Annotated in this window: 48 protein-coding genes, 5 tRNA genes and 2 pseudogenes (2 of these 55 running past the window's edge); 38 read left to right on the forward strand and 17 right to left on the reverse strand. The window is 63.0% G+C overall.

The features are described from left to right. The 6 genes from HMPREF2944_RS04735 to HMPREF2944_RS04760 form a co-directional block, all read left to right on the forward strand. Window positions 1-1,734, forward strand: the 3' portion of a protein-coding gene (locus tag HMPREF2944_RS04735) for a PH domain-containing protein (protein ID WP_070681016.1). The gene continues 114 nt to the left of window position 1, outside the view; 1,734 of the gene's 1,848 nt are visible here — the last part of the coding sequence; its start codon lies off the left edge, out of view; its stop codon occupies window positions 1,732-1,734. Window positions 1,735-1,902: 168 nt separating this feature from the next. Continuing rightward, window positions 1,903-2,865 carry a Rossmann-like and DUF2520 domain-containing protein gene (locus tag HMPREF2944_RS04740; RefSeq protein ID WP_070681019.1) on the forward strand — a complete coding sequence of 321 codons (963 nt, stop codon included), beginning with the start codon at window positions 1,903-1,905 and terminating at the stop codon, window positions 2,863-2,865. Continuing rightward, complete coding sequence (panC, locus tag HMPREF2944_RS04745; RefSeq protein ID WP_049345429.1) at window positions 2,862-3,809, forward strand: pantoate--beta-alanine ligase; 948 nt, start codon at window positions 2,862-2,864, stop codon at window positions 3,807-3,809. Before HMPREF2944_RS04740 ends, panC begins: the two co-directional genes overlap by 4 nt. 108 nt (window positions 3,810-3,917) lie before the next feature. Continuing rightward, window positions 3,918-5,450: a lysine--tRNA ligase gene (gene lysS / locus HMPREF2944_RS04750; protein ID WP_246826266.1), complete on the forward strand. Its 1,533-nt coding sequence runs from the start codon at window positions 3,918-3,920 to the stop codon at window positions 5,448-5,450. Between the two features lie 800 nt (window positions 5,451-6,250). Further along, window positions 6,251-6,601, forward strand: coding sequence for a histone-like nucleoid-structuring protein Lsr2 (locus HMPREF2944_RS04755; RefSeq protein WP_049333459.1), 351 nt, complete (start codon window positions 6,251-6,253; stop codon window positions 6,599-6,601). A gap of 843 nt (window positions 6,602-7,444) precedes the next feature. Continuing rightward, complete coding sequence (locus tag HMPREF2944_RS04760; protein WP_070681021.1) at window positions 7,445-10,015, forward strand: ATP-dependent Clp protease ATP-binding subunit; 2,571 nt, start codon at window positions 7,445-7,447, stop codon at window positions 10,013-10,015. A gap of 122 nt (window positions 10,016-10,137) precedes the next feature. Here the strand turns inward: HMPREF2944_RS04760 and HMPREF2944_RS04765 are convergent, their stop codons facing one another. Further along, window positions 10,138-11,154, reverse strand: a complete 1,017-nt coding sequence (locus HMPREF2944_RS04765) for an HhH-GPD family protein (RefSeq protein ID WP_070681025.1) — start codon at window positions 11,152-11,154, stop codon at window positions 10,138-10,140. Window positions 11,155-11,246: 92 nt separating this feature from the next. Between HMPREF2944_RS04765 and HMPREF2944_RS04770 the strand changes: the two genes are divergently transcribed. Further along, complete coding sequence (locus tag HMPREF2944_RS04770) at window positions 11,247-12,038, forward strand: hypothetical protein (RefSeq protein WP_070542085.1); 792 nt, start codon at window positions 11,247-11,249, stop codon at window positions 12,036-12,038. A gap of 126 nt (window positions 12,039-12,164) precedes the next feature. Here the strand turns inward: HMPREF2944_RS04770 and HMPREF2944_RS04775 are convergent, their stop codons facing one another. Then, entirely contained in the window at window positions 12,165-12,377 is a 213-nt protein-coding gene (locus tag HMPREF2944_RS04775; protein WP_070681027.1) for a phosphoglycerol transferase, read from the reverse strand. Window positions 12,378-12,478: 101 nt separating this feature from the next. Beyond that, window positions 12,479-13,555: a DNA integrity scanning diadenylate cyclase DisA gene (gene disA, locus HMPREF2944_RS04780; protein ID WP_070681152.1), complete on the reverse strand. Its 1,077-nt coding sequence runs from the start codon at window positions 13,553-13,555 to the stop codon at window positions 12,479-12,481. 231 nt (window positions 13,556-13,786) lie between these two features. Between disA and HMPREF2944_RS04785 the strand changes: the two genes are divergently transcribed. Beyond that, on the forward strand, window positions 13,787-15,253 hold the full coding sequence (locus HMPREF2944_RS04785; protein WP_049344304.1) for a DNA repair protein RadA: 1,467 nt from the start codon (window positions 13,787-13,789) through the stop codon (window positions 15,251-15,253). A gap of 109 nt (window positions 15,254-15,362) precedes the next feature. Here the strand turns inward: HMPREF2944_RS04785 and HMPREF2944_RS04790 are convergent, their stop codons facing one another. The 6 genes from HMPREF2944_RS04790 to HMPREF2944_RS04815 form a co-directional block, all read right to left on the reverse strand. Beyond that, complete coding sequence (locus tag HMPREF2944_RS04790) at window positions 15,363-16,757, reverse strand: FUSC family protein (RefSeq protein WP_246826261.1); 1,395 nt, start codon at window positions 16,755-16,757, stop codon at window positions 15,363-15,365. A gap of 163 nt (window positions 16,758-16,920) precedes the next feature. After that, window positions 16,921-18,621, reverse strand: coding sequence for a polysaccharide pyruvyl transferase family protein (locus HMPREF2944_RS04795; protein WP_070681031.1), 1,701 nt, complete (start codon window positions 18,619-18,621; stop codon window positions 16,921-16,923). A 3-nt stretch (window positions 18,622-18,624) separates the two neighbouring features. Beyond that, a complete protein-coding gene (locus HMPREF2944_RS04800; protein ID WP_070681033.1) occupies window positions 18,625-19,683 on the reverse strand; it encodes a glycosyltransferase family 2 protein in 1,059 nt (352 codons plus the stop codon). Between the two features lie 141 nt (window positions 19,684-19,824). Continuing rightward, window positions 19,825-20,865: an inorganic phosphate transporter gene (locus HMPREF2944_RS04805; RefSeq protein ID WP_070650005.1), complete on the reverse strand. Its 1,041-nt coding sequence runs from the start codon at window positions 20,863-20,865 to the stop codon at window positions 19,825-19,827. Continuing rightward, on the reverse strand, window positions 20,865-21,482 hold the full coding sequence (locus tag HMPREF2944_RS04810; protein ID WP_070650004.1) for a phosphate transport regulator: 618 nt from the start codon (window positions 21,480-21,482) through the stop codon (window positions 20,865-20,867). The genes HMPREF2944_RS04805 and HMPREF2944_RS04810 overlap by 1 nt, the downstream gene beginning before the upstream one ends. Before the next feature lie 726 nt (window positions 21,483-22,208). Beyond that, window positions 22,209-22,940 carry a histone acetyltransferase gene (locus tag HMPREF2944_RS04815; protein ID WP_070681036.1) on the reverse strand — a complete coding sequence of 244 codons (732 nt, stop codon included), beginning with the start codon at window positions 22,938-22,940 and terminating at the stop codon, window positions 22,209-22,211. Window positions 22,941-23,074: 134 nt separating this feature from the next. Between HMPREF2944_RS04815 and HMPREF2944_RS04820 the strand changes: the two genes are divergently transcribed. The 7 genes from HMPREF2944_RS04820 (at window position 23,075) to HMPREF2944_RS04850 (ending at window position 27,818) form a co-directional block, all read left to right on the forward strand. After that, window positions 23,075-23,147 (forward strand) — tRNA-Lys (locus tag HMPREF2944_RS04820). Window positions 23,148-23,235: 88 nt separating this feature from the next. Continuing rightward, on the forward strand, window positions 23,236-23,745 hold the full coding sequence (locus tag HMPREF2944_RS04825) for an asparaginase domain-containing protein (RefSeq protein WP_049333411.1): 510 nt from the start codon (window positions 23,236-23,238) through the stop codon (window positions 23,743-23,745). 37 nt (window positions 23,746-23,782) lie between these two features. Next, entirely contained in the window at window positions 23,783-24,346 is a 564-nt protein-coding gene (locus tag HMPREF2944_RS04830) for a hypothetical protein (RefSeq protein WP_070681039.1), read from the forward strand. A gap of 100 nt (window positions 24,347-24,446) precedes the next feature. Further along, a complete protein-coding gene (locus tag HMPREF2944_RS04835; RefSeq protein ID WP_070681042.1) occupies window positions 24,447-25,253 on the forward strand; it encodes an organic solvent tolerance protein OstA in 807 nt (268 codons plus the stop codon). Between the two features lie 142 nt (window positions 25,254-25,395). Beyond that, window positions 25,396-26,016: a multidrug DMT transporter permease gene (locus HMPREF2944_RS04840; protein WP_070483424.1), complete on the forward strand. Its 621-nt coding sequence runs from the start codon at window positions 25,396-25,398 to the stop codon at window positions 26,014-26,016. 64 nt (window positions 26,017-26,080) lie between these two features. Beyond that, entirely contained in the window at window positions 26,081-27,226 is a 1,146-nt protein-coding gene (locus tag HMPREF2944_RS04845) for an MFS transporter (protein WP_070681045.1), read from the forward strand. A gap of 73 nt (window positions 27,227-27,299) precedes the next feature. Then, on the forward strand, window positions 27,300-27,818 hold the full coding sequence (locus tag HMPREF2944_RS04850; RefSeq protein ID WP_049333418.1) for a hypothetical protein: 519 nt from the start codon (window positions 27,300-27,302) through the stop codon (window positions 27,816-27,818). 176 nt (window positions 27,819-27,994) lie between these two features. On the opposite strand, the gene HMPREF2944_RS04855 is transcribed toward HMPREF2944_RS04850, so the two are convergent. Next, window positions 27,995-28,651: a DedA family protein gene (locus HMPREF2944_RS04855; RefSeq protein ID WP_049333420.1), complete on the reverse strand. Its 657-nt coding sequence runs from the start codon at window positions 28,649-28,651 to the stop codon at window positions 27,995-27,997. A 328-nt stretch (window positions 28,652-28,979) separates the two neighbouring features. Here HMPREF2944_RS04855 and HMPREF2944_RS04860 point away from each other — a divergent pair, with 328 nt between their 5' ends. The 9 genes and pseudogenes from HMPREF2944_RS04860 (at window position 28,980) to HMPREF2944_RS04900 (ending at window position 39,390) form a co-directional block, all read left to right on the forward strand. Next, window positions 28,980-31,139, forward strand: coding sequence for a RecQ family ATP-dependent DNA helicase (locus HMPREF2944_RS04860; RefSeq protein ID WP_070681048.1), 2,160 nt, complete (start codon window positions 28,980-28,982; stop codon window positions 31,137-31,139). A gap of 37 nt (window positions 31,140-31,176) precedes the next feature. Next, window positions 31,177-31,704: a nucleoside deaminase gene (locus HMPREF2944_RS04865; protein WP_070681051.1), complete on the forward strand. Its 528-nt coding sequence runs from the start codon at window positions 31,177-31,179 to the stop codon at window positions 31,702-31,704. 500 nt (window positions 31,705-32,204) lie between these two features. Beyond that, window positions 32,205-33,107, forward strand: coding sequence for an ABC transporter ATP-binding protein (locus HMPREF2944_RS04870; RefSeq protein ID WP_239665907.1), 903 nt, complete (start codon window positions 32,205-32,207; stop codon window positions 33,105-33,107). A gap of 2 nt (window positions 33,108-33,109) precedes the next feature. After that, on the forward strand, window positions 33,110-35,716 hold the full coding sequence (locus HMPREF2944_RS04875; protein WP_070681054.1) for a YhgE/Pip domain-containing protein: 2,607 nt from the start codon (window positions 33,110-33,112) through the stop codon (window positions 35,714-35,716). Window positions 35,717-35,758: 42 nt separating this feature from the next. Beyond that, on the forward strand, window positions 35,759-36,379 hold the full coding sequence (locus tag HMPREF2944_RS04880) for a TetR/AcrR family transcriptional regulator (protein WP_049344327.1): 621 nt from the start codon (window positions 35,759-35,761) through the stop codon (window positions 36,377-36,379). Window positions 36,380-36,570: 191 nt separating this feature from the next. Then, window positions 36,571-36,657, forward strand: a tRNA-Ser gene (locus tag HMPREF2944_RS04885). Window positions 36,658-36,759: 102 nt separating this feature from the next. Then, window positions 36,760-37,399: pseudogene (gene upp / locus HMPREF2944_RS04890) on the forward strand (uracil phosphoribosyltransferase). A 572-nt stretch (window positions 37,400-37,971) separates the two neighbouring features. Continuing rightward, a complete protein-coding gene (locus HMPREF2944_RS04895; RefSeq protein ID WP_070681057.1) occupies window positions 37,972-38,727 on the forward strand; it encodes a winged helix-turn-helix domain-containing protein in 756 nt (251 codons plus the stop codon). 118 nt (window positions 38,728-38,845) lie between these two features. Continuing rightward, a pseudogene (locus tag HMPREF2944_RS04900) lies at window positions 38,846-39,390 on the forward strand (histidine phosphatase family protein). Between the two features lie 62 nt (window positions 39,391-39,452). Here HMPREF2944_RS04900 and HMPREF2944_RS04905 read toward each other — a convergent pair. After that, window positions 39,453-39,544 (reverse strand) — tRNA-Ser (locus tag HMPREF2944_RS04905). Between the two features lie 301 nt (window positions 39,545-39,845). Here HMPREF2944_RS04905 and HMPREF2944_RS04910 point away from each other — a divergent pair. The 6 genes from HMPREF2944_RS04910 (at window position 39,846) to HMPREF2944_RS04940 (ending at window position 44,094) form a co-directional block, all read left to right on the forward strand. Further along, complete coding sequence (locus HMPREF2944_RS04910; RefSeq protein ID WP_049345921.1) at window positions 39,846-40,193, forward strand: DUF4190 domain-containing protein; 348 nt, start codon at window positions 39,846-39,848, stop codon at window positions 40,191-40,193. Between the two features lie 199 nt (window positions 40,194-40,392). After that, entirely contained in the window at window positions 40,393-40,827 is a 435-nt protein-coding gene (locus tag HMPREF2944_RS04915; protein ID WP_070681060.1) for a hypothetical protein, read from the forward strand. Window positions 40,828-40,963: 136 nt separating this feature from the next. Beyond that, window positions 40,964-41,446 carry a hypothetical protein gene (locus HMPREF2944_RS04920; RefSeq protein WP_070681063.1) on the forward strand — a complete coding sequence of 161 codons (483 nt, stop codon included), beginning with the start codon at window positions 40,964-40,966 and terminating at the stop codon, window positions 41,444-41,446. Window positions 41,447-41,688: 242 nt separating this feature from the next. Next, entirely contained in the window at window positions 41,689-42,312 is a 624-nt protein-coding gene (locus tag HMPREF2944_RS04925; RefSeq protein WP_070483438.1) for a polyprenyltransferase, read from the forward strand. 654 nt (window positions 42,313-42,966) lie between these two features. Further along, window positions 42,967-43,455 (forward strand): hypothetical protein, encoded by a 489-nt coding sequence (locus tag HMPREF2944_RS04935; protein ID WP_141755738.1) that lies wholly within the window; start codon window positions 42,967-42,969, stop codon window positions 43,453-43,455. Between the two features lie 162 nt (window positions 43,456-43,617). Beyond that, entirely contained in the window at window positions 43,618-44,094 is a 477-nt protein-coding gene (locus HMPREF2944_RS04940) for a hypothetical protein (RefSeq protein ID WP_141755739.1), read from the forward strand. A gap of 102 nt (window positions 44,095-44,196) precedes the next feature. Here HMPREF2944_RS04940 and HMPREF2944_RS04945 read toward each other — a convergent pair. Further along, window positions 44,197-44,284 (reverse strand) — tRNA-Ser (locus tag HMPREF2944_RS04945). Between the two features lie 125 nt (window positions 44,285-44,409). On the opposite strand from HMPREF2944_RS04945, the gene HMPREF2944_RS04950 reads away from it, so the two are divergent. The 3 genes from HMPREF2944_RS04950 to HMPREF2944_RS04960 all read left to right on the forward strand — a co-directional run bounded on the left by HMPREF2944_RS04950 (window position 44,410) and on the right by HMPREF2944_RS04960 (window position 47,248). Beyond that, the gene (locus tag HMPREF2944_RS04950) at window positions 44,410-45,420 is read left to right on the forward strand and encodes an NAD(P)H-quinone oxidoreductase (protein WP_070681074.1); all 1,011 of its coding nucleotides are present in this window, start codon (window positions 44,410-44,412) and stop codon (window positions 45,418-45,420) included. Window positions 45,421-45,650: 230 nt separating this feature from the next. Continuing rightward, window positions 45,651-46,190: a dehydrogenase gene (locus HMPREF2944_RS04955; RefSeq protein ID WP_070681077.1), complete on the forward strand. Its 540-nt coding sequence runs from the start codon at window positions 45,651-45,653 to the stop codon at window positions 46,188-46,190. 182 nt (window positions 46,191-46,372) lie between these two features. Further along, window positions 46,373-47,248 (forward strand): HpcH/HpaI aldolase/citrate lyase family protein, encoded by an 876-nt coding sequence (locus HMPREF2944_RS04960; protein WP_070681079.1) that lies wholly within the window; start codon window positions 46,373-46,375, stop codon window positions 47,246-47,248. 107 nt (window positions 47,249-47,355) lie between these two features. Here the strand turns inward: HMPREF2944_RS04960 and HMPREF2944_RS04965 are convergent, their stop codons facing one another. Together HMPREF2944_RS04965 and HMPREF2944_RS04970 are read right to left on the reverse strand one after the other, a co-directional pair. Next, entirely contained in the window at window positions 47,356-47,592 is a 237-nt protein-coding gene (locus HMPREF2944_RS04965) for a hypothetical protein (RefSeq protein ID WP_070681082.1), read from the reverse strand. A 121-nt stretch (window positions 47,593-47,713) separates the two neighbouring features. Next, window positions 47,714-47,788: transfer RNA gene (locus HMPREF2944_RS04970), tRNA-Thr, on the reverse strand. Window positions 47,789-48,005: 217 nt separating this feature from the next. Between HMPREF2944_RS04970 and HMPREF2944_RS04975 the strand changes: the two genes are divergently transcribed. Next, window positions 48,006-48,791, forward strand: a complete 786-nt coding sequence (locus tag HMPREF2944_RS04975) for a DsbA family protein (protein ID WP_070681086.1) — start codon at window positions 48,006-48,008, stop codon at window positions 48,789-48,791. Continuing rightward, on the forward strand, window positions 48,791-49,576 hold the full coding sequence (locus HMPREF2944_RS04980) for a spermidine synthase (RefSeq protein WP_070681089.1): 786 nt from the start codon (window positions 48,791-48,793) through the stop codon (window positions 49,574-49,576). The genes HMPREF2944_RS04975 and HMPREF2944_RS04980 overlap by 1 nt, the downstream gene beginning before the upstream one ends. Window positions 49,577-49,681: 105 nt before the next feature. On the opposite strand, the gene HMPREF2944_RS04985 is transcribed toward HMPREF2944_RS04980, so the two are convergent. Continuing rightward, window positions 49,682-50,617 carry an EamA family transporter gene (locus tag HMPREF2944_RS04985; protein ID WP_246826262.1) on the reverse strand — a complete coding sequence of 312 codons (936 nt, stop codon included), beginning with the start codon at window positions 50,615-50,617 and terminating at the stop codon, window positions 49,682-49,684. Window positions 50,618-50,838: 221 nt separating this feature from the next. Further along, window positions 50,839-51,900, reverse strand: coding sequence for an EamA family transporter (locus HMPREF2944_RS04990; RefSeq protein ID WP_070681094.1), 1,062 nt, complete (start codon window positions 51,898-51,900; stop codon window positions 50,839-50,841). A 299-nt stretch (window positions 51,901-52,199) separates the two neighbouring features. On the opposite strand from HMPREF2944_RS04990, the gene HMPREF2944_RS04995 reads away from it, so the two are divergent. Next, window positions 52,200-53,111: a hypothetical protein gene (locus HMPREF2944_RS04995; protein ID WP_049331461.1), complete on the forward strand. Its 912-nt coding sequence runs from the start codon at window positions 52,200-52,202 to the stop codon at window positions 53,109-53,111. A gap of 116 nt (window positions 53,112-53,227) precedes the next feature. On the opposite strand, the gene purB is transcribed toward HMPREF2944_RS04995, so the two are convergent. After that, window positions 53,228-54,661, reverse strand: coding sequence for an adenylosuccinate lyase (purB, locus tag HMPREF2944_RS05000; RefSeq protein WP_070681097.1), 1,434 nt, complete (start codon window positions 54,659-54,661; stop codon window positions 53,228-53,230). A 425-nt stretch (window positions 54,662-55,086) separates the two neighbouring features. Between purB and HMPREF2944_RS05005 the strand changes: the two genes are divergently transcribed. Both HMPREF2944_RS05005 and HMPREF2944_RS05010 read left to right on the forward strand, forming a co-directional pair. Continuing rightward, window positions 55,087-55,692: an ABC transporter substrate-binding protein gene (locus HMPREF2944_RS05005; RefSeq protein ID WP_070681100.1), complete on the forward strand. Its 606-nt coding sequence runs from the start codon at window positions 55,087-55,089 to the stop codon at window positions 55,690-55,692. Window positions 55,693-55,742: 50 nt separating this feature from the next. Further along, on the forward strand, window positions 55,743-56,765 hold the 5' portion of the coding sequence (locus HMPREF2944_RS05010; protein WP_070681102.1) for an extensin. The gene runs 1,260 nt beyond the window's last position; only the first 1,023 of its 2,283 coding nucleotides appear in the window; it begins with the start codon at window positions 55,743-55,745; the stop codon falls past the right edge of the window.

A 56,765-nucleotide genomic window follows, 5' to 3' on the forward strand; every position in this document is an offset into this window, starting at 1 on the left:
ACGTTCATCATGAATCTGTGGTTCATTATTCTGCTGGCCTTCGGCTTCTTTCAGAGCATCATTCTGAATATTCTGACCACCCCGCCGAACGAGTGGGGCACGCGCCTGACGCAGGTGTTCAACGAGGACGACAGCTATTTCAGCGCGACGTATTCGCAGCTGATTGGCTTCGTCGTTCTGGTGCTGATTCTGTTTGCTGGCTCGCTTCAATGGTGGTTCACCCGCTATCACCTGGATGAGCTGGCGATTCACCGCCGCAGCGGTATCTTCTTCAAGAAGGAGCGCACGATCCGCCTGGAGAGCGTGCAGAGCGTGGATATTTCCCGCCCGCTGGTGGTGCGCCTGCTGGGCCTGTCGGAGCTGCGTTTCGAGGTTGCGGACGGCTCCGGCGAGGCGCTGCACATCAAGTACCTGTCGCGGGCGAAGGCCACCCGGTTGCGTCATGCGGCTCTGCAGAGCATCTCGATTCTGCGGGCTCAGGGCAGGGGAGCCCGGGTCGGCTACCGGTCGGATGCGCCGCTCCCCTCGGGCGCGGCTTCCTCTGCCCCCTCGGCTCAGCCTGCATCCCCGGCTCAGCCTGCTCCCTCGATTCAGTCCGGTGCGCCCCGGCCCGGCGTATCCCAGTCCAGCGTGCCCCAGCCCGGCGTCTCGCAGCCTCATCCTGCGCAGTCCGACTCGGCTCCCGCGGCCTACCCCGCCGCTTCGCCCGCTCCGGCCGGAAACTTCCCCGAACCCGGTAACCCCGAGGGTGCGGTGGCCTTCCGCATCTCGACCGGCACCCTCATCATGTCGATTCTGCTGGAGAACCTCGTGTGGGTTATCCCGCTGGTCATCGTCATGGGTATGGGCGCAATTATCACGGCAATTTTCAGTGGAATCAGCCCGCTGTACATCCCGATGTTTGCCCTCCCGAGCCTCGGCGCGCCGCTCATCGGTTACGCGGGTGCGCTGTGGACCCGCTTCGATAACTCCGCGCGGTTCAGGATTTATTGCGGTGACCGCGGGGCCCTCACCCTGCGCTACGGCTTCACCGGAACCCACACGCAGAACGTGCTGCCGGAGCGCGTGCAGGCGGTTCAGGTTGAGCAGTCGATTCTCTGGAAGATGTTCGGTTGGTACCGCATCAAGATGACCATCGCCGGCGTGGGTATCGACAGGCCCGATCAGGGCGGGCTGACCCGCAACGTGGCCCTGCCGGTGGGCAATGCACGCGAGACCGCCGCGGTGCTGCGTCTGCTCCTGCCGGGGCTGGACGAGCAGCAGGCGCAGGTGCTCATGGCCGCGGCGCGCAGCTCCCAGAAGCGACAGGTGCCCGGTGCCCCGCAGATGCTGCAGGTGCCGTCCACGGCCCGCTGGCTTGACCCGCTCACCCTGCACGTTAAGGGCCTGACCAGCATTAACGTCTCTGCGCAGGGGGCTCAGAGCCCCGCCTCCTCGCGCCCTGACGCGAACATCGAGGAGCACGCCCGCGGCGATCTGCTGCTGATCCGTAACGGCTTCTTGGTGCGCAGGCTGTCGGTGTTGCCGGTGCGGCGCGTGCTGGGCGTGCGCTGGACCCAGGGCCCGCTCGAGCGTGCGTGCGGATGCGCCACCCTGCGCTTCGACGTTGCGAAGGGCCCGGTGAGCACCACCATGAAGCACCTGCCGCCGCGCACGAGCCTGATTATCGCTTCGACCCTCACGGAGCGCCTGGAGGGTACCCGCGCCTACTACCGCGTGCCCGAGGCGCGTTAGCGCCGGAACCTCAACCGGCAAGGCCCGCCCGCACCACTCGGTGCGGGCGGGCCTCGCGACGTCTGCGCCGCCTCAGCGGCTCTCCACCACCCGACGCGCGGCCGGGTTATCCACAGGCGTAAACCAGCCGGAGGCGCCGCCCGGTGCGGGCGAATATACTTAAGAACCGTGGTACACCATTCAAAACCCGCCCGTTTGGGCATCGGAATCATTTCAGCCGGGAAGGCTGGCGCCGTCCTCGGCGCGGCCCTGCGCGCCTGCGAGCACACGATTGTGGGTGTTCACGCGGTGTCCGAGGCCTCCCGGGAGCGCGCCGCGATGCTGCTCCCCGATGTGCCGCTGCTTCCGGTGGAACAGATTGCCGAACGGAGCGAACTGCTGATTCTGGCCGTCCCCGACGACGAGCTGCCGGGCCTCATCACCTACCTGGCCTCCTCCGGGAGCATCACCGCCGGTCAGCTTTTGGTGCACACCTCCGGCCGTCACGGCACGGAGGTTTTCGCCCCCGCAACGGCCCTGGGCGCCATTGGCCTGGCCATTCACCCGGCCATGACCTTCACGGGCCTGTCCATGGACCTGCAGCGTCTGAACGGCACGAGCTTCGCGGTGACCGGCCCCGCTCCCTTCCTGCCCATCGCGCAGGCCCTGGTGGTTGAGATGGGTGGCGAGCCCGTCCACGTGGCCGAAGCCGACCGAGCCCTGTACCACGCAGCCCTGGCCCACGCCTCGAATCACCTCGTGACGATTCTGGGCCAGGCTCAGCAGATGCTCGCATCCATCGGCATTGAGGACCCGGCCCACTATATGGGTCCGCTGGTCCGCGCGGCCGTGGATAACGCGCTCGCAAGCGGCGAAGGGGCCCTAACCGGTCCCGTTGCGCGCGGCGATGCGGGTACCGTGGCCGCCCACATGAGGGCGCTCGGCGAGTATGCACAGGGAGAAAAAACAGGTGATATTACAGACTCTTACGCCGCTCTGGCGCATGCGACCGCAAAAAGGGCGCATAATAGAGGTTTGTTAAACGATGAACAACTGGAACGGATCGAAAGCCTGGTGGAACCTTCCGCGAACGTGGAGTACACCGGCGACACCGACGATTCTGCCCCCGAAAACAAGGAGTTCTCGTCATGACTGAGACTTCGATGCCCCGCGTCGTGACCACTATTGCGGAGTTCCGCACCGCTATCGCGCAGGCTTTGGCCACCGCGCAGGACGCCCTGGACCGTGCTGCCCGCCTCGAGGCGGAGCAGAACGGCACTGACGTTCAGTACCGTACCGCCACCCTGGGTTACGTGCCCACTATGGGTGCCCTCCACGATGGCCACGCCACCCTGTTGCGCCGCGCTTCCGAGCAGAACGACGTTGTTGCCGCCTCTGTGTTTGTGAACCCGCTGCAGTTCGGCCCCGGCGAGGACTACGAGGCGTACCCGCGCACCCTTGAGGCCGACGCCGAGCTGGCTGGTGCCGCCGGCGTGAGCATCATCTTCGCCCCCTCGGTGGAGGAGATGTACCCCGACGGCGACCCGCTGATCCGCATCTCGAGCGGTGAGCTGGGCACCAAGTTCGAGGGCGCAACCCGCCCCGGACACTTCGACGGCGTGCTGACCGTGGTGAATAAGTTCTTCAACATCATTCGCCCCGCCGCCGGCTCGCACCCGGTGAACGCGTACTTCGGCCAGAAGGACGCCCAGCAGTACATCCTGATTCAGCGCATGGTTCACGACTTCAACCACGACGTGACCCTGCGCCCCGTGGCCATTGTGCGCGACGATAACGGCCTGGCCCTCTCCTCGCGCAACGGCTACCTGTCGGATGAGGAGCGCGAATCGGCTCTGGTGCTCTCCCGCACCCTGGCCATGCTGCGCGAGAACTCGCTGAACCGCGGCTTCCACGAGATTGACCTGGAGGGCGCGCGCGAGCGCATCAACTCCACCCCGGGCGTGCGCCTCGATTACCTGGAACTGGTCGACCCGATGACTTTCGGCGAGCCGACCGAGGATTCGGAGCGCGTGCTGGCCCTGGTCGCCGCGTATGTGGGCCCGACCCGCCTGATTGACAACATGGACCTGCGCTAAGCGTTCGCTGAATTTCGTTTAGAGACTTCCCAACACACTACACAGATAGGTATCACCGTGAGCACTGAGCACCACGCCGCACCGGCGATTGCTGATATGTCCGAGCAGATGCAGATTCGCCTGGAGAAGCGCGCGAAGCTGATTGAGTCGGGTCGTGAGGCATACCCGGTGGGCTTGCTGGATTCCGAGGGTAACCGTGTGGAGCCCAACCACATCGAGGATCTGCGCGCCGAGTACGACCCGAAGCTGGAGTCCGGCGAGATGAAGGCTGGCGACGAGACCGACCGCGTGGTGCACGTGGGCGGCCGCGTGGTGTTCGTTCGTAACACCGGTAAGCTGTGCTTTGTGACCCTGCAGGGTGGTACCGAGGGTAAGCGCATCCAGGCGATGCTGTCGCTGGCTGAGGTGGGCGAGGAGTCCCTGGCCGAGTGGAAGTCCCTGGTTGACCTGGGTGACCACGTGTTCGTGACCGGCCGCGTGATTGTGTCTCGCCGCGGTGAGCTGTCGATCATGGTGACCGAATGGAAGATGGCCTCGAAGGCTATCCGCCCCATGCCGGTTCTGCACAAGGACCTGAACGAGGAAACCCGCGTGCGCCAGCGCTACCTGGACCTGATGGTGCGCGAGGAGGCCCGCGAGCTGGTGAAGAAGCGTGCCCTGATTACCCGCACCGTGCGCCGCGTACTGGACGAGCACGGCTACGTCGAGGTTGAGACCCCGGTCCTGCAGTTGATTCACGGTGGCGCGACGGCTCGTCCGTTCCGCACCCACCTGAACGCTTTCGACCAGCCGATGACCATGCGCATCGCGACCGAGCTGCCGCTCAAGCGCGCCGTGGTGGGCGGTATTGAGCGCGTGTACGAGATTGGTCGCGTGTTCCGCAACGAGGGCGTCGACTCGACCCACAGCCCCGAGTTCACCACCCTGGAGTGCTACGAGGCGTACGCCGACCAGTTCGTAATGGCCGAGCGCATGAAGGAGATTATCCAGAGCTGCGCCAAGGCCGTCGGTACCGAGCGTATTGAGACTGAAAACGGCACCATTGACCTGTTCGGCGAGTGGAAGTGGGTTGGCGTGTACCCGGGCCTGTCCGAGGCCGTGGGCGTCGAGATTACCCCGGAGACCGACGCATCCGTTCTGCGCGAGATTGCCGAGAAGCACGAGGTTGACATCGACCCGAAGTGGGACGCAGAGAAGCTCGTCATCGAGCTCTTCGGCGAGATTGTCGAGCCGACCCTGGTGAACCCGACCTTCGTGTACGATTACCCGCCGAGCGCCCAGCCGCTGGCCCGCCCGCACCGTTCCGGTGCGCCGCTGATTGAGGCCTGGGACCTGATTATCGGCGGCATGGAGCGCGGTACCGCGTTCTCCGAGCTGATTGACCCGGTGATTCAGCGTGAGCGTCTGACCGCCCAGTCGCTGCTGGCTGCCGCCGGTGACGATGAGGCGATGGAGCTGGATGAGGACTTCCTGCGCGCCCTGGAGCACGGTGCACCCCCGATGGGTGGCATTGGTCTGGGCATCGATCGTCTGATTATGCTGCTGGCCGGCGACCAGGACCCGGAGCGTCCGGGTACCGTGGTGCGCCAGCCCGGTATTCGCGAGACGATTCTGTTCCCGCTCATGAAGCCGGAAGCTTAATTTCTTATCTTGAGGGCCCGGACTCGTTCCGCGCGTGTTTGCGCGGGGCGTTCCGGGTTTGAACGCGGCGGGGGCCGCGGGCGCGTGTGCGCTCGCGGCCCCCGCTCTCGTATGCCCTGCCCGAGTGAATCCGGTACTCAGCCCTAAATGGGCTCGGGCGGGCTCGGCTCCGTGTTTCTCGTAGTCGTGTTTTCATCTCGGCGTTTTTGCTTCGGCGCTTTCGGATGTGGTGTTTTCGGGCGGCTTTTATCGGTTTGAAATTCTCCGGCTGTAGCGTAGTTTTGGCTAGTCAGCCGTATATGGGGGCGGTGAGCGAAAAGTATTCTCGGTGAAGACTTACGGATTCGCAATGAATAGGAGCGTGCGGGTGTGGAATATACCGTTGAGATAGTTTTGCCGTTCCGCGCGGGATGAAGGATTATCCGCGAGATTATTCCTGCTGATTTCCTGACGCGCACCATTCAAATGCACGCGGCGCGTCTCTAGCGTTCAGCCGGCGGGCTATTTAATGAGCCGACCCGCACAGCGGAGGCGATAATATGCGTACAGAGAACAGTCTCCGTATTGCCGATGATTCGAGGATGATATTCCCGGAAATATTCCTCATATTATTCTCGGGTGTTATTTACCCATCTATTTTGCCGGTTTGCGCAATGAACGCCTCCGGTATTTCTGTTACGATATATAGGAAATTAGTACATATGTATATCCGGCACACTTTTTCTCTATCAATTTTCGATAGGGGCTTCAGGGTTTTGCGCCCATAGGATATATGCAACAGATAAAGGGAGGTGCCATTTATGGCACAGAAGGTTCGCATCATCCTTGAAGACGATCTGGACGGCGGCCCCGCCGACGAGACCATCCGCTTCGGCCTGGACGGCGCTCACTACGAGATTGACCTGTCCTCCGCAAACGCCGCACGCCTGCGCGACGCTATCCGCCCCTTCGTAGCTAAGTCCCGCCGCGTGCAGGGCTCCGCTCAGCGCACCCGCGCACCCCGCGGTACCGCCGCTCCGGTCAAGCGTAACCCCGAGACCGCAGCGATTCGCGAGTGGGCTAAGGCTAACGGCCACAAGGTTTCCGACCGCGGCCGCATCCACCAGGACATTCAGGATGCATACTACGCAGCAATGAAGGAACAGGCTTAATTTCTAGCCCCTTCGGGTTTTGCTCCGCGCGGAGCAAATGCATTGTGTACGCTCACGGCGGATAGCGATTATCGCTATCCGCCGTGAGCGTTTTTATGTGGCGGTAAATATCGGGGCTGTGGCGCGAGGATTTGAATTATCAATCCTGGAGGGTGGGGGAAAGCGTGCGGTGTCCTACCGAGGCACCAGCATGTTTAATTTACTTGTAAAACATATTGTTGGCAGCAGAGAGTGCAATTTCCTGCACTCGCCAGAATGTACAGACGGAATGTCGATATCATTGCGTCCGTATTTATAAGGGCATAGCCCCAGATTGATTCTCTCCGCGCGAATAACTCGTGAGCGATGAGTGCGCGTGTCATTATTTCCGGGATTATTCACCCGTTCGTGGCATCTATATCTTTATGTATTTTTACGCGCTTTAGGGAATGATGGGGAAGTCGTGAATCATGTAGTGAGATTCTCGCGCGAGCCCAGGAATTATTGTCGTCCCGTCGAGTGATTGGCGTGCATATACTTTGAAAGACAGTGCATATTCTGCAATATCCGGGATTCTCTGCAGATAATCTGGGCCTATCGTATTCCTATACGTGGATTTTTCTGTGTTTGTGTTCGGCAATATGTGCATTCGAGTGTCGCGAGGCGACCCTCAAAAAGGTGCCGGGCGCTTCGAAAGATGAGCGGACGCGCTGCTGAGCCCCGGCAAAGGAATCCGTCCGCCCCGATTGCCTTCCGCCCGCGCCCTTTCCGTTCTCTTGATGGCGAACAGATGCCCGAGCGCAGGGCAGAAACCCGGCACTCAACGTACTCTTGTATCAATAGGAAAATGCAAGGAGTGCGTAAATGTTTGAACGCTTTACCGACCGAGCTCGGCGCGTTGTGGTGCTTGCCCAGGAAGAGGCACGCATGCTCAACCACAACTACATCGGTACCGAACACCTGCTGCTCGGTCTGATTCACGAGGGCGAAGGCATCGGTGCACGCGCCCTGGAATCATTGGGCGTTACCCTGAACGCAGTACGTGAACAGGTTCAGGACATCGTCGGCCCCGGCCCCCAGGCCCCCAACGGACACATCCCCTTCACCCCCCGCGCGAAGAAGGTTCTCGAACTGTCCATGCGCGAGGCTATTCAGCTGAACCACGGCTACATCGGCACCGAACACATCCTGCTGGGCATGGTTCGTGCGAACGAGGGCGTGGCAAACCAGGTGCTCGTTAAGCTGGGCGCTGAGCCCGCCGCCGTGCGCCAGGCTGTCATGGACCTGATTTCCGGCTACCCCGGCAACAACTCCGGCGAGAAGGAAACTGCCGGCGTGGGTGCAGGTAACTCTCGCGAAGGCACTCCCGCGGGTTCCACGATTCTGGATCAGTTCGGCCGCAACCTCACCGCCGCAGCGCGTGAGGGCGAGCTGGACCCGGTGATTGGCCGTCACCACGAGATGGAACGCGTCATGCAGGTTCTCTCTCGCCGCACCAAGAACAACCCCGTGCTGATCGGTGAGCCCGGTGTGGGTAAGACCGCCGTGGTTGAGGGCCTGGCCCAGGCCATCGTGCACGGTGACGTCCCCGAGACCCTCAAGGATAAGCACCTGTACACCCTGGATCTCGGCTCCCTCGTGGCCGGTTCCCGCTACCGCGGTGACTTTGAAGAGCGCCTGAAGAAGGTCCTGAAGGAGATTCGCTCCCGCGGCGACATCATTCTGTTCATCGACGAGATCCACACCCTGGTGGGTGCCGGTGCCGCCGAAGGCGCGATTGACGCTGCCTCCATCCTCAAGCCCATGCTGGCTCGAGGCGAGCTGCAGACCATCGGTGCAACCACCCTGGACGAGTACCGCAAGCACATCGAGAAGGACGCCGCCCTGGAGCGCCGCTTCCAGCCGATTCTGGTGGACGAGCCCTCCCAGGAGCTCGCCGTGCAGATTCTGAAGGGTGTGCGCGATAAGTACGAGGCTCACCACCGTGTCACCATCACCGACGAGGCGATTGAGACCGCCGTGAACCTCGCGGCACGCTACATCTCCGACCGCTTCCTGCCGGATAAAGCCGTCGACCTGATTGACGAGGCCGGTGCGCGCCTGCGCATCAAGCGCATGACCGCTCCGCCGGAAATTAAGATTCTGGACGAGAAAGCCGCCAAGCTGCGCCAGCAGAAGGAAGAGGCCATCAACTCGCAGGATTACGAGAAGGCAGCCGGCCTGCGCGACCAGGAGCAGAAGGTCCTGGCCGAGAAGGAAGCCGCAGAGAAGGAATGGCGCGAGGGTGGCGGAGACGCCTACGGCGTCGTGACCCCCGAGGTGATTTCCGAGGTTCTGGCCGCCTCCACCGGCGTGCCCGTCTACAAGATCACCGAGGAAGAGTCCAGCCGCCTGCTGACCATGGAGCAGGAGCTCCACAAGCGCGTCATTGGTCAGGAGCACGCCATTGCGGCCCTGTCCCGTGCGATTCGTCGTACCCGTGCGGGTCTGAAGGATCCGCACCGTCCCGGTGGCTCGTTCATCTTCGCAGGCCCGACCGGTGTGGGTAAGACCGAGCTTGCTAAGGCCCTGGCCGAGTTCCTCTTCGGTGACGAGGATGCCCTCATCACCCTGGACATGTCCGAGTACCAGGAGAAGCACACCGTCTCCCGTCTGTTCGGTGCCCCTCCCGGATACGTTGGCTACGAAGAGGGCGGTCAGCTGACCGAGAAGGTGCGCCGCAAGCCCTTCTCCGTGGTCCTGTTCGACGAGGTGGAGAAGGCTCACTCCGACCTGTTCAACTCGCTGCTGCAGATTCTTGAGGACGGCCGCCTGACCGACTCGCAGGGTCGCGTGGTGGACTTCAAGAACACCGTAATCATCATGACCACCAACCTGGGTTCCCGCGATGTGAACCGCCGCATCCCGGTTGGTTTCCAGGCCATGGACGATTCCGCCGCCGATTACGAGCGCATGCAGGCTCGCGTGATGGAAAGCCTCAAGGAGCACTTCCGTCCCGAGTTCCTGAACCGTGTGGATGACATTATCGTCTTCCCGCAGCTCTCGGAATCCGAGATTCTGCAGATTGTGGACCTGTTCGTGGGTCGCCTGGCCAAGCGCCTGGCGGAGCAGGATATGTCCATCGAGCTGACCAACGCGGCGAAGGCCCTCATGGCAGCCAAGGGTTACGACCCGGCTATGGGTGCCCGCCCGCTGCGCCGCGAGATGCAACGCAACATCGAGGACGCCCTGTCCGAGAAGATTCTCTTCGGCGACATCAAGCCCGGCGAGAAGATCACCGTGGACGTTGAGGGCGAGGGCGACTCCGCGAAGTTCGTCTTCTCGTCTCAGCCGATGAAGGAGCTCTCCCTGGAGTCCGTGAAGGAGCCCGTGAAGGAGGGCGAGTCTTCCGAGGCTCCCGCTTCCGAGGTCCGCGAGGGCCAGGGTAACGACTAGGCGCTAGGCCGCTAAGCTCTAGCGCACAAAACGCCCGAGGGGCGGTACCGGTTATTCGGTGCCGCCCCTCGGGCGTTTTGCGCATTCTAAGGCCCTCTGGTCTAAGGTCCTCTGGGGCCCTTCTAAAGCGAAACGAGCACTCGCCCGCCCTCCGGTACCTCACGGGCCAGAGAATCAGCCAGAAGGCCCGCGTAGCAGCGCTGCAGCTGTTCGGAGGCGGGGGAGAGCGCGTACAACGCCTTGAGCGGGCGGTGCACCTCGGCCGGAACATTCGCGGGGAACACCAGGTCGGGCGAGGCGGCAGCACCGGTGGCCGAGGCTGCATCCAGGATGAGGCTGCGCTCCACGGGCTCGTGGGCGGCGCGGAGAACCGCCATGACGGCACCGCGCACCTGGCGGTCCGTGCCGTGCCAGGCCTGGCCCTTTGGCGTGTACTCAGCATCGGGTCGGCCGGCCGCAATCCAGGCGCACACATCCTGCACGGGGCACTGCTCGCAGGTCGGGGACTTCGCGGTGCAGACCAGCGCACCGAGCTCCATGGTCGCCGCGTTCCACACGCAGGAGGTGGGGGTATCGGCGGGCATGAGTGCCTCGGCCAGGCGGGTTTCGGCGGCCGTCAGCGAGCGGGAGGGGAGAGCCTTGCCGCTGACGGCGCGGGCGTGCACGCGGCGAATATTCGTGTCGATGACCGTCTCTCGCAGGCCGAACGCGAAAACGCTGATGGCGGCGGCCGTGTAGGAGCCCACGCCCGGCAGGTCGAGGAGCGCATCGTGGTCGGCGGGAACCTTACCATCATGCCGCTCCACAATCGCCACGGCAGCCCCGTGCAGGCGCTGAGCGCGGCGCGGGTAACCCAGGCGACCCCAGGCGCGCACCGCCTCCGAGACGGGCTCGGCGGCCAGGTCTGCGGGGGTGGGCCAGCGGCGCATCCACTCCTCCCAGACGGGCAGGACGCGCTTGACGGGGGTCTGCTGTAGCATGAATTCGCTGACCATCACGCCCCAGGGCGAGCAGTCGTCGCGGCGCCAGGGCAGGTCGCGTGCGTTCTGCAGGAACCAGCCATTAATGCGTTCGTGCAGAAGGTGCGGCTTGATGCCTTGTGGGAGGTGATTTGCGGGGTCTGCTGCTTCTTGAATCATCAGAAAAGCCTACGTCACGGGCTATATATTCCCAAAACGGCATGGAATGGGTTCATGGTGAATCTAAGGTTGAAACCCGGTATCCTTAGAGTATGTCTGAAAACGGTCCCGTTCTGCCTCCCGAAGTTTACCGCCGCCGTCGCATCGTGGCGGTTGTTGCCTTGCTCGCCGTCATTCTCCTGCTGGTTGCGGGCGTGACGAGCATCGTCGGCATGATTAATAACAAGAAGGACGCCACCGTCGCTTCTACCGCGACGGCCACCGGTGCGCCCTTCCAGAGCTTCAGCGCGCGTCCCTCCGAAACGGCCTCGGCTAGCGCTTCCGCCTCGGCAAGTCCTTCTGCCTCCCCGAGCGAGACGACGACCAAGAGTGCCTCCCCTAATGCCACCGAGACCAAGGCGGCTGAAACCAAGAGCCCCGAGGCAAAGCCGAGCGAGGCCAAGACCGCGCAGGCCACCCCCTCCGCCACCCCGAGCGCAAGCGCGGCGGGTGTGGTGGCAGCCTGCACCGCGAACGACCTGAAGGTGACCGTTACCCCCGCGAAGCGCACGTTCGCCGCGGGCGAGCAGGTCTCGTTCCACGTGACCTACACGAACTCCTCGAAGACCCCCTGCGCCGTGGGTGGCGAGGGTGCGAATACCGGCGTGGACCTGAACATCACCTCGGGATCGGCGCAGGTGTACACCCGTAGCCTGTGCACCGCGACCACCCTGCCGAAGGCTGAGGTTGCCGCGGGCGCCGAGGGTGCAACCGACCTGGCCTGGGATCGCAAGATCAACGTTCTGGGCTGCTCCGCTGCTTCGAACGCCCAGAAGGGTTCCTACTGGGCAACCGCAACGGTGAACGGCGTAACCTCGACCAAGGTGAACTTCGTGATTCAGTAGTCGCTTCGCCGAGCCCCCCCCCCATAGTTTTCGCCCGTGAGCGGGCGTAAGAAGCCCCGCACCGGATACTCTCCGGCGCGGGGGCTTTTCGTATAAGGCTGTTGCGTGGCGCTACCTGGAGGTGTGCTACTTGGAGGTGCGCGGCTTGGAGAAGCGGCGCTCACCCAAGTAGCCGAGCAAGCCACCAAAGACGGTCCACTGCAGGGCAGCTAGAAGCAGGGTGGGCGGGTCGGTCACCTCAAAGGAGTTGGGGATGACTCGGAACCACAGCAGTGGCAGGTAAATCAGAAAAAGAATGGGGGAAGCCCACACAAAGAACGGGACGGAGCGCTTGGCCATAGTGACCTCCTCATGACGTGGTATGGCCTGGACGAGGGGAAATCCCTGTCAACCCATCATACCCGGAACCGTTCTCAAGTGCTAGAGGTGTGCCCGGGTGATTAGAGGTATCGTTCCAGGCTACTCTCCGCCATGCGGGTCAGCTGCTCACGCACCGTGCGGGCACGAGCCTCACCCACACCGTCCACGGCACGCAAATCCTCAAGGGATGCCGCCATGAGAGCCTGCAGGCTACCGAAGCGCTCCACGAGGCGTTCGGCAATCGCATTCGGAATGCTCGGAATACCAGCCAGCAAACGGAAACCACGCGGCTGTAGGGGAAGCTCCAGGTCGGGGTTCTCACCAAAGCCGACAGTGCGGGCAATCGCGCGCAAATCCACGATATCCATATCGTTCAGGTTCTGGAGCGCCTCAACACCGGCGGCAATCAGCTCGTCGTTCACCTCGGGTAGGTAATCGCGCAGAATCAGGTCGCTGGCGGTCATTTCGGGGGAGCGTAGTTCCTCCAGCTGCAGGGCAATCAGGCGGCCGTGCATACCGAGCTCCAACACGTAGTGGCTGACCTCGCGGATGATGCGGTTCACCATCTCCATGCGCTGCAGGGTCATCGCCACATCCGCCAGGGAAACGTTCGACTCAATCTCCAGGGCAGACAGGCTGGAGAGCACAGAGCGCAGGCGCTTCTTATAGCTTTCAAGGGTCTGAATCGCCTGGTTCGCGCGGGCCATGAGGTACTGGCTGTCCTCGACCGTGTAGCGGGTGCCGTCAACGTACACCGAAATCACGGACATTGAGGCGCTCACCGAAATCACCGGGAAACCGGTCTGAATCGCGGTGCGCTCGGCGGTGCGGTGGCGGGTGCCGGACTCGTTCGTATCGATGGAGGCGTCCGGCATAAGCTGCACGCCGGCGTGCAGCAGGCGGGTGGCGTCGCGGTCGCAGATGATGGCGCCATCCATCTTCGCCAGCTCGCGCAGGCGGGTTGCCGAAAACTCAGTGTCGATGTTGAAACCGCCCGACGACAGGGAGGATACGGTGCGGTCGGATCCGAGTACGATGAGTGCGCCCGTACGGCCACGCATGATGCGTTCCAGGCCCTCGCGAAGCTCGGTGCCGGGGGCGATTCGGGCGATAGTTTTCAGCAAAAGGTCACTATAATTCATCTGCACGAAGACCATTGTACCCATAATCGCACCTAAAGGGCGATGTCAGGGGCGAAACGGCGAGCTAAAGTGCCTTAAAAACGAATAGATATTCTTGATTTTAAACGATGTTGAAATGTTGTTCCCCGGGAGGCACTTGCGGCGGCCCCGGATGGTTTTACGGGCGCGGGCCACCCCGCTGTACGCCCGTCGCGAGAGATGACCTTCGCCCCGGTAAGAAAGCGGGCCCGCCCCTACAATAGAGCCATGAGCGCCCGCACCAAGACCACCAAAACCGCCCCCGCCTACCGCTGCACCGAATGTGGCTGGACCACCGCCAAGTGGGTGGGCCGCTGCGGCGAGTGTCAGACCTGGGGCACCGTCGAAGAAGCCGCCGGGGGAACCCGCGCGCGCACCCGTGCCGCATCCAGCGTGCAGAAACCCGCCCAGCCCATCGCCGAGGTCGACTCGCGTGTGGCCGCCTACATGAGCACCGGAAACCCCGAATTTGACCGCGTACTCGGCGGCGGACTCGTGCCCGGCGCGGTCATCCTCATGGCGGGCGAACCCGGCGTGGGCAAGTCCACCCTACTGCTGGACGTTGCCGCCACCTTCGCGCGCGGCACCGCCGGGATTGCGGGGCAGAAGGGCGCGCAGAACCGTACGAACACCCCAGCGCAAAACACCTCTGCGCAGAACACCCAGCCGCCGCGCCCGGTCCTGTACATCACCGGCGAGGAATCCGCCGCGCAGGTCAAGCTTCGCGCCGACCGCATCGGTGCCATCGCGGAAACCCTCTACCTGACCAGCGAAACCGACCTCGGTACCGCCCTGGCTCACATCGAGCAGATTGACCCGGCGCTGCTGGTCATCGATTCCGTGCAGACCCTCGCCTCCGCGGAAGTTGAGGGTAGCGCCGGTGGTGTCACCCAGGTGCGCGAGGTCGCCGCCTCCGTGATTGCAGCCGCGAAGGAACGCAATATGTGCACCCTGCTCGTGGGGCACGTGACCAAGGAGGGCACCATCGCGGGCCCGCGCCTGCTCGAGCACCTGGTGGACGTGGTCTGCCAGTTCGAGGGCGACAAGCACTCGAATATCCGCATGCTGCGCGCGATTAAGAACCGCTTCGGCCCCACCGACGAGGTGGGCTGCTTTGACATGCACGAGGACGGCATCGCGCCCGTGCTGGACCCCTCCGGCATGTTCGTCTCCAGTACCCCGCACCCGGTGGCGGGCACCTGCGTGACCGTTACGATGGAGGGCCGCCGCCCCCTGCTCGCGGAGGTTCAGGCGCTGCTGGATCAGGCGGTAGCACCGGCACCTCGACGCACCGTTTCGGGCCTGGATTCGGCGCGTATTCAGATGCTGTTGGCGGTGCTGCAGCGCCGCGCCGGGCTGAACGTGGGCAAGCTCGACTGCTATGTCTCGACGGTGGGCGGCGCGAAAATTGCGGAGCCCGCCGCCGACCTGGCGTGCGTCATGGCGCTTGCCTCGGCGGCGCAAAATAAGCCGCTACCGCGCAAACTCGCGGTCTTCGGCGAGGTCGGCCTGGCCGGTGAAGTGCGCGCCGTGCCGGGCATCCGTCAGCGCATCGCGGAGGTGGGCCGCCTGGGCTTCACACACGTGCTGGTGCCCGCCTCCCCGACCGGCGTGGGGGACGTACCCGAGGGCGTGACCGTGCGTGAGGTGACCACCCTGGGCGAGGCGCTGGCACTACTCTTCCCGCAGAAGTAGCCGCCCGCGCATCAACAGCATAGAGATAGCGGAGGAGGGGGCTCCCTGCTGACGTGAAGGTCGCCGGGAGCCCCCTCCTCTATGCTTTGCGGCTGGTCCGCCGACCCCGTTAGTCCCGGCGAACCTGCGAGGGACGGTCGGTGCGCGGCTGGGAGGCGTTCTCCTCCTCGTTCTCGAACAGCATGATGTTGATCGAACGGGTGTGTAGCTGATCGGGCTGTCGCTGGATATTCTCCGAAGCGTTCTCCGGAACGGTACCCGTCACGGTGGCGGCGCCCATTTCGGCGGCGCGCGCCTCCATCTCTTCAGAGCTCACGTGCAGGTCAATCACCGGCAGGGAGGAGGTGCTCGGGGCGTGCTGCGTCATGGCCTCGCCCAGGGGCATTAGCTTGTCCAGAGCCTCCTTGTGGCTCATGCCGGTGGCCTCCATGAAGTCCACCACGATGAGGCGCAGCATCAGCACCAGCGACTCGCCCTCGAAGGAGGCCACACCCATGTAGTGCGGGTCGAGGGTTCCGGCCAGGCGCACCATGCGGTCCTGCGCCTTCTTCATGTAGTGCTCGCGCTCCTCCTTCTTCGGCGCAGACATGCCCAGGCCGATGCTTTGGGAGGCCAGCGACAGCTCGTCCAGAGCCTTGCTCAGCGATACCTGAGCGGCCGAACGCAGCTGCACGTGGCGAATGGTTGAGGCCATGCGACGGTTGAGCACGCGGTCGTTACGAATGGCCAAATCCACCGCGGCGAGGGTCTTCGCCATGCGTTCCAGCTCCTCGCGGTTCTTGCGGCTATTCCACGACAGGTCGTTCATGCCCTGCGCGGTGATGAGGTCGCCGCGGCACGCATCGTAGAGCGGCTGCAGGGCGCGCGCATCGAGCAGGCTCTGGTAAGCCTTGTTGTAATCGTAGTAGCGGATTGCCTCGGAGGAGAGCTGGAAAACCTTCGCGAACGTATCCATGAGGGCCTGTGCGCGGGCACGCGGGTTCTTGCGCGGGTCGCGCGGCATCAGGTACATGGTGAGGAATGCAAAGGCGCCACCCACAATGCCGTCGAAACTGCGGGTGAACGCATCGTCAGGTACGGGCAGTAGCAACGTGAAACAGGCCTGGAAGCTGAGCTGAATCGTAAAAATAATGCCCTTATCAATAAATCGGGCAATAATCACGGTCAAGAAAAGCACCACTGCCGCCTGCCAGGTACCGTGACCGAGCAGGATCAGCAGAAGGTCGCCAATGAGAATGCCGAGGGTCACGCCGAAGGAGACCTCAAGGATTCGGCGGGAATGCTTGGCACCGCTTACATAGCCGAGGGATACGAGGGCAGCGACCGGCGCGAAAATGGGCTCGTGGTGGCCCAGGACGCGCTCAGCGAAAAGCCAAGCGCCCATAGACGCCGCAACAATCTGCACAGACTGAAAGAAGTCTGCTCGGACTCGGTGAACACCCTCACGGATGAACTGTCGAGTACTACGTTCTGCGTTGCGAAGAATGTCTGCGAATTGTGCCATGGGAACCATCATACCGTCGAGCCGAGCGGGGCGAGGGGAGGCCGGAGTATGCGGTTCTGTGACGTGCGACCTGCACCCCCGGCCAGGTCGGGCGCTCTCTACGGCGTTGGGGGTGCTGGAGGTTCTGCGCGGCGCCGGAAGAGCGCCCAGAGGGGTAGCCGACCTAGCCGCGGATGCGGCGGGCCACCCGGCGCAGAAAGCCGGTGCGGTTCTCGGGCTCCGGCGGCTCGGGGTTACGCTCGTCCCGGGCTTCCCCTCGAGGTTCGTTGTCGCCGGGGCCGGCCGCCTCGCGGGGCTCTTCCCGCTCGGCCAGCAGGCGCTCGAGCTCGGCGCGGTGCACGGCATCCCAGGAGTGCGCCCGGTCGGACATGGCCCACTCGAACCCGGCCGTCAGGCTCGTAGCCGTAAAGAGGTCGCGGGCGGCGCGCACGGTCGCACCCAGCGGCTCGGGTAGCGCCGGGACTTGTGTCGCGGCGGGGAAGGGTGCGGGGGCTTCTGTTTTTCCGGGCTTCTCTTCACCGTGCGCAAGAATCTGCGTCAGCAGGTAGGCACGTTCGGCTTGTAGCGCCTCCAGCAGCTCGGTGCGGCGCGCATCCGTTGCTACCGCCGCATGTCGTAGAGCTGCGGCAACCATCAGCTCGGGAACAGCACCTGCGAGCATACCCAACGGCAGGGTGAACTCGCCCAGCCCGTACTGGCTCAGCGCGCCGCCCACCCGCATCTGCGTGAACGCATCGGGAATCAGCGCGAGCACCGGAATACCGGCCGCGGCCGAGAAGACCGCCGGATGGTAGCGGCTGGTCAGGGTGAACGCCGCCGCACGGTGCACTGCGACGCTCTGGTCGGCGTGCAGAATCGGCAGCAGGGTCACCGGGGTGGAGGGGCTGAGCCGCTCGGCGATGCGCTGGTGCGCCTGAATATCGCCGCTGGTCGGGTCCTGCGGGTCACCGTAGTGGCTCAGAAACACGGGCGCGTAGCCGTGCTCGCGCCACATGCCGTCGAGTAGGCGCGCAATCTGCTGAGCCTGCTGGTCGGTACATTCGTTGACGGTCACGCAGACGTAGTGCTCCGGCAGCTCGTTAAGTGCCTGACTTGCTGAAATACCCTCCGCATAGTGCAGGGTGCGTGCCGGGTAAACCGTCGGGTAGTCGGTAGCGTCATCCACGCTCAGGCGCGCGTCAATATCCCGTTCGCGGCACCAGGCGAGCGAGGAGCTTTCGCGTACCGTCACCGAACGGGCGGTGCGGAGCATACGCTCCAGAACCTGCGCATCCTCGGGGTTGAGGACCGGGCCCAAGGACTGGCCGGTCACGAATAGGGGAACACCGGCGTACTCGGTGGCGAGGGTCACCGCGGCACGCTCGTAAAGGAGCCAACCGAAGCGGGAGTTGAGGTTGCCGCCGCCCGAGATGACGACCGCGTCCATGGCGGCGATGGAGTCCGCGAAGCCCACCATGCGTTCGACGGTCTGTTCCAGCGGGTGCAACACCTCGGGCAGCGCCTGCACCTGCGGTAGTGCCACCAATTCGGCGATGGAGGGCCGCTCCCGGTCGGCGTGCAGCTCAGTCAGGACGCACTCGAGCGCCGCGAGGGTCAGCTCACGCTCGGCCGGCGCCCAGGGGAAGAGGAAAAACGGCAGGTAGGAGTAGCCATCGCCCTCTGCGCCGCGGGGCGCGTTGAGGTACCGCGCCGAGTGTCGCTCGTCGCGGGTCATGAGGGTGACCTCCGCGTCGCCTTCGGCAAGTGCCTGAGCGCTCGCAATGGTCATCGCCTCGTCGCCCACGTGGTAGGTGTGCTGGCCGATATCGCCGACCACGAGCACGCGCGGCGCGCGGGAATGAGTAGAATGAGCGTTCTCCGTCATGGGTTAGCGGCCCTCCCCGTGAGGCGTTGCGGAACGCATGCGCCGCGCGAGGGAGCGGGCCGCGGAACTCAGAGTGCGCAGGGTGCCGCGTCCCCGCGACCGGTCGGCAGCGAATCGGGCCTCCAGCTCGCGCTGACGCGCATCCATAGCGGCCTGACGAGCCTCAATGCGCTCTAGCCGCTTCCCGAGGGAACGCAGAAGATCCAGGGATTCGCGGGTCAGATCGTGCCCGTCAATCACGCGACGTTCCAGATCGGCCATCAGGTGCGCCTGGTAGAGGTACGGGCCCGGGCGCCCGCCGGACTGTAGGTCGTCGCGAATCGCGCGGGCGCGCACGCTTGCATCAAAACGGGCGTGCTCGGCCTGGCGCTGCACGCTATTGGCCTCCGCGCCGTCGGCCTCCGGGCGCAGCGACCAGTAGGCGAGGGGCTCGTCCACGAGCAGCACCTCGGTCACGGCGGCGGCACGCAGGTTGAACTCCCAATCGCCGACCACGGGCAGGGACTCGTCGTAGAAACCGACCAGCTCGTGCAGGCGGCGACGGTAGAGGATTCCAATGGGCACCGCACGGTTGGTGCGGTAGAGGAACTGCAGTCCGAACCCGGGCAGGCCGTCGTGGAAGATGCGCTCCTCGTATACCTCGAACTCGCCCTCGGGGGTTTCGCGTTCGTAGCGTTCCACCACGCGGGTCGAGCAGATGAGTGCATCGCTTGCGCGCAGGGCCCCGACGGTGCGCTCCAGGAACTCGGGGGCCCACAGGTCGTCATCGTCGTGGATGGCCACAAATTCGCTGTCGGTGGCCGCCAGCCCGGCGTTTGAGGCCGCCTCCATATTCCCGCCGCCGGTGGTGAGCAGCATGAGTCGCGGCGCATCGCCCTCCAGCAGGTGCGCAAGGGGCGAAGCCTGCAGAATGGCGCGGGTGGCAGGCTCGTCCCCGCCGTCGTTGATGACGCAGACCGTGTAGTCGGTGAAGGTCTGCTCGGCGATATTGGCCAGGGCGCGGCGCAGAAAACGGGGGCGGTCCTTCGTGCGGACCAGAACAGCTACGGTGGGGGAGGGCATAGTCACTTATCAGTTGGGGGAGGTCGTGTGAAGGCTCGTGAACTCACACCATTATGAAGGGCGTTAGCTCCCGCGCTCAACCCGCGCCGACCATAGATGAGAAAGGGAATCAGGTGGGGTCTACGGCGGCCCCGCGAAGCCTCAGAGAAGCGCCTGAACCGCCATCATGACCGCCACACCGACAATAAAACACGCCGGAATAGTCACAATCCACACCAGCAGAATCTGAAGCACAATGCGGGGCTTCAACGCGTTGAAACGCTGGTTAACACCCGCGCCCAGGGTCGATGCGGTCGCCAGGTGCGACGAAGAGAAGGGAACCTGCAGCAAAAAGTACCCAAGAATCTGCACGGCGGCGGTGGTTCCCTGCGCGACGGCGCCGCGGAGGGGATCGATGCGCACCATCTTGTACGCGAAGGTGTAGCCGATGCGCCGCCCGCCGCTGAGCGTTCCCAGGCCCAGGGTCAGGGCGATAAAGAGCGTGCCGAGGAGCATCCCTGCGGTGTCCAGACGGTACGTTCCGCCGGAGCCCGAACGGTCGCCGAGCAGGGGAACCATGAGCGACCACAGGAGCAGGTACAGATAGCCTGTCTGCACTCCGTGCAATAGTGAAATCGCGGAGGAGGACACCGCGAGCACCTCGCGGGAGCGCTGGTTGACCATGCGCGGGTTGTGCCCCACCACGAGCCGGTAGAAGGGAATCACCATGACCCAGGAGAGAACAAAAATCAGTGGAGGCAGGTAGAGCAGGGGCCAGAGGGTCGCCTCGAAGATGTGCGGCAGAAACGAGCTGAGGTGCAGTTCCTGGCTACCCTGCGTGCTGAATCGGGCCCACCAGCTGACCCCGGCCAGCGCGCCGATGAGCGCGTGGGTCGAGGAAGAGGGCAGGCGGAGCGCCCAGGTCAGCATGCCCCAGATGGAGCAGACGAGCAGCGCGGCGAGGATGCCGCTCAGGCCGGTCTCGCCCTCGGGGGCGCTCACCCAGGTGGCCGAGTATTCGCCCAGCAGCAGGAAGGCGCTCACGACGCCGAGGACGTTGAAGAGCGCCGCCAGGTAGAGGGCTGAGCGTTCGCCGAGGGCGCGAGTGCGCACGGGCACGGCGACCGTGTTGGAGGCGTCGTGCATGCCGGTCACGTAGACGGCCGCGCCGAACGCGCAGAGGGCGAAGGGAATCAGGAGCATTAGGACTCCTGCACGATGATGCGGCCAATCTCGGTGGAGACATCGCGCATCGCGTTGGAGGCGGCGGTCAGCTGGGCCAGGAAGGTCACGTAGCGGCGGTAGCGTTCGTGGGTGTAGCGGGTGGAGATGTGGGCTTCGTACTCTTCGGCGGTGCGCAGGGCCTGCCGCGAGATGCGGAGCATGTCCATCCAGTAGTTGTCGAGACCGCGGATATCGGCGAGCTTGGGGATGACGGTCGCGGTGAGTACGGCCTGCCGCTGAATGATGTCCAGAATCGAGGTGATGTGCGTGGCAAAGCCGTCAATGCTGTGCAGTGACAGCACGTGCGCGGCGCTCGTGAGCTTTTCAACGGCGGTGGTGAGCTTACGGGCCAGGGTGTAGATATCCTCGCGCGGAATCGGCGGGGAGAAGGAGCTACGCACCTCGGTGAGGGTGCGGTAGAGCAGGTCGGTGGAGTCGGCCTCGTGCGCGAGCATGCGCTCGAAGAGGGCGGGGTATTCGGCGACGGGGGAGCCCACCATTTCGGAGAGGAGCGCCGCGGCCTCGCCAACCTGGGCCGAGATTTCGGCGAGGGAGGCGAGGGATTCGTTCGCGTGGGGGAAGAGGCGGTGCAGCATAGTTCCCAGTCTAGCGAGTGGTCGGGGCTGAGGAGTATTTTGGACGCGACCCACGCCCAGAACCTATACCCGGAATCCGTGCCCAGAACCCAGTCGCAATAATGTATTCTCAATTTCGCATATACGGAGTCTGTGGTGCGGCGTGAAGAGATACGCCAAAACCGGGTGCCGGAACCGGGCGCTGGAACTGTGGGCTGAAAGCCCGGACCAGCCCGGACCAGCCCAGACCGACCCGGGCTATCTCGAGCTATCCCGGGCTGAATCGGGCCGAGATACGGGCTAGCCTAGACCGGGATGCGGACCATAAAATACAGGCCGAAAACATAAAACGGTGGGGGTCGATTTCTCGACCCCCACCGGAACGTTTAGGGATGTCGGGTTGGGAGCGCCTCTCGGCGGAAGGCCGCTCGAAGCGGCTAAAGATTTGGAGCCCGGGGCTACCTATTAGCAACCCGACATCTTGTAATTATTATCTACCCGCGCCCCGCAAGAGTCAATCGAAAACGCCCGTTTCACGCCCTTAGCGTGCAAAGTGGAACCTGTGCCAACTCACGAAACTAACCCCGATATTGATGCATCGGTCCCGCCTTAAAACCTAGACTCTGACGAGGGTGTTGCGCGTTTCAACAAAGCGCCTTATCGGGCCCCCATCGGCAGGGATCGAGCGTGGCGCGAACACCGGCAGTCGGCAAATCGAGGAACCCAGCAGAGTGGGGCATCCGGCCTCTACGCGATTTCCTCCGGGTCTCGTCGAGAAGCCTCCGCGGCGCGCCACTGGGCGGCCACCGCCTCCAGGTCCTGCGCGTCCTGCTCGAGCTGCGCCGCCTGCCGCGGCATACGCAGGTGACGCTCGACCGCCTCACGCTTAATCTCGTGGCTCGTCGCCACCGGACTCACCGGCGCCGGATTACGCGAGTACCGCGCGAAATCCACGCGAATCCCCAGGGCCACGACGCGAGCGAAGGCCGCGCACCGCTCCATCGCCATATCCAGGTCCCCCGTGTACAGACCGGCCAGGATCTCGTCAATCGTGCGCACAACCTCCTCGGCGCCCGGCGGATCCGGCACCCCCGCCACCACGTGCGAGCGGTAGTCCTCCGCCATGCCCAGCTCAAAGGCACGGCTCACCCCGCGCGGGGAGCGGTGCACCGTGTCCCGCAGTCGATACATGCGCCAGAGCGCGCCCGGCAGGGAGTGCGCGCTCGCGTGCGACCATAGTTCGGCAAGCATTTCGATGCCGTAGTCGTCGGTGAAGCTGACGAGCCGCTCGGTCAGCTCTCGATCCCGGCCGCGCCCGCGCGTCAGCAGGATGCGGGCCGAGGCGTGAGCCGCCTCCTCGCGGGCGGCGGGATCCATGCCGCCCTCGTGCCGTTCGAACTTCTCGGAGGTAAAGAGGACGGGTCGGTGATGCGTGCGGCGGCGGGAGCGTCCGCCGGTGGAAGATGCGGATGTAGACATAGGATTACCCAGTGTACTCCTGCCGTGACCCCGCGCATTTTCGCCCGCCGTGCCGCGCCCCGCACCGTTCCGGAGGCGAGAGCCGTTAGTGTATAGTAGTTTTTATCTGCAGGCTGTATAGCTATGCGGAAAGAGCGCCTTTAGCTCAGTCGGTAGAGCTACGGACTTTTAATCCGCAGGTCGTGGGTTCGAGCCCCACAGGGCGCACCGAACGACCCGTCGCCTCCCGCTCAGCGGGGGTCGGCGGGTTTTTGTGTCGTTATTGGTTCTGTTGCTCAAGAGATGAGGAGACCCCGTGAGCGTCACCATTAAGAACCCCGAAGAAATCACGATTCTGGCCACCGGCGGCACGATCGACAAGTTTTACTCCGTCGCCGGCACCATGGATATCGGCGAACCCGCCGCCAAGGACCTGCTCGACCGCGTCATCACCGACGTGCGCTTCGACATCCGCCCGCTCATCGGCAAGGACAGTCTGGATATGACCGACGAGGACCGCGCCGAGCTGACCGAGGCCCTGGACGCCGTCACCAACACCCAGGTGCTCATCACCCACGGTACCGATACCATGCCCGAAACCGCCCGCTACCTGCTCGAGCACGCGAAGCTGGGCGAGAAGGTCGTGGTGCTGACCGGCGCGATGCAGCCGGCCGTCATGGCACGCTCCGACGCCGGTTTCAACCTGGGTGCCGCAATCGCCGCCCTGAACCTGCTGGATCCGGGCGTGTACATCAGCATGAGCGGCCGCATCTTCCCGGCTGAGAGCGTTCGCAAGGACCGTTCCCGAGGTATTTTTGAGGGCTAACGCGCCTGAACCGGCGCAGTCGTCTGAATCGGCACAGTTGTCTGAATCGGCGCAGCCGCCGGAGGAGCACGGCCCGTGCTCCGCGGGGCCCCGCGGCTCGGAACTCTCCGAGCCCGCGGAGGCCCTCGTTGTGGAGCCCTGGGATATTGGCAGTAGCGAGCCCCTGCCAGCAAAGGTGCTCTACGCGGTGCGCGTCGTACTGCTCATCGCCCCCGCGCTCGGCATGGTGTACTTCTTCATGCGCGCGGCTCTCTTTCCCGTGGGTGCTGTGCCCCTCGTGTACCTGGTCGTGCAGGGTTGGTTGGCAACCATCTACCGCGCCGACCGCTCCGTCATGCTGATTTATTGGGGCAACGCCGTCTCGGCGCTCCTGGCCGCGGTGATGGGTGTCTTCTTCGCGTACCTGCTATTCGCCCTGCACGGGCCGGATGCGCTCTTTGAACACTTCGGGGCGTTCTACGCGGGAGCCCTATTTACGGTCATGGGGTCATTCGTGCTGGAGTTTTTCTTCTCGCTGTTCTACGCGGTGGTTCTGCGCCGGGTGATTGGGCGTGACGAGGCCTTCCACCGCGGGCCGCTCTCGGAGGACACCGGCGGCTAAAAGGGCACCGTCTGCCCCTCCTTTCATGTTCGGGGAGCCTTAAACTGCGCATGATACGGTAGAGGCGTAAACCGTCGTCCACGCCGTCAGGAGGAGATATATGGGTACCCCGGACCGGACCACAGACGATTCCGCACCGTCCGTCGAAACCCCGGATGGCACCGCCGTGCGGACCCGGTACCAGGCGCCCATCCGCGACCTGCGGCCCGCCTCCGCGGAGGTGAGTGTCCCCTCCACCGCGATGCACCGCACGGTTCCCGCGAAGGCCGTGCCTCTTGCATCCCCGAAGGAAGCGGCCCTGCCCGCCGCGCACGTAGCGCAGGCCCCGACCACCTCCCTCAACCCCGCGGTGGCACCGGCCGCGCTTCCGGCGTTTCTGCGCACCTACTCCCGCGATGAGATTAGAATACGCCAGCGTCAGCTACGCAAAAACCTGCTGGTGCGCGTCGCCATTCTGAGTGTTCTGGGCCTGACGGAGGGCCTCATCATCGCCCAGTACACGCAGCCGCTGGCGATTTGTTTCTGGCTGCTTGCGGCCCTGTACATCATCGTCCAGGCCTGGCCGCTTCTGCGCCCGCCGAACGACGTTGCCGACACCTCCGTGTACAGCATCTGGGCGATTTGCTCGCTGATTGGGTACATTGGCGTGGGGCTGGTGCTCTCACCCATCACGTTCCTGCTTCTCATGCTGGACTGGGCGGGCGTCTCCATGGGCTTCGACCCGATGCTGGTGCTCTGTGGCCTAGGTCTGGTGTGGGTGAGCGAGGTTGGCCTGTCCCTACTAACGATTTACCGTTTCAACGAGTTGAGGACCGCGCTCACGCATCCCGCCCCGCAGGACGAGGCCGACGCATCCGAGGCACCCGAAGATTCCGGTGCGGGCGCGGAGGCCGCCCCCTCCGATTAGGATTCCGCCGGGACGCCCCGGCCGATGCACATAAGCTCACCGAACACACCGTATTTCACCACACCATACGTACCCCGCGCCTACCCGCCGCATCGATGAACCGTCGTATATCACGGCGCGCAGGCTCTCGAAAGATCCAACCATGCCTACCCCCGAACCCGCACCGCTCCCCGCGGCTCCGGCCGCTACCTCCCCCGAGGCGTCCGTGAAGTCCTCGCGCTCTAAACCGCCGACCCCGAACCTCGTGTCGGTTGCCGGCTGGGTGCTCCTGGCCATTTCCGCGGGCTGGGTGGCGCTGCTGGTGTACACCACCGTGTCGCTGACGACGACCCATCTTCCGCGCCTGTCCACCTGGCATTCCTCCACCCTCGTGGAGGCGCAGGCCTACTACCCGGTGCTCTTCCTGATGCTGTGCACCCTCGGGAATGTGGTGCTGCACAGTTTCTGCACGGTGGCGTTCATCCGCGGCTACCGCTGGGCCGCGGTGGTGCTTTCGGTGTCTCTGGTGATGGGCATTATCTCGGCGATGCTGATTATGCTGAGCGTGGGTGCCATGCTCGCCACGCTGAACGGTGCACCCAGCCAGGAGGTCGAGTTCCTGCTGAGCACCTCCTCGCCCCTGTACACGCCCGTGTACATCGCCGGGGGTTACCTGGTGGTGTGCGTCATCGCGCTGGCGTTGGTGTGGTCGCGCCAGTCGCGTGCCTACATGGCGGCCCGCAGCGCGTGGCGTTTGAGCCGCCGCAAGGACTACCTGCTCTAACCTCTGCCGCGGGCCTGCGGCCCGCCGATAGTTTATTCACCAACCACCGATAAGGACGAACCCCGTGACCCCTACTTCCGACCCCGCACACGAGTCACAAGTCCGTACCGACCCCGACGGGCACGATGACACCGTAGAGACGCCCGATAACGGCAAGGAACGGATTGAGTCGGCGCAGAAGACTTCAGTGCTAGTCGATATCTCCTTCTACCTGGGCGTGGGGCTCATGCTCGTGTATGCGGGTTTGGACGCGCACCAGGCCCTCGCATCCTCCGGACACGGCTGGGACATCGTCTCAATCTTCACCATTGCCGTGCCTCGCCTTCTGAGCGGAACCATCTGGGTGGAACTGATCATCCTGTGCTTCCTGGCGGTCCTGTGCACGGGTAGCAGGGGCGCACGTCAGACGCTGATGCTCTACGCGGCCGTCTGCTGCCTGAGCGGCATGCTCATCACCGCGGGTTCCTTCGACCTGGCCGGGTTTTTCTTCCCGGCCTTCACCGCGCTGAACCCCGCGACGAGCCCGGCCACCGCCTCCCTGACCGTGACGAAGGTGCTGGTCATCATCGTGGGCGTTGGCGCCGCACTTTTCATTTTTCTGCTGGGCCTTGTCTCTACTCGGGATGAGGATGTCGTCCTGTCCGAGGAGCCTCCGGCACCCGCGGCGGAGGGCGCGAAAAACGTGGCCGGGGCCGACGAAGAGGCGGGCATGACCATCGAGGAGAGGCAGGCCGCCCATTACCTGGAAATGCTCCGGCTGATTGACGAGGAGGAACGGGTGACTCGCACCCCCGCCGAGCAGCGAATCCTCGATCTTCGCGCGAAGATGGCGGTGACGGAAAACCCCCTGGAGAAGCAGCGTCTGGAGGGCGAGATTCTGCTGACGCTCCGCGCCGAGCGTGCCGGTCTGGAACCTTATGACGGCGAGCTCGACGGTGACGAACCGGTCGATGACGAGCTGGTTGATGACGAGCCGGTCGATGAGGAGAACGTCCTCAGTCATCAGAGCGCAGATGCAGAAACGCGTGCTCGCCTGGAAGAAGCACAGGCACATCGGGAAGAAGAGGAAGCCAACCGACGGGCTGAAGAGGCCGTTGCTCAGCAGTACGAGACGGCCCGCCGCAAGGCTGGCCGGAGGAAGCCTCGCAAGGAACAGCGCGGCTACAAGGACACCTCGGTGTACACCGAGGAGGGATACCGCCTCAACTAGCGGTGCGAGCCGTCCCCCAAACAGACTATTCGGTTCTCCCGTCGCGGGATGGAGAACATAGAAAGGAACGATAATGTCAGAGTACGGAGCTCCGGGATTAGCCCCTCAATACCAGCAAAGCCAGCCACGATCCAACGGTCGTCCTGTTGCTTTGATCTGGGTGACAGCGCTTACTGTGCTGATTATTTTGATTGGGGCGGCACAGTCTACCGTGAGCGCTTTGGAGCGGAACCATACCGCGATGAATTCAGAGGCGCTGACGCAAGTAACCATCCCTGCACTGGTCAAAATCATCCTGATGGACGCAGTAACTATTATCGCTCTGTTATTCCTCTGGCTACGGCGTAATTGGGCACGCATCGTCAGCATCGTTTTGAGTATTTTTGGCGCGCTGGGCGGTATTTTATACATTTATGGTTCCGTCATACTCTTCAACTCTGTCGATGTACAGACGCTGAGCGGTGCAGAGTTGGCGCACTTCGTTTTTGTTCTTGTGGTGGTGAATCTGCCTACTGTTTGTAACACGGTAATAACGGTATTGCTGTTCACCCCCAGTATGCGCCGGTACACGTACGCGGCTGGCGCGTACTAAAGGGTTACCTGTGTAAAGGGGCGCGATAGGGCCTGATATGTCAAGTAGTACCGGGGGAAGCAAGCTTTCGGTACCGCTACTTCACAGAGCTTGAGAGAACGCAAAAGGTGGGGATACCAGACGGTATCCCCACCTTTTCTCGTCCCCGGCTCATTGGCCTAGAGGGACTTCAATCATTACTCAGCGGATTCGCGCTTAGCCTTCGAGCGGCCGCGCAGGTACTCGATAAAGACCGGCACCACGGAAACCAGCACAATAATCACGGCGATGTACTCGATGTTGTTGTGCACGAACGGAATACCGCCCAGCAGCACACCGGCCAGACCAATCACACCAATCCACGCAATGGCGCCGACGGTGTTCCACAGGTGGAACTTCTTACGGTCGTACGAAGAGATACCGGCTGCCAGCGAAACGAAGGTACGCACAATCGGCACGAAACGGCCCAGAACCAGGGCCAAACTACCGCGCTTCTGGAAGAACTCCTCAGTAGTGTGCAGGTTCTTCGTGCTCAGAATCTTCGCGTCATCCTTGAAGATGTTGCGGCCGTAGCGGGCACCAATCTGGTATCCCACCTCGGCGCCGGCCATTGCCACAATTACCAGCACGGGGAACGCAACCCACAGGGACAGACCCATCTGCTGGTGCAGCATACCCAGCGCAAAAATCAGGGAGTCACCCGGGAGAACCGGGAACAGCACACCCGACTCAATGAAAACAATGATCGCCGAAACAACCAGAACCCAGGGGCCGGTGTCGAGCAGGAACTGTTCAAGGTTAAGGCCTAGCAGCGCAACCGGAAGCTGCGCGAGGGCGGCGGCAAGAAAAGTCATGAAAAATCCTGAACTGTGAGTGGACCGCGCGCACGGATTGGCGGCGGAGTAACACCAGCATAGAGAACGTGCCTATGGTGAACATAGTGCAAAACTATGCGGAGGCTGTGTAGCACAGAGACAATTCTACCGGGGTTTAGCCCGGATGCACGGGTGAGCGAGGCGTAAATCTCCGGGCCCGAGAACGAAATGGCGCGCAGTGATGCGGAACTCGCACACCCTCCCAAGAAATGACCGGCTCCGAGGCCAGGATGCGCCGGGTGTGACATGATGGGAAGACAGCGCGTCGGAGCGCCCGCCCGCGAACCACCCACCGTCGGAGAAAACCATGAACCCCCAGCAGCCGGACACCGCTACCTCCCTGCGCGACGAGGCCCGCGAACTGTTGCGCCGCCTCACCGGCGCCTCCGAAGCCGACTTCCACGACGGCCAGTACGAGGCGATTCACGCCCTCGTGGCCGACCGCGCCCGCACCCTGGTGGTACAACGCACCGGCTGGGGTAAGTCCGCGGTCTACTTCATCTCCTCGCTGCTCCTGCGCGCCCGGGGTACCGGGCCGGCACTCATCATCTCCCCGCTGCTTTCGCTCATGCGCGACCAGGTGGCTGCCGCATCCCGCGCGGGGGTGCGCGCCGCCATGGTGAACTCAGCGAACGTCACCGAGTGGGACCGCATCCGCGAGCAGGTCGAAGCCGACGAGCTCGACGTGCTCCTGGTTGGCCCCGAGCGGCTCAACAACCCGGCGTTCCGCGAGCAGTGGCTGCCGTTTCTCATGCCTCGCCTGGGCCTGCTCGTGATTGATGAGGCCCACTGCATTTCGGACTGGGGCCACGACTTCCGCCCGGACTATCGCCGCATTGGCGCGCTGATTTCTTCTCTACCTGCCGGCGTGCCCGTGCTCGCTACGACCGCTACAGCAAACGACCGCGTGACCCGAGATATCGCCGAGCAGCTGAGCGCCGCGGCCGGGGACGCACCCGAGGTGTACGTGGTGCGCGGCCCGCTCTCCCGGGCCTCCCTGCGCCTGGGCGTGCTCGCACTGCCCGACGAGGGCCAGCGCCTGGGCTGGCTCATGGCGCACCTGAACGAGCTACCCGGCTCGGACATCATCTACGCGCTGACCGTTTCGGCGGCGGAGGATACCGCCTCCGCCCTGCGCGCTCGCGGATACGACGTGCTCGCCTACACCGGAAAAACCGACCCGGATGAGCGCATGGCCGCCGAGCAGGCCCTCAAGGAGAACCGCGTCAAGGCCCTCGTGGCGACCAGCGCTCTCGGCATGGGCTTCGACAAGCCCGACCTGGGGTTCGTGGTGCACCTGGGCGCGCCCTCCTCTGCGGTGAGCTACTACCAGCAGATCGGCCGTGCGGGCCGTGGAGCCGCCAACGCGGACGTCCTGCTGCTACCCGGGCGCGGGGACCAGGCCATCTGGGAGTATTTCGCGACCTCTTCGATGCCGGAGGAGGAGAAGGCCCTGCAGGTGCTGGCCGCCCTCGAGCAGACCCCCGAGGGCCTGAGCCTCACCGCGCTGGAGGCGCGTGTGCAGCTGCGCCGCTCAACCCTGGAGCTGCTGCTCAAGGTCCTGGACGTCGGGGGCGCCGTCGTGAAGGAGGGGAGCCGCTGGTGCCGCACCTCGGCTCCCTGGAGCTACGACCGCGAACGCTACGCGGGGGTTGCGCGTGCGCGCGTGCGCGAGCAGGAGTCCATGCTGGAGTACGAGCGGACGGAGGGGTGCCGCATGGTGTTCCTCGCCCGCCAGCTCGACGATACCTCCGCTCAGCCCTGCGGGCGATGCGACCGGTGCGCCGGGCCCTGGTACTCGACGCAGGTTCCCGAGGAGGCGCAGCAGGCGGCGCGTCAGAGCTTCGCCACCGTGGGGGTTCCGGTGGAGCCGCGCCGCATGTGGCCCACCGGCCTGGACCAGCTGATGGGCGCCTCCGCTCCGCGCGGTCGCCTGTCGAAGGACGAGCAGGCCGAGCCGGGTTATGCGTTGGCGCGCTTGAGCGATATGGGGTACGGAACGCGCCTGCGCGAGCTCTTCGCCACGAATGAGCTGGGTGAGCCGGTTGATTCCGAGGTGCCGACCGACCTGGGTCGCGCCTGCGTGAAGGTGCTGGCGGCGTGGCAGTGGGGTGCCGCGGGGCGACCGACCGCGGTGCTGACGTTGCCGTCACCGGTGCGTCCTCGCCTGGCGCAGTCCCTGGGTCGGGGGCTGGCTTCGGTGGGTCGCCTGACGGATTTGGGACAGGTTTCTTTGGTGGAGGAGCCCCGCTTCTTCGGCGGTAATAGCGCCTTCCGCTGTGCCGACGTTCTGCGTTCTTACCTGGTTCCGAGCGAGGTGCTGGACTACGTGCGGGAGAACCGCTGCGCGGTTCTGCTGGTTTCGGACCTGGTGGATTCCCGCTGGGCTAACACGGTGGTGGCTCGCGCGTTGAGGGAGGCCGGGGCCGCCGCGGTGTATCCTTTCTCTCTGGCCGCTACTCACTAGTCGCGTTTCACGCCCTTTTACTCTCCGACGAGGTTATATGTCATATTCGGAATATTTAAATTTGACGGTTGCTGACGGTTCTTCCACCGTGCTCAGTGACATTCCCGCGCGTGCCGACCACCGTGAGTGGATGGGCCTTGCCCTGGCGGAGGGGAAGGCCGCCGGTGAGCGCGGCGAGATTCCCATCGGCGCCGTCGTCGTGGATGAGCACGGGACCGTCGTCGCCTCCGCCGGCAACACCCGCGAGCGGGAACACGATCCCAGCGCCCACGCGGAGGTGAACGCGATTCGGCAGGCGGCGGCGCGGCTGGGGCAGTGGCGGCTGGAGGGATGCACCCTCGTGGTGACCGTCGAGCCCTGCCTCATGTGCGCCGGCACGATTCTGGCCTCGCGCGTCTCGACGGTGGTTTTTGGCGCCTGGGAGGAGAAGACGGGCGCCTCCGGTAGCCGCTACGACGTGCTGCGGGACGGGCGGGTGGCGCCGGCTCCCGAAGTGTATGCGGGGGTGCGCGCCGAGGAGTGCGCACGGCTCATGCTGGATTTTTTCAGGGAGCGTCGCTCTTGAGTGCGTTCCTGCCTGCGGTTCTCGGTGGTGTGCCCCTCGGCGATGTCCCTCGGTGGCGCACCCCTCGGCTGTGCCCTGTCGTCGGTATTCTGTTGCGAATAATTCGGTGGGCGGATTCTGCCGCTCTACCCTGCCTCCCAGCCCAGCCCCCCCCCGTCGCGCCCGGGGTTCGCATCCGCGGTTTGCCGCTGGGGGGAGGCTCGTTCCCGGGGCCTGTTCCCTGGGATTGTAGCGGGGGAGGAGGCCTGGTGAAACCGGTCATGGATTCGTTGCTTATTTGAACGAAAAACCCCAATTTTTTGAAAAATACTCCGAAAATTTCAAAAATAGACGCTTTTTCACCCGAAAATCCCCACAAAACCACACTTAACCGGGTCTACGATATATAAGCATCGGAGCCTGAGAACCCCTCCGCGTCCTTCAGCAGGTATCGCGGAACGCGGTCCTCGGGCTCGTACTTTTACCCGTTTCTACCCGTCGTACAAATTGAAGGGACCGCCGTGCTTCGCGTTGATAACATCTGGGCCAAGGGGCGTCACCACGCCCTTTTTGGCCGCACCACTTTCTCGGTAGGTGGGGGCGAAGTCATCATCGTTCAGGCCGACAGCCAGATGGAACGTACCTCCCTGGGCCTGGCCCTCACCGGCCGTTTGCCCCTGTCGGGCGGCGAGATTTACTGGAGCGCCGGCGATGAGGAGCCTCAGCCGATTTCAATGAAGAAGCTGCGCCGCATCAGCGACATTATCGATTCCCCCGATGTGACCTCCCCAGAGCAGCACATGCGCGTGCACGACTACGTCTCTGAGATGCTCTCCTACAATCTGCCGATTTTTGGTCGTTCCCGCGCGGGCCGCTGGTTGAAGGAGCGCGGCCTCGAGGATTTGGACGGCCTGTGGATGGACGAGCTGGACGGCGAGATGAACATCGAGCTCATGGCTGCCCTGGCACAGAGCAGCCCCTCGGATCTGCTGGTCTTCGATACCCCGTCGCGCCACCTGAACCACACGCGCATGTGGCTTCCCTTCCTCGAGGAGCTGGCCAACGATGAGGACCGTCCGCGCACCGTGGTGGCGATTGTCCCGCATATTTCCGATACCTGGCACGGTGCGCGTGCCGTGGTGGGTAGCGTCCACATGGATCAAGAGGGGGAGTTCGAGGCCCCCGAGGATCCGGCGGAGGAACCGACCGAGCCGGAGATTGACGTGATTGAGGTGCGTGAGGTGGAGGAAATCCCCTTGACCTCTTCGAGTCCCCTCACCCCCGCGGCCGGGGTAGCGGCCGAAGCCACCGTTGTGGCGACCCCCGTTCCCGCGGCGTCCGGCGTGACCGAAGCCGTTCGGGCCGTTGACCAGAACCCCGCTGACCAGAAACCCAACGCCCAGAAGACCGCTGAGAAGGAGTAAGAATGACTGTTCTGCGTGTTGCTCTTGTTGAGCTTAAGCGCCTGACCAGCGGTGTTTTGCCGGTCCTGGTGCTCATTGCGATGTCCTGCATCCCCCTGCTGTACGGTGCCCTGTACCTGTACGGCAACTGGGACGCCTACGGCCACGTGAACGGCATCGTGGGTGCCCTCGTGGTTGAGGATGAGGGCGCGACGGATTCTTCTGGCCAGCAGGTGAATACCGGTGCCGACGTGAAGAAGAACCTTCTGGACGCCGGCACGTTTGATTGGCGTCAGGTTCCGACCCGCGAGGAGGCCGTCAACGGCGTGGAGAAGGGCACCTACGATTTCGCGTTGGTGATTCCGAAGAATTTCTCCCGTAACCTGCAGAGCGCCGCGGCGTTTAAGCCGGATGCCAACGGTAATACGGGCACGATTGATCCCCAGTCAGCCGGTATTGAGATTGTCACGAATGACGCAAACAACTACGTGCTGACGAATATCGTGACGAAGGCGGGCACATCGGTGCGCGATTCGGTGGCGTCGAAGGTGGGTAATGCCACTGCGAATGCGTTGCTGGCAAGCTTCACCACGATTCACTCGAAGATGGGGGAGGCGGCCAGCGGCGCAGAGAAGGTGAACACCGGCACGGTCAAGCTGGCCGATGCGATTGTTCAGCTCAAGGACGGCTCGGCCACGGTGAACGACGGTGCCCTCAAGCTGAAGGACGGCACGGTCACCCTTTCTGATGGCACGACCCAGCTGGTGGATGCGCAGAAGCAGCTGGCCGATGGCGCGGATAAGCTGGCAAGCGGTGCGGCAACCCTGGACTCGGGCGCCGCAACCCTGAATTCGGGCGCCGCGAAGCTGGTGGACGGCTCGACCACCCTGAAGAACGGCACTTCGACCCTGGCTTCTGCCGCGGCTTCGGCTTCTGACGGCGCGTCGAAGCTGAAGGACGGCTCGGCCACCCTGGCTCAGGGTACTTCTTCGCTGAAGGATGGCTCGGCCACCCTGGCTCAGGGCGCGAACAGCCTGGCTGAGGGCACCCACAAGCTGCGTCAGGGCCTGGATGAGTCGGGTATCCGCGAGCTGCCGGGCCAGCTGAACGCGATGTGTCAGCACCTGCAGCAGACGGATACCTCCGCCCCGAGCGGTGATTTCGGCCGCGACCTGTCGAATACCGTGGTGTCGGCGAGTGCGCAGAGGCTTCGCGAGCGTCTGGCGCCGATGGTGGCCGCTGGCACCATGACCCAGCAGCAGGCTGATGAGCTGGTGTCTTCGGTGGATTCCGATGAGTTTAAGGGTGAGGTGGCAACGCTGAACCAGAAGGCTCTGGAGTCTCATCTAGCCTCGCGCAGTGCGACTGCCGCAGATGCTATGTCGAAGCTGCAAGCCCTGAAGTCGAGCCACTGCGTCGCGGACGGTTCTTCGTCCTCGGCGGCTAAGATTCAGACCCTGGTGTCGGGCGTGGACGCGCTGGATGCTGCCTCCACCTCGGTGGCGAAGGGTGCTTCTTCCCTGGCTGAGGGTGCGGCCCGCGTTGATAGCGGTGCTTCTTCGCTTGCTTCGGGCGCGGCTACCCTGGCCGATGGTAACGCCCAGATTGCTTCGGGTGCATCCTCTCTCGCTTCGGGCGCCTCTTCCCTGGCCGAGGGCACCGAGAACCTGAAGTCGGGTACCGATTCGCTCAAGAGCGGTACCGCGACCCTGAAGGACGGCACGAGCACTCTGGCCGAAAAGGAGCAGAGTGCCGTCGAGGGCCAACAGAAGGTGGCCGATGGCGCGTCGAACCTGAAGGACGGCGCGTCCCAGCTCACCGAGGGTACGGAGAAGCTGGCCAGCGGCACGGATCAGCTGAATAGCGGTGCCTCGGAGCTGAAGGATGGCACCTCCTCCCTGCAGAGCGGCCTGGCTTCTGGCACGAAGCAGGTTCCGAACCTTTCGGAGTCGGATCAGACGAAGGTTGCCGACACGATGTCGAACCCGGTGACGCTCTCGCACAATTCCCTGGCTTCGGGCCGTAACTACGGTGAGGGCATGGGTCCGTTCTTCATGTGCCTGGCGCTGTGGATTGGTGGCCTGATGCTGGTTCAGACGCTGCGCGTGATGAATAACCGTGCGTTGGCTTCGCACGCCCCGTCGGTTCGCGTGATGCTCGGTAGCTGGATGCCCTTCGGTCTGGTGGGTATTGCTCAGGCGACGCTCATGTTCGTGGTGATTAAGTTCGGTCTGGGCTTTGAGATGGCTCACCCGTGGCTGGCGTGGTTGTTCCTGTGCTTTGTGGCTCTGATCTTCACCGGATTTATTCACGGTCTGACGGTGTTCTTGGGTGCTCCCGGCAAGTTGGTGGCTCTGGTGGTCCTGATTCTGCAGCTGGTGACCGGCGGCGGCACGATGCCGTACGAGACTCTGCCCGAGCCGATTCGTTGGATGCACGATTTCTTCCCGATGGGTTATGCGGTGACGGGTATGCGTCGCCTGTCGTACGGGGTGAACGAGTCGAGCCTGTGGGGCATCATGCTGGTTCTGGCCCTGTGGGGTCTGGCGGGCTTGCTGCTGGGTTACCTGGGCACGCGACGTGATCGCACCTGGTCGTTGAAGAAGCTCGCACCGGAGATCACTGTCTAATAAAATAGAGGTATACCTGCAAAAAGGGAGGGAGGACTTCTGATGTTGCAGCGACCAGTCGCTGAAGCTGCAAGTCGTCGTCCCGGCCGTACTGGTAAAACTCAGTTGAAGTTGTTCAACGCTGCTATGGATATCATGACCCAGAAGGGGCTTGAGTACGCCACCGTTGAAGAGGTGGCTGCTCGGGCGGGTGTTTCTAAGGGAACCGTGTATTACAACTTCGGTTCCAAGAAGACTATGGTGGACCAGCTGGTTCAGTACGGCACGCAGTTGCTGCTGAGCGATGCGCGCCGCGCGGCGTCGGCCCAGTCCGACCCGCGTGAGGCGTTGCGGAGTGCCGTTCGTGCCGCGTTTCAGTACCTCGAGGACCGCCCGGGCTTTACCCGGATGTGGCTCTCGGAGGCCTGGAAGGGTGCGGAGGGTTGGACCGAGACGATGAGCGATAACCGTCAGGATCTTCTGGAGTATCTGGAGGAGATGACGGAGGCTGTGGCTCGCCGCTACACGGTTGATACCGCTCAGAATCCTCGTGCGATTGCGATCTCTATGTTCGGCGCGATTTACATGCTTGCCATGGATCGCGAGGTCCATCAGGTTGACCGCAACGCTGAGGACGCGACGCGTGCTGTCATGCTGGTTATAGATGGGTATATCCGTCATTAGACGAACCCGCCGGGTTCGTTGATGTTGCCGGGACTTCGGTGTCGGGTGTCGAAAAGGGCACGGTAAAAGGGCCGTGAAAAGGGCGACACCCGGTTGCCGCACGCGTTTTTGCCCCGGTGGGAGAAGATACATCCCACCCCTGTGCTTTTCTTGCCCTTTTGTCTTGGGGTGTGCTACACTTTTCCACTGTTGGTGGTGTGTCCGAGCGGCCGAAGGTGCATCACTCGAAATGATGTTTGGTGTAAAAGCCAACGGGGGTTCAAATCCCTCCACCACCGCACCAACGAAAACCCGTCGAGCTGAGCTCGGCGGGTTTTCTGTTTGCCGAATTATGCGGCTCGCCTGTGAATGTATATGCGAGTGCGAGTAAAATTTATGCTATGCGTATTAAGATTCTTGACCACCCGCTGGTCGCCCACAAGATTAGTGTTCTGCGCGATAAGAACACCCCTTCCCCGATTTTCCGTCAGCTGGTTGACGAGCTGGTGACTCTCCTGGCCTACGAGGCTACTCGCGAGATTCGCGTGGAGGAGGTTGAGGTGGTGACTCCGGTGGCTACCACGACCGGTGTGCGCATCGCCAACCCGAAGCCGCTGGTGGTGCCGATTCTGCGTGCTGGTCTGGGCATGCTGGAGGGCATGACCCGCATGGTGCCGACCGCCGAGGTGGGTTTCCTGGGTATGGCTCGCAACGAGGAGACCCTGGACATCGTGACCTATGCCGAGCGTCTGCCGGAGGATTTGACGGGCCGTCAGGTGTACCTGCTGGATCCGATGCTGGCCACCGGCGGCACCCTGATCGAGGCTATTAAGTTCTTGCGTAAGCGCGGTGCCGAGTCGGTGACCTGCGTGTGCCTGATTGCCGCCCCCCGAGGGTATTGCCGCCCTGGAGAAGGGCGTTGAGGGCATGGAGAACGTGGACCTGTTCCTGGCTGCCCGCGATGAGCGCCTGAACGAGAAGGCTTACATCGTTCCCGGTCTGGGTGATGCTGGCGATCGCCTGTACGGTTTGGCTGAATAATTTTTGATTCGGCTTCGCGAGACGGTTTCGCGAGACCAATTGTGCGCCGTCCCCGCGCTGGCTATTTCGATAGCCCGCGCGGGGACACTTTTGTCTAATAGGGCGTGCGTACGATGCGGGATGGGTGGTGTCGATGATTCCCCCCTCCGTCGAACGGGGGAGGGATAATTCAAAAAATCTACATGTGACAAGAATCATTTCATGTGGATATTGTTGGGTTAATGAGGGGTATTTGAGGGTCTCTTAAGCTTTGATTGAGGGCATGAAAATACAGTGCTCCGCGTCATCATGCCGCTTTAGATGAATATTTATGTAGATGGGGCGCGACGGGGCTTGATGCGGGACGAGTCTGGCCCGGATGAGTGGGGATGTATTGTACTCCTTTTTGGATGCGGGAAGTATCCACGATGCCGAATCCGCTTGATTTATCCGTCAAATAGGAGAAATATTAAGAGAAAGGATTGATGCTCGAACAGGTATTAGGGACTGTTGGGCCACGCGTCACTTCCGGCGCACCCCACCACCATGTAGGTAAGGCAATTCCTACGTAGATTTTGAGAGAAGGCTGAACCATGTCAGGTGCTGTACCTGGATACGTCCACATCTCCCAGCGAGGCCGCGCCGCGAAGCGTCAGGCCGTCCAGCCCCATCGTCCCGCCGCACCTGCCGCAACGTTGCGTCCGATGACATTCTCCGCGGGGGATTCCTCCCCCCACAAGAATGCTCAGGAGAACGAGGCTCGCGGCTTCGTGCTGTACGTGGGTCTGAATGAGGAGCTCGCCGCCGCAAACGGTACCTCCCTGGTGCGCATCGTTCAGGATCTGCGCACCTACGCCCACCACCTGGCCCCCGAATCTGAGTCTTACGCCGCCGTGGCGCTGGCTCCCGTGAACGCCGAGGGTAGCGACCTTGAGGTGGTCCGTAACGCGCTGGGTGATCCGACCGCCGTGTACACCTACCCGGAGGCGAATACCTCCCGCGAGGCGGAGGGCATGAACGGCCACTCCTCGGGTGTGCTGATTGACCTGGCTCGCCGCGAGGTGTTCCTGGACGGTGAGCCGCTGATGCTGACCTTCAAGGAGTTCGAGCTGCTGGCCCACCTGGTTGAGAATAGCTCCCGCACGGTTGGCCGCGAGGAACTGCTGAAGGCCCTGTGGAGCTCGGGTGACGAGCACCCGCACGAGCGCACGATTGACGTTCACATTCGTCGCCTGCGTTCGAAGCTGGGTCGCCTCTCGGGTACCGTGCGTACGGTGCGCGGTCAGGGTTACCGCTTCTTTGAGCACCCCGAGGTCGTCGTCTGGGCGGCCCCGGAGTACTCCATCTAAGCTTGTAGTTTTAGGGTGCACCCCGGTGCGCCGGCCCCGTGCCGGTGTGCCGGGGTTTACTCATGCCCGGGTGGCGGGTGCGCGGGATGTATCGGCGCGCTCTGGATAAAATGGGTGTATGGCTGAGAATTCTTCCAACACTGCATCCGGCTCGCACCGTAGCGGAGCTAAGCGCCTGATTATTATGCGCCATGCGGAGGCCGATTGGGGCTGAACGATTTCGACCGTCCCCTGACCAAGCGCGGTCACGAGCAGGCTGCCGCCGCGGGTGCCTGGCTGGCTTCGCGCGGCTATATTCCCGAGCAGATTATGTCTTCGTCGGCGTTGCGCACGCGCCAGACGACCACCTGGGTTGCGGACGGCCTGGGTTCGAAGGCCCCGACCGCGCATCTGGATGAGGGTCTGTACGAGGTTTCGGCCGCCCGCATCATTGCGCGCATTAACGGCGTTTCAGAGAACGTTCATTCGCTGATGGTGGTGTCGCACCTGCCCGGCGTGCAGGATGCCGCGCAGCGTCTGATGAGCCCCGACTCCGATCCGAACGCGTCGATGGATGTGTACTATGGCTTCCCGCCGTCCTCCATCGCGGTGTTCGAGGTGCCGGGGGAGTGGGCCCTGCTGGATGGGGCGGATGCGCGCCTCGTGGACTTCAAGAGCTTCTAGGTTGTGCGCCCGATGAAACGGGCATAGTAAAAGCCCCGTACCAGCCGGTACGGGGCTTTCAGTGGCGGAGACGGGGGGATTTGAACCCCCGGTCGAGTTTAACCCCGACCCTTCATTAGCAGTGAAGTCCATTCGGCCGCTCTGGCACGTCTCCACGGTGCGCTCGTGAGCGCATCCCTATAAGAATATAGGCTGTTTTGCGCTTGGTCAATTCGGTAGGGGCCTCGCGTGAATTAGGCGTGTTGCTCAGGTAGGCGAGGCGTTTTGCCCCAAACCGGCTGAGCCGACGGGGGCTCTACTCCGTGGGATACGGGCCGTGCACATTGAGGGTTATACGCATTTTCGATACACTACACTCCATCCAAACCGATAAATCGGGAGTTCTCTGGAGCGTGCACGTATCGACCGATACGGACGTGCCGGAGTGCCCCCATCACTCAGCGAATCGAGAAATCATGTCTGAAAACCCCAACAACCCCCAGCCCCAGTTCAACCAGGACCCCCAGTTCAGCCAGCAGGCACCCCAGTTCAATCAGCAGGCTCCTTACGGTGTGCCCGTTCAGACCCCTGAGCAGCTGGCTCAGGCGAAGAAGGCAAAGACCCTGTCGATTGTCTCTCTGGTGAGCGGTATTGTGAGCTTCTTTGTCCTCGGTTTCATCCTTGGTGCTGTAGCTATTGTGACCGGCCGCCTGGCTATGAATAACCCCGAGCTGAAGAACCGCGGTATGGCTATTGCCGGTACTGTTCTGGGTGTCGTCAGTATTATTTTGCTGGTCGCTCTGAAGATTTTTGTAAAGCAGTAAGATTGAAGCTATCTGCAGTAGCCTCATGATTTGAGGAAGCCCGCGAGCGCCCCGTGCGCACGTGGGCTTTTGCATGCTTGAGGGGGCATTGCCGGGATAAGCGTGGTGTACGCAGCCGAAGCGTGAATATAGCTGCCGCTTCGGTGATAGGCTAGGAACAACACGGGCCAACGCCGACCAACCACAAAGGTGAGATGCCATGTCTCAGAATCCGCAGGGTTCAAACCCTGAAGACTCCGACCCCGAATACAACCAGCTGAACGAACAGCTCGCTGAGCCGTCTGCGCAAGAGGCCCAGGACTCGTCCGGCCAGCCTGCGATGCTGCCCGAGGATACCGTGCAGAAGATCATCGGGCGGGTTGAGGGTGAGCGGGCCGCTCAGACTTCCCTGGTGCTCGGTCTTGTCAGCCTGGTTTGCCTGGGTTTTCTTGCCGGCGTGCCTTCTTTCATCATGGGCTATATCGGTATGTCTAAAGCGAAGGAAGCGGAGCGCCTGGGCGTTTCGGCTACAGCGGGTCGTAGGATGAGTAAGATAGGCGCCTTTATAGCTTTCCTCATTTTCTTCTGCACGTGTGTCTTCACGCTGATGGGGATTATCGGTTCCCAGAGGGTTGCTAGCTATTCCCCCTATTAAACTTCCGGGTTGGTCGGCATCTTAGCCCCGGGCGGGCACCATGAAGGTGCCTAATCCTTGCCGCCGAAAACAGATTACGGATATCGGGGCCTCCCCCGAAACACCTGTCGCGTATCAAGACTGAAAGATCGTGGTTATGATGTCTCAGACTCCCCAGCCTCAAGAGCCGGACCCGTTCGACTACAATCCCGCGTACAACCAGCTCTACGAGGGCCGCGATGCCGGGCAGGGCGCGGGCGGCGAGCCGCGGAATGTCCCGGCTACCTACAAGCCTGCCGGGGCGTACACTCCGCCTCCTGCCTACCCGGAAAGCGTCCCGGGGAATATCGTCACGCCCCCTGGCTTCCTGGAGGAGGGCCAGAAAGCGGCACAGCGTTCGTTGACGTTTGGCATCATCAGCGTGGTGCTCATTCTCCTCATGTATTGGATTCCCTACTCCACCCTCGGATCAATTATTCTGGGCGCCCTGGGAATTTCGGCCGCGCGAGACGCGGAACGCCACGGTGTGCCGGCAAAGGCGGGGCGCATCCTCAGCTGGATTGGCGTAGTCCTGCCCATCGCCCTGACGGTCTTTGCGATTATTGCCCTCCTATCGCTCCTGTTCACCCTGAAGGGATAGCCGCATTAGCGGTTCGGCTGGCCGAGCCTTTTGGAACCGAGCCCACCATCTTTTGTCTGCAACATGTAGAAGCCCCGTTTCTCGAATTGAGGCGCGGGGCTTTACGCATATTCGCGGAATCCCGAACTAACGCTCGAGGTGTCTTGCGCGGGTCAGAATGACGGGTGTAGTTGCCCCCGTTCCGTTGATAGGCTAGGGTGAATATTGTTTAACACACACCTGCCGCACGAAAGTGAAACGCCATGTCTCGGAATCCGTGGGGTTCTGACTCCTACGATTACAACCCGGACTACAACCACCTGAACGAGCAGTACGATCAGAACAGCCAGTATGGCCAGTATGGGCAGGGTTCGTACGGTCGGTACGGCCAGGGTTCGTATGGCCAAGGTTCGTACGGTCGGTACGGGCAGAGCTCTTACGATCAGTATCCCTATGACCCGTACGGCCAAGACCTATATGGTCAGAATCAGTACGACCCGTACGGTTACCAGTATGACCAGCCCATGATGGCCCCAGCCGGCTTTCTGCAGAAGACCCCCGAGCAGTTTTTTGGTGAGAAGGCTGCCCAGACCTCCACTGTGCTCGGCGTTATCGGTTTGATCTGTATCGCGACTCTCAATTGGTGGCTGTTCGGTCTGCCCTCCCTAATTCTGGGTGTTATCGGTATTTTCAAGGCGAACGAGGCGGAACGCTACGGTGCCGTTGCTTCGGCAGGCCGCATCTTGAACTGGATTAACGTAGCTGTTGGTGGCATATTCCTGGTGCTTTTCGGCGGAGCTCTTCTGCTGGCGCTCATGCTGGCTCTTTCGGATTCTGCCGCTAATTCAGAGTTGGTTGATGCCGCGAAGATGCTGGCACTTCTCTAAAAACTTTGCCCTTCTCGAAAAGAAAAAGCCCCGCTCCTCACAGTGAGGAGCGGGGCTCTGCTGTGTATATGCCGTATGTTTGGTGAAATCGGCTCGACATGCTTGTTCCCTCTGATGGGAAGGTCTAGGGTGAAGGTAACACCCGGTATTGAAAGGTTGTGGATGCGATGTCGCAGCTACCCCAAAACAACGAATCCTTCGATTACAACCCCGAGTACGCCAAGCTATACCGGCAAAATAGTAACGGGCAACCCATCGTTGGTTCCGCAGGGGGCCCACTGCAACCCGCGAGTGGGTTCCCGAGTCAGGAAACCGGGAGGAGCGCCGAGAACCTCTCCTTGCTCTTCGGTATCCTCTGCTTAGTGTGCATCCCGGGTATTCGATGGACGCTGTACGCTATCCCCTTCTCACTGATACTGAGTGTTTTAGGTATCTGGCAGGCGCGAGTGGCACGACGGCACGGTGCGCGCGCTACCGCGGGCATGATTCTCAGTGCGGTGGGTATAGTCGTTGTCCTTCTTCTCGTTGCCCTCATCATATTGATTCTGAACGCTTTGTCGGGCATCCACTAATCACAGCGGCTCGATGTCGAGCCTAAATGCTCTCTCAACCCGATAGGCACTTAACACCCGGTATTGAAAGGTTGTGGATGCGATGTCGCAGCTACCCCAAAATAACGAAGCTTTCGATTACAACCCCGAATACGCCAAGCTTTACCAGGAAGATGACAGCGTACAGTCCGACGCTGATGATATGGACGACAGGCTGCTACGTGCAAGCGAGCCCCCTTCCGATGTGCGGAGGGCGCAAGCCGGTGAAAGAGCAGCGAACTTCTCCCTGCTTTTCGGTGCCCTTGGCCTGCTATCTTTCTTCATAGGGTTTTGGTGGTCTGCCTATGGCATTGAAATCGGTATACTCATGGTCATCGTCGCACCATTCCTGAGTATCTTAGGTCTCCGGCAGGCATTCGTGGCACGACGGCACGGTAAGCACGCCATCGGGGGCATGATTCTCAGCGCGATGGGTATAGTCGTTGTCCTTGCTATCGTCGCCCTCATCATAATGATTCTGAGCGCCTTGTCCGGATTAAATGATGCAGGCCCGTCGAGGATCCTGAACGCTCTTATGCTGTACTGGAACTAGCCTCGAGATAAATACAGAAAAGTCCTGCCCCTCATTGTGAGGAGCAGGACTTTTCTGTGTATATGCCGTATGTTTCGGCAGGTGGAGCCTGACATGCTTGTTCCCTCTGATGGGAAGGTCTAGGGTGAAGGTAACACCCGGTATTGAAAGGTTGTGGATGCGATGTCGCAGCTACCCCAAAACAACGAATCCTTCGATTACAACCCCGAGTACGCCAAGCTTTATCAGGAAGATGACAGCGAACAGTCTAGCCCGGATGCTTCTGACGAACAGCTACTATCCGCAAACGAGTCCCCGGATGACTCTTCGGACGGTTCTCCGGATGAGCCCGCAGATCAAGCGGTCGGTAAGGGAATGGCGAACTTCTCCATACTCTTTGGCTTCCTCGGTCCCCTGTCTTTCTTCCTAGGGGGTTGGCTAATTGTCCAAGGTTTTGGAGAAAATGGTACGCAGGTAGTTATCTTTTCACCGTTGCTGAGCATCCTGGGTCTCTGCCTGGGGATCTCGGCAAGACGGCACGGTGCTCGTGCCACCGGTGGTCTGGTTCTTAACAGTCTGGGGATATGCTTTTTCCTCTGTATCGCCTTCCTCATCATGTTGATTGCAAACGCTTTGTCAAACATGTCAAACATGCACTAACGACGCCCCCGGTAACTCGGAACGGCGTATGCAAAGAGCCCCGCTCCTCGATACGAGGAACGGGGCTCTTCGCGCTCCACACGTGGAGCAGAAGCTAAAACGCGGATGGTAAGGGATTTGAACCCTTGAGACGGGGTTACCGCCTACTGGTTTTCAAGACCAGCTCCTTCGGCCGCTCGGACAACCATCCTTGCGCTCCAGAGACCGGCATTTTATCTCAACGCCGTGCCGCAGGGCACTACGAGATTATCTCACGATGTATGCTTTCTGTAAATCGAGTGCCGATGAGGGCACATCCGCTCAGGAGGAGGGCTCATGCGAGCAATTATTGAGGAAAACCACGGCGGTCCCGAGGTGCTTCGGGTCAGCGAGATTCCCGCCCCCGTTCCCCGTTCGCGTGAGGTGCTCATCCGCGTTCGCGCCGCCGGAATCAACCGTGCGGATGCCCTGCAGCGCCGCGGATTCTACCCGCCCCCTCCTGGATCGAGCTCCATCTACGGTCTGGAAGTGGCCGGGGAAATCGAGGCCGTTGGCGAGGGGGCATCCGTCGAGAACTGCGGTCGTCCCGTGATGGCTCTGCTCCCCGGAGGTGGGTACGCCGACTACGTGACGGTTCCGGTGGATTTACTGCTGCCGAAGCCCGAGAACCTGAGCTTTGAAGAGGCCGCGGCGCTACCCGAGGTGGCCGCCACGGTCTACTCCAACCTGGTACTGACCTGCGGCATGAGCATGGATCCCGCCGAGAACCTGCGCGAGGACGGGCAGAGCGCCACGGTGCTGGTGCACGGTGGCACCGGGGGCATCGGGGTGCACGCCATTCAGGTGGCACTGGCCGCGGGAACCCGCGTATTCGCCACGGTTGGGACCGAAGAGAAAGCGGAGTACGTGCGCTCGCTGGGTGCCGAACCCATCGTGTATCGGGAACATTCGTTCCGGGATGTCGTTCTGTCGGAGACCGGCAGGCGCGGCGCGGACTACATCCTGGACGTCGTGGGCGGGCGGTACTTTGAGGATAACCTGCACACCCTCGCCGACGGTGGGCACCTGTGCATCATCGGGTTGCAGGGCGGACGAAAGGCCGAGCTGGATCTCGCGTACGCACTCACGCACCGGCTTTCGGTGCACGCCACGAGCCTGCGCAGCCGCTCCGAGGCCCAGAAAGCCGAGATTCTGCGCGGCGTGCGCGAGCAGATCCTCCCGCTGGTCGAGTCGGGTCGCATCGGCGTGGGTCTTGATCGGGTATTCCCCCTGGAGGCCGCGGCCGAGGCGCACGAGTACTTTGATTCCGGTCTGCACCGCGGCAAGGTGGTGCTACGGGTCGATTAGAGGGGGTCGCGGGGTGCGGAGAAAACCTTGTTGCCGCGCTCCGCGAAACGTGACATAAATGCTCATATTTCCCTGACGATCCGTCACCAAAAGAAGATTTAGGGTAACCTAAGTATAGGTGGGTTTGTAGCTCGCCGCGGAAGGTGATGCACGCATCCGACGCTCACCGGCCGCGAGCGACTCCCACCCGATAACCGTTCACGGCACACACCTAACGTAGAGGAGGACTCATGGGACTCAAAAGCTACCTGCAATCGCGCCGAGACGACGCCGAGCTCGGCAAGGGCATCTGGCGGCGCTCCCACGACCGCTTTATTCGCGGCATCGACCGATTCCACCAGGTGCTCGAGCGTCTGGCGGGCACCGAGTCCTCTGCCTCCATGATTGAGCTCATCGTGCCGGACGCCAACGAGCTTGCCGACCTCATCCCCCGGGTGCGTGCCGTGGCCATGGAGGCCCACCGCTTCGCCCCCAGCGACGGCGATATCCCCGCCTCACAATTCGGCACCTACTCCGACCTCAACCGTGCCCTCTCCAAGGCCGGCAACGCCGTGGCTCTCTGCGCCGAGGCCCTGGCCATGGCCCGCTGCTTCGGCGAGTGCACCACCGGATGCGACCGCCAGGTGAGCGTGCACCGCCGCGTTGAGACCGTGGTGCAGCACGTGCAAGAGGCCGAACGTCTGATTCGCCGCGCCCAAAAGGAAGCGGCCGGCGAGCTGACCTTCGACGACGGAATCCCCGTGGGACGGACCGAACTCGTCGAGGCCTAGTGGTACGTCAGTTTGATGCTCCACCGGGCACACGATACGCTTAAAAGAGAGGTGCATGACACCCCGCAAGCGGTTCAGTCACAATGGAGGTGACGATGGTACGCAATCGAGAATCGCAGCTCGGTCCAGGCCCTCTACGGCATAACCAATGCATTAACGATTGACGGAAGAAGTCACACACCATGTTTGAATTCCATAGGAACGAGCGCGCGCGCCAGCTGCGCCCCAGCCTCTCCCGCTCCTGGTTGCTCGTTCGCGCCAACGCCACCGAAGACGTTTTTGAGCAGGCCTTCGAATCCGAGGCCGATTCCATCATTATTGACCTCGAGGACGGTTGCCCGCCCGAAGAGAAGGACGCAGCCCGCGAACAGGTCGTCCGCATGCTGAACTCCGGCGTGGTTGCCTGGGTTCGTATCAACGCCATCACCACCGAGCACTGGTGGAAGGACGTCAAGGCCCTCAAGAACGTGAAGGGTTTACGAGGCGTCATGCTCGCCACCGCCGAGCACGCCACCGACATCGACCGTACCTCAGCTGAGCTGCCCGCCGGTACCCCCATCATCGCGCTGATTGAATCGGCCCTGGGCGTGCACCACTCGGTCGAGATTGCTCGCGCCATCGGCACCTTCCGCCTGGCCTTCGGCGCGGGTGACTACCGCCGCGACACCGGTTCCTCCGCAACCCCCATGGCCCTGGCCTACGTGCGTTCGCAGCTGGTCATCGCCTCCACCCTGGGTGGCCTGCCCGGCCCCATCGACGGCCCGACCCTCGGCGCCTACGGCGGGGACCTCTCCAAGGCCTGCGGCTTCGCGAGCGACCACGGCATGACCGGCAAGATCACCCTGGATATCCGCCAGGCAGAGACCATCAACGCGGCCTTCTCGCCCAGCGAGGTTGAGATTGAAGAGGCCCACCAGATGCTCGACGTGCCCATCGACGGCCCCCGCGACGGCTCCTACCTGCCGCGCTACCTGCGCGCCAAGAAGGTCAAGGAACTCGCCAAGGTCTACGGCCTGTGGGGCAAGACCGACAGCGACATCCAGCGCGCATCCAAGTAACGCGCCGGCCCTATAGCGACGGCCGCGCATCCGACCCCTCGGAGGGATTCGGATGCGCGGCCTTTGGTTTAACGCTCCGGCCACCGACCGGCGGACGGGCTTGGCGACTAGTTGCGCGGGGAACGGCCGCCCGTAAGGGCGTGCGCGGCAACGTAGGACGTCGCCAGGGAAATCACGATGGGCACCAGGAACGAGGTGTCGTCCTCGTAGACGGCGCGGTAGAAGAACCAAACCGCCAGCGAAATCACGAGTGCCAGCACATAGACGATGGCGAAGCGCGCGGTGGGGGTGAACGGGGTGCGCTGCGAGGAGCCCTTGCGGGCGGAGGTGCGGGACGAAGACATGAGGCCTCCCGGGATAGAGCGAGCTGTCGGACGCCTCGGAACGGGGCCGGGGCCTCGCATGCCGAAGACGATACTAAAAACCGCCGCAACACACCGGAAACCGGCCTTGTTACGGCGGATGTGGAGCCCCCAGTGGGATTCGAACCCACGACCTTTTCTTTACGAGGGAAATGCTCTACCCCTGAGCTATAGAGGCACATACGCTACCTGCCGCGTTGAGACGGGCTTTCCGCGGAACAGTGCATACCCCGCAATAGTACCAAAAAGGCGGGGGAGAGGCGAATCATCGCGTTGCTACGGCGGCTCCGCGCAAGAGCCCCGCGCGGACGAGTCATGCACCCGCCGTGCCGGCGGGATAAGATGAACCTAAGCGTTATCCGTGCGCCCCGGCACCGATTCTTAGGAGGAATACCATGACCTCACCCTTTACCCGCCGCGCCCTGCTCATCGGCGCGCTTCCCGCCGCCGCACTGGGCCTGAGCGCCTGCGGCTCATCCCAGGCCTCCTCTACCGCCTCCGCGAGCGGTTCGGCAGGCGGCTCAGCGAGCGCCACCTCGGAGAGCACCGCCGCGGCATCGGCGAGCGCATCCGCAAGCGCGTCCGCTACTCCCTCGAGCTCGGCTTCGGAGACCGCTTCCGCATCTGCTACCGCGGATGACGGCTACGTCGGCTTCCGCCTCAACCGCGAAGTACCCGGCGCGGGCACCGCAACCCTGTACACCGACTTCCAGTGCCCCTACTGCGCCAAGGCAGAGCCGAAGTTCGAGGAGGCCGCCAAGAAGCTCGACGGCGTGCTGAACGTGACCGCCCGCCACATGCCCCTGAGCATGCACGCCAACGCCGTGCCGGCCGCCCTGGCCGTGCAGGCCGCAGAAGCGCAGGGTAAGCACCTCGAAATGGCCGATAAGCTCTTCGCCACCCAGAACGACTGGAAGGGCATCAAGGAGCGCGATAAGCTGCGCACCCTCTTCAACGACTACGCCAAGGAACTGGGCCTGAACGTTGAAGAATTCGACAAGGTCCTACTCGCCTCCGACACCGTCAAGCCCATCCAGCGCGACTACGAGCACGCCGTGAAGATCGGTGTGAAGGGAACCCCCACCTTCGCCGTGAACGACAAGGTCATCGAGGGCCTGGACTCCTCCTCTTCGGTGGATGAGCTGGTCAGCACCTTCAAGCGTGAAGCTGGCGTGAAGTAGTGGCGCACATTCAGCTCTCCGGCGGCCAGCGCGCCGAGATTCACCCCGACGGGTTCAGCGAGCACGGCTACGTTCTTGAAATTGGGGGTGCCGAGCAGTCCCACGTGGATACCGCGGATCCCTCCTACGTGTTCTACGAGTACCTGCGCCGCATCGCGAACACGGTGGATGCGCTCGCCCCTGCTGGCGAGCCCATTACCGCCGCGCACCTGGGTGCGGGGGCGCTGACCCTCGTGCGCTATATTCAGGCGACCCGCCCCGGCTCCCGCCAGGTTGCCGTCGATATCGAACCCGAGCTTATGGGATTCGTGACCGACCGGCTGCCGCTACCCGCCGGCACCGACTGCCGGCTGGTGGTGGGCGATGCCCGCGAGCAGCTGGCCCACCTGCCCGAACTGCTGGGCGTGACCGGCTTCGACGCGATTATCCTCGATATTTTCACCGGCATGGATGCACCTGCCCACCTGGCGAACCGCGACTTCTACCGCGAACTCAAGGACGCCCTGAGTGAGCGCGGTATGGTCGCCATCAACGTGGGTGACGACGCGGGTCTGCCCTTCTTCCAGCTGCAGGCAACCGCGATGCTGGAAGTCTTCGACCACGTGTGGTGCCTGTGCGAAAGTTCGATGCTCAGCGGCGAGAACGAGGGCAACCTCGTGCTCATCGGTACCTCCCGCGAGCTGGACGAGGACACTCGGGACCTACTGTACGCAATGGGACCGCATCCGGCGGAGGTGCTTACCACCGACGAGCTGCGCGACCTGCTGGACAGCCTGGAGGCTTAGGCGCGAGATTTAGACCGTTGAGGCGGGTACCGACCGGGTACCCGCCTCAACGGTTTTCTATATGCCGTGCACCGGCGACCCCGGGCCGTCGCCCGCGGGCGGGGCCTATTCGGGCAGCGGCATGGGAACGGGCTCCTCGCCCTCATCCTGCTGCTTGGAAGAGCCGCTCTGCGCGGTGGTCAGCGTAATGCCCACGCTCGCCGTCATGAGCAGGCAGATCGCCACCCAACGAATCGGGCCCGTCTCCTGGTTTAGCAGCGCCCAGCCGGCAATCGCCGCGATGGCGGGCTCCATGCTCATCAACACGCTAAACACCTGCTGCGGCAGGTTGCGCAGGGCCATCAGCTCCGCGCTGTAGGGAATCACCGAGGCGAACATCGCGGTACCGAAAATCATGAGGAGTAGCACCGGGTCCTGAGCCGCGTTCCACAGCGGCTGGGGCGCCGGAACAACCGCCGCCACCGGGGCAATGAACGCGGCGCCGACCAGCATCGCCACCGCCAGGCCGCTCGCACCCGGAACCAGGGCGCCAACCTTTGCGCTGGAGCGAATATACAGCGCCCAGAACACGCCAGCAATCAGCGCGAACGTCAGACCCAGGTAGTCGGTATCCGTGCCGACCGCCGCCTCGTAGCCGAGCACCAGCATGCCCGCCAGGGCGCAGAGGACCCACACCGCATCGCGGAGCCTGCGGGTCAGTAGGGACGCCAGCGCGAGCGGGCCCAAAAACTCCACCGCCACCGCCAGGCCGATGGGGATACGGTCAATCGCGCAGTAGAAGAAGCCGTTCATCATGCCGAACGTTAAACCGAAAATCACCACGGCACGCCACTGCTCCTTCGACCAGGACAGCGGGCCCGGAGGCATCGTATCGCCGCGGCGGGCACGCCAACGAGCAGCCAGCCACACGGTGCTACCCACCACAATGGAAGCAATCGCCAGACGGCTCACGCTCACGGCAAGCGCGCCGAACAGCGGGAAGAGCGTCACCGCGAAGGCCGCGCCGAACTGTAGCGACGAGCAGGACATCAAAACAAACATGATGCCTAGGGCAGGGCGTTGGTGCGCGGTATGCTGCATGGCTCTCCTCGGGGTACCTCGTAAATCGGCGGTGCTTGTGCGGGTTCTCGAATGGGGGGCAGGGTACGAGCTTAAACAGTGCACCCCCGGGCACGAGATACTATCCTACGTGCTACCCGGGGGTGCGAGAAAGAAGAGACATGCTCTCCAGCGCAATATTCAGCTGGGCTCTCTACGGCTACCTAGAGGCCCTTCGCCTCACGGTCGGCCCTAATCTGCTCGGCCGATGGAAGCGTAATGGAACTGGTCGCCATCTGTGCGATGTCCACCGCGTGCGCGTCCACCGCGCCGGGGAGGTAGCGATCCATCTCCTCGCTATCACCGCGTTCCTGGGCCCGTTTTTGGGCGCGGGCGTGCGAAATGGAGATGCCGATACTCGCCAGCACCAGCAGCGAGATGGCCAGCCAGCGAACCGCATCCGTCGGCTCGGCCAGCATAATGACGCCCACCAGCGCGGCAATCGCCGGTTCCAGCGAAAGCACCACACTGTAGATGTGCGCCGGCAGCAGGCGCAGGGAAGAGACCTCGCCCAGGGCCGGGATGGCCGAAGCCAGCAGGCCCATCAAACAGCCAATAGCCAGCAGGTTCACATCCTGGGTGACCTTCAGCAGGTTGTTGCCGCTAATAAGGAACGGGAACGGCAGAACCAGCAGGGTAGAGACAACGTTACCCATGACCATGCCGCCCATACCCGGGATGAGCGCGCCCACCTTCTCCGTCGCCAGGATGTAGGCGGCACGCGAAATCGCCGTCAGTACCGCGAAAAACACGCCCACCAGGGCAAAGTCCTCAGGCTTGGCCTGTGATTCGGCCGTCAGAATCGCCATGCCGCTAAAGGACAGGGCAATCCATACCAGGTCCAGCTTGCGGCGGGACATAACGGTCGCCAACACCAGCGGGCCCATAAACTCGATCGCCACGGCAATCGCCAGCGGAACCTGCTCAATCGCCACGTAGAAGAAGGCGTTCGCGCCGGTAAGGGCCACGCCCAGCACGATGACCGCGGTCCACTGCGCGCGCGTCCACGCGAGAATATTCGGGCGGAAGAACACGTACAGCAGGATGGTGGAGGTCAGCAGACGTAGCGCCACCACACCCCAGGGCCCCAAATCACCCATGAGCTGCTTCGCGAGGGCTGAACCGAATTGCGCGGAAATAATCGCGCCGGTCGCGTAGGCGACACCCAGCCCCTGAGTGGCCAGGGGAGAACGCGCAGCCGTGGGCGTGCTGGCGGAAGAAGTCATGGTAATCCTTTACAGCATGAAGCGTAAGCAAGTATCGGCGGTACAGCCCAACCCGAATCGCCGTGAAACGGGTCACGCATTATGCAGACAATGAATAGTGTGTAACCTAGGACAATTTTACGCGGTTTAAAAAAGGGCGCAAATAAATGGGAAGCGATTTCAGAAGCGCCGCCGCGCCGGCTGGACGACCGCGCTCAAGCCCTCGGTGAACTCAAGCCCTCGGTGAACAAGGCTCTTCCAGCCCGCCGAAAGGCCCGCCCGTTCAGGAAATATTCACCCGACCGTGCTTTACTAAAGACATGATTGACCCGAAGAAGTCTCTATTCGATGAGGACGGCAACCCCCGCCCGGCGTTGACCACCACCCTCGATAACGTCCTGCGCATGCAACGACCGCTCGCGCTGTCCATCGTCAAGAAGCTGCGCGAAGCGCACCCCGACGAAACCCCCGCACAGATTCACAAGCGCCTCGACCGCGCCTACCTGCGCGACATCACCGCCATCGGTGGCGTGACCGGCGCATCCGCATTCGTGCCCGGCGTCGGCACCATTACCTCCATGAGCCTCTCGGCGCTCGCCGTGGGCGGTTACATGGAGCGCACCGCCCTCTACGCCCAGGCCGTCGCCGAGCTGCACGGCGTGCACGTGCACGACCCCGAAACCGCCCGCTCCATGGTCATGGCCATCATGCTCGGCGAGGAGGGCTCGCAGCTCATGAACACCGTGCTGCTGCAGACCGGTAAGGCAAGCGGCGTATCCAACAAGTGGGGTATGCTGCTGGGCAATTCCTCCGGCGGCAAGATGTTCAGCGTCGAGCGCACCATCCGCAACCTGTTCATCCGTCGATTCCTCTCGCGTCAGACCGGCGCGCTACTCGGCCGTGCCCTGCCCTTCGGCGTGGGTGCCGTGGTCGGCGGCGGCGCAAACCTGGCTCTCGGCAAGGATGTCGTGCGCAACACTCGTAACGCTTTCGGCGACGCCCCGGCATACTTCCCCACGGAGCTCATGATTACCCCGCGCGCGCCGCGCGTAAAGTCCGAAGAGGATGAGTCCCCGGAGAGCACCCGCGGCGAACGAGGCCAGCTCGTGGATAAGGCCGGTTCGATTCTCAAGGGTGCGGGCAAGGTCGCTAGTAAGGCTGCCGGAAAGGTCTTCACCCGTGGCAAGGGCCACGACACTGAGACCGAAAACCGCCCTATGCTCGAGCGCTAAAACCCTCGCTGGTTAGCAGACATAGCAAAGCCCCAACACGCTGAAGACCCCGGATCCCTGAACTCAGGGACCCGGGGTCTTCAGCGTTAAGACCGGCGCTCAGCCGATGCTACCGACTACGCGTTCTTCGCGTGATCGAGCAGCTGAGCCGCAATGCCGTTGTAGGTGTGCGGGGTCAGGTTCGACAGACGCTCCTCGGCCTCGGGGGAAAGGCCCAGGGTTGCCACGAACTCCTTGAGGCGAGCCGCATCCACGCGGTGACCGCGGGTCAGCTCCTTCAGACGCTCGTAGGGGTTCTCCATGCCGGGAACGCCCGCGATAGCCTCTGCGCGCATCACCATCTGGATTGCCTCGGCCAGAACCTCCCAGTTGGAATCCAGGTCGGCAGAAATCACGTCGGCCGCGATGTCCAGGCGCTTCAGGCCCTTCACCACGTTCGAGATGGCCAGGACCGAGTGACCGAAGGCCACGCCGATGTTGCGCTGAGCCGAGGAATCGGTCAGGTCGCGCTGCCAGCGGGAGGTCACCAGGGTCGAGCCCAGCGAATCCAGCAGGGCGTTGGAGAGCTCCAGGTTAGCCTCCGCGTTTTCGAAGCGAATCGGGTTCACCTTGTGCGGCATGGTGGACGAACCGGTCGCACCGGCCACCGGAATCTGGCGGAAGAAACCAATCGAAATGTAGCTCCACACATCGGTGCAGAGGTTGTGCAGCACGCGGTTGAAGTGCGCGATATCCGAGTACAGCTCGGCCTGCCAGTCGTGCGACTCAATCTGGGTGGTCAGCGGGTTCCAGGTCAGGCCCAGGTGCTCAACGAAACCGCGAGAAATCTTCTGCCAATCGGCGGTGGGCACCGAGGCGTAGTGCGCGGCATAGGTGCCGGTCGCACCGTTAATCTTGCCGAGGAACTCGGTTGCCTTCACATGCTTGACCTGGCGCTTCAGACGGTAGGCGAGCACGCCCATCTCCTTGCCCAGGGTGGTCGGGGTTGCGGGCTGGCCGTGGGTGCGCGAGAGCATGGGAACCTCGCGGCCCTCCTCAGCCAGGTTCAGCAGAACCTCAATCAGCTCCTCGGCTGCGGGGATCCACACGTTCTGCACGGCATCCTTGATGCCCAGGGCGTAGGAGAGGTTGTTGATGTCTTCGGAGGTGCAGCCGAAGTGAACCAGCGGCACCAGGTGGTCCAGGTCCAGGCCCTTCAGGCGGCGACCGATGTAGTACTCGACGGCCTTTACGTCGTGAACGGTCACGGCCTCAATCTCGGCCAGCTCGGCCACGGATTCGGCGTTGAAATCGGTCACGATGGCGCGCAGGCCCTTCTTCTGCTCCTCGCTCAACGGGGACAGACCCGGCAGCACCTTGTGCTCGCACAGGTAGATGAACCACTCGACCTCAACGTGGATGCGGTCACGGTTCAGGGCGGCCTCGGAGAGGTAGTTCGTCAGGGGTGCGGTGACGGATGCGTAGCGTCCGTCCAGGGGGCCCAGAGCAAGTTCGCCGGTGCCCAAATCGATACGGCCAGAAGGCAGGATGGTGTTATTGGTGTGAGACATAACTCCATTTTCGCATGGATCGCCGGAAAATGCGGGCGGGGTGCGGGGCGGTGGGCGGTTGGAGGGTGCTCTGGATAGTGGTTTGAGCGAAGGCCCAGACTGCGGTCCGGGTGGTGTCGGGGATGGTCCGGGCGGCGCTCGCCGCGGGCGCGCCGACTCCAACGGGTGGGCGCTTTTTCGGTTCCGAAGCGGTTTCGGAGTGGCTTCGAGGCAATCTTTGCGCGGAAATATGACGGCGGCGGAAGCTGTGGATAAAGCATTTTGCGGGTTCTGCAGCTCAAATCCGTGCGAATTTTTCGTTTTGTGGGGTCGCTATCCACAGGCGGCTAAAAGCCGGGGGAACAACGCCGGCCCGCCCATAGGCTGGAACCAAAGTCCACCCGCTAAGCCGGTATTCGTAACCGGCTCCTCCGAAAGGACGCGCCGTGCCCACCTTCGTCGATTCCACACCGCCATCTGCGCCTCCGGGAACCCCCAGCCCGCCCAGCACCGCGGATATTCTGCGTGCCGCCGGCCATATGGGCATCGGCTCCGCGGCCGGACGCGCGTTCGCCGCCTCGCTCCTCGCGGCAGCCGCCCTGGCCCGCACCAAGGGTGCCGAGCTTTCCGCACGCATGCGCGCCGAAGCCCACGAGATACAGGGGGTCTACGCGCGCACCGGCGAGCTCGGAACAGAGCACTGGGCCTCGGAGGCGGGCCGCGCCTTCCGCAGACAGCTCGAAAGGCACCGCGACAGTATTCGAGACAGGGCACAGATTGCCGAGAACGCGGCGGCCGATATTGCCGCCGCCGCCGAAGAGCTCGCCGCCGAACTGACCGCCAAAGCCCAGGCCGTTACCGCCGCGGCCGGTGCCCTCGACAGCCTTCTCGGGTCCCTCACGGATACCGCCGCCGATATCCTCGACCCCGGAAAACTGGAGGACCTCGTGGCCCGCCACGCGGGGTCCGCGCAACACGAGCTTGATTCCCTCATGCACGTCAGCCTCCCCGAGGGGCTCAACGCGCTCGTTACCCGCCAAACCGGCTATTAGACCGCTGCTCACCGCTAGTCGTCGCTAGGAGAACCCATCTAGGAGAACCCATGACCAACGCAACGTACGCCCTTCCCATCGAGGGGAGTGGCTCGGCCCCCACAGGGGCGACCATCACCGTCACACTGGAAGAGATGCCCGCCATCGCCGATTCCCTCGCCCACGCCAGCCAGCGCTGCGCTGAACGTCCGGTGCCCATCTCGAGCATTGGCGCAGAGACGATGCTCTTTCTCGGGGTCAACGCGCGCGCCTGTCTGGCCAGCGGCCAGTGCACCATGTTGGCCGCCGGGATGGGCGAAAGCGCCACCGAGCTAATGGCCACGGCGGTGGCCGTGCGCCTCGCCCACAGCGCCTACCTGCAGGTCGAGAACATGGTAGCCGGCTGGTTCGAATCGCTCGGTATCGCCCAGGACGGTAAGCTTCCTGACGGGCTGACGGTGCGAACCCACATTCGCGGCGCCCTCGCCGGCGACCCCGACGAGGTCCGGTACCTTATCCGGCTGACGCTGCCCGAGCTCGGGTACTATAGCGCATCAATAGCGATGCCCTATTCACCCCTCGTCGCGGCGGTACTTTTCGGAGCGACAGCCTATCTTGACGCCCGACTCAACCCCGAGATTGCCCGCCGGCGAGTGGCTGGACGGCTGTCCAGAATCACCGGAATCCCCGCGAAAATCATTGAGAAATTCATCGGGAGGGCCACCCTATCGTTGAAGAGAGAGAATACGTGGCGGGACGTGGGCAGCACGGCACACAACGTGCGTACCGCTTCGGCTGATGAGTACGGGGTCGCGGCGCACCGGGGAGAGAAAAATCAGCTTTCCGTAGGCTCCAGCTCGGAACGTTTGCAGGCGGCTGCCAAAGCCCAGGACCAGGAATTCGAGCGTTCTCAGCAGGACCCGACGAAGGGCGAACGCGGCGCCGTGATGGTCACCGTCATGTACGAAGAAGGCCACGAGGGCGACCCCGCCTACGCCCTGTACGTGGTGAGTATTCCGGGGACTAACTTTGACTCCTGGGGAGGTTCTCCCATGGACCCTGCGGGTGCTGTGCGTGAAACGTTAGGTGAAGAT

The organism is Rothia sp. HMSC072E10 (assembly GCF_001813965.1).
Taxonomy (GTDB): domain Bacteria; phylum Actinomycetota; class Actinomycetes; order Actinomycetales; family Micrococcaceae; genus Rothia; species Rothia mucilaginosa_A.

Bases quoted from the DNA above. Each gene is read 5' to 3' on its own strand.
- HMPREF2944_RS04985 (WP_246826262.1), bottom strand. From the start codon at position 50,617: ATGTTTGTTTTGATGTCCTGCTCGTCGCTACAGTTCGGCGCGGCCTTC.
- HMPREF2944_RS04840 (WP_070483424.1), top strand. From the start codon at position 25,396: ATGCCTACCCCCGAACCCGCACCGCTCCCCGCGGCTCCGGCCGCTACC.
- HMPREF2944_RS04760 (WP_070681021.1), top strand. From the start codon at position 7,445: ATGTTTGAACGCTTTACCGACCGAGCTCGGCGCGTTGTGGTGCTTGCC.
- HMPREF2944_RS04855 (WP_049333420.1), bottom strand. From the start codon at position 28,651: ATGACTTTTCTTGCCGCCGCCCTCGCGCAGCTTCCGGTTGCGCTGCTA.
- HMPREF2944_RS04790 (WP_246826261.1), bottom strand. From the start codon at position 16,757: ATGGCACAATTCGCAGACATTCTTCGCAACGCAGAACGTAGTACTCGA.
- HMPREF2944_RS04865 (WP_070681051.1), top strand. From the start codon at position 31,177: ATGTCATATTCGGAATATTTAAATTTGACGGTTGCTGACGGTTCTTCC.
- HMPREF2944_RS04940 (WP_141755739.1), top strand. From the start codon at position 43,618: ATGTCGCAGCTACCCCAAAACAACGAATCCTTCGATTACAACCCCGAG.
- HMPREF2944_RS04895 (WP_070681057.1), top strand. From the start codon at position 37,972: ATGTCAGGTGCTGTACCTGGATACGTCCACATCTCCCAGCGAGGCCGC.
- HMPREF2944_RS04785 (WP_049344304.1), top strand. From the start codon at position 13,787: ATGAGCGCCCGCACCAAGACCACCAAAACCGCCCCCGCCTACCGCTGC.
- HMPREF2944_RS04850 (WP_049333418.1), top strand. From the start codon at position 27,300: ATGTCAGAGTACGGAGCTCCGGGATTAGCCCCTCAATACCAGCAAAGC.
- HMPREF2944_RS04925 (WP_070483438.1), top strand. From the start codon at position 41,689: ATGTCTCGGAATCCGTGGGGTTCTGACTCCTACGATTACAACCCGGAC.
- HMPREF2944_RS04920 (WP_070681063.1), top strand. From the start codon at position 40,964: ATGATGTCTCAGACTCCCCAGCCTCAAGAGCCGGACCCGTTCGACTAC.
- HMPREF2944_RS04950 (WP_070681074.1), top strand. From the start codon at position 44,410: ATGCGAGCAATTATTGAGGAAAACCACGGCGGTCCCGAGGTGCTTCGG.
- HMPREF2944_RS04815 (WP_070681036.1), bottom strand. From the start codon at position 22,940: ATGTCTACATCCGCATCTTCCACCGGCGGACGCTCCCGCCGCCGCACG.
- HMPREF2944_RS04935 (WP_141755738.1), top strand. From the start codon at position 42,967: ATGTCGCAGCTACCCCAAAATAACGAAGCTTTCGATTACAACCCCGAA.
- HMPREF2944_RS04800 (WP_070681033.1), bottom strand. From the start codon at position 19,683: ATGCCCTCCCCCACCGTAGCTGTTCTGGTCCGCACGAAGGACCGCCCC.
- disA (WP_070681152.1), bottom strand. From the start codon at position 13,555: ATGGTCTTCGTGCAGATGAATTATAGTGACCTTTTGCTGAAAACTATC.
- HMPREF2944_RS04810 (WP_070650004.1), bottom strand. From the start codon at position 21,482: ATGCTGCACCGCCTCTTCCCCCACGCGAACGAATCCCTCGCCTCCCTC.
- HMPREF2944_RS04765 (WP_070681025.1), bottom strand. From the start codon at position 11,154: ATGATTCAAGAAGCAGCAGACCCCGCAAATCACCTCCCACAAGGCATC.
- HMPREF2944_RS04880 (WP_049344327.1), top strand. From the start codon at position 35,759: ATGTTGCAGCGACCAGTCGCTGAAGCTGCAAGTCGTCGTCCCGGCCGT.
- HMPREF2944_RS04795 (WP_070681031.1), bottom strand. From the start codon at position 18,621: ATGACGGAGAACGCTCATTCTACTCATTCCCGCGCGCCGCGCGTGCTC.
- lysS (WP_246826266.1), top strand. From the start codon at position 3,918: ATGCAGATTCGCCTGGAGAAGCGCGCGAAGCTGATTGAGTCGGGTCGT.
- HMPREF2944_RS04965 (WP_070681082.1), bottom strand. From the start codon at position 47,592: ATGTCTTCGTCCCGCACCTCCGCCCGCAAGGGCTCCTCGCAGCGCACC.
- HMPREF2944_RS04960 (WP_070681079.1), top strand. From the start codon at position 46,373: ATGTTTGAATTCCATAGGAACGAGCGCGCGCGCCAGCTGCGCCCCAGC.
- HMPREF2944_RS04910 (WP_049345921.1), top strand. From the start codon at position 39,846: ATGTCTGAAAACCCCAACAACCCCCAGCCCCAGTTCAACCAGGACCCC.
- HMPREF2944_RS04835 (WP_070681042.1), top strand. From the start codon at position 24,447: ATGGGTACCCCGGACCGGACCACAGACGATTCCGCACCGTCCGTCGAA.
- purB (WP_070681097.1), bottom strand. From the start codon at position 54,661: ATGTCTCACACCAATAACACCATCCTGCCTTCTGGCCGTATCGATTTG.
- HMPREF2944_RS04770 (WP_070542085.1), top strand. From the start codon at position 11,247: ATGTCTGAAAACGGTCCCGTTCTGCCTCCCGAAGTTTACCGCCGCCGT.
- HMPREF2944_RS04775 (WP_070681027.1), bottom strand. From the start codon at position 12,377: ATGGCCAAGCGCTCCGTCCCGTTCTTTGTGTGGGCTTCCCCCATTCTT.
- HMPREF2944_RS04975 (WP_070681086.1), top strand. From the start codon at position 48,006: ATGACCTCACCCTTTACCCGCCGCGCCCTGCTCATCGGCGCGCTTCCC.
- HMPREF2944_RS04995 (WP_049331461.1), top strand. From the start codon at position 52,200: ATGATTGACCCGAAGAAGTCTCTATTCGATGAGGACGGCAACCCCCGC.
- HMPREF2944_RS04755 (WP_049333459.1), top strand. From the start codon at position 6,251: ATGGCACAGAAGGTTCGCATCATCCTTGAAGACGATCTGGACGGCGGC.
- panC (WP_049345429.1), top strand. From the start codon at position 2,862: ATGACTGAGACTTCGATGCCCCGCGTCGTGACCACTATTGCGGAGTTC.
- HMPREF2944_RS04805 (WP_070650005.1), bottom strand. From the start codon at position 20,865: ATGCTCCTGATTCCCTTCGCCCTCTGCGCGTTCGGCGCGGCCGTCTAC.
- HMPREF2944_RS04955 (WP_070681077.1), top strand. From the start codon at position 45,651: ATGGGACTCAAAAGCTACCTGCAATCGCGCCGAGACGACGCCGAGCTC.
- HMPREF2944_RS04915 (WP_070681060.1), top strand. From the start codon at position 40,393: ATGTCTCAGAATCCGCAGGGTTCAAACCCTGAAGACTCCGACCCCGAA.
- HMPREF2944_RS04990 (WP_070681094.1), bottom strand. From the start codon at position 51,900: ATGACTTCTTCCGCCAGCACGCCCACGGCTGCGCGTTCTCCCCTGGCC.
- HMPREF2944_RS04860 (WP_070681048.1), top strand. From the start codon at position 28,980: ATGAACCCCCAGCAGCCGGACACCGCTACCTCCCTGCGCGACGAGGCC.
- HMPREF2944_RS04875 (WP_070681054.1), top strand. From the start codon at position 33,110: ATGACTGTTCTGCGTGTTGCTCTTGTTGAGCTTAAGCGCCTGACCAGC.